Below are 57387 nucleotides of genomic sequence, written 5' to 3'. Positions count from 1 at the left end.
CCGGTGCACAGTTGGGGAATCAGTCGCTCCCTTCATCCCGCTCTTCGTCGCCCTGCTCGTCGCCCTGCTCGTCCCTCTTGGAGGCCTGCCGTGCCGTTGCTGCCCGAGACCGTCTCGTGCGTCGACGACCTCGTTGCCCACGCCCACGCCGGTGGCCGGGTGCCCGTCCTCGCCGCGGGGGTGGTCCGCGACGGCGCCCTGCGGCACGTCGCGACGGCCGGGCTCGACCGGCCGGTCGCCGGGCTGCAGTTCCGGATCGGGTCGATCACGAAGACGATGACGGCAGCCCTCGTCATGGCCCTGCGCGACGAGGGCAAGCTGGCCCTCGACGACCTGCTCTACCGCCACCTTCCCGGCACGCCCGTCGGCACGGTCACCGTGCGGCAGCTGCTCGGCCACGCGGGCGGCGTGCAGCGCGAGCCGGACGGCGACTGGTGGGAGCGCGCCGCCGGGGTGGACGTCGACACGTTCCTGTCCACGCTCACCGCAGACAAGGTGTCCTACCCGCCGCTGCGCGGGTATCACTACTCGAACCTCGCCTACGGGCTGCTCGGCGCGATGGTGGCCCGCCTCGGCGGCGAGGACTGGCAGTCGATGCTCGCGAAGCGGCTCCTCGGCCCGCTCCAGCTCGACCGTACGACCTGCGCCGAGGCCGAACCGTTCGCCCGCGGCTACGTCGTGCACCCGTGGCTGGATGAACTGCGGGAGGAGCCGCGGCACGACGCGGCCGCGATGGCACCCGCTGGCCAGCTGTGGTCGACGGTGGAGGACCTCGCGCGCTGGGCGGCGTTCCTTGCCGAGCCCGACCCGGCGGTGCTCGCGCCGGCGACCGTCGACGAGATGTGCGCGCCGGTCGTGCTCAGCGACCTCGACGGCTGGACCGCGGGGCACGGCCTCGGCCTGCAGCTGTGGCGGCGCGGCGAGCGGGTGTTCGTCGGCCACAGCGGCTCGATGCCCGGCTACCTGGCGGTGCTGGCCGTACACCGGCCGTCACGCACCGGGGTGGTGGCGTTCGCCAACGCGTACACCATGCGCTACCGCGACTCGGGCGGCCTCAGCGACTTCGGGCTGGACCTCCTCGGCGCGGTGCTGGACCGTGAGCCCGTGCGCGTGGCGCCGTGGCGGCCGCGCGAGGAGCCGCCGGCCGAGATCCTGCCGCTGACCGGCCGGTGGTGGTGGATGGGGCGCGAGCACGAGGTCGGCTGGGCCGGCGGCGAGCTGGTCGTGACGCCGCTGACGACGGGCGGCACGCCGTGGCGCTTCGTGCCGGACGGGCCCGCGCCGGACGTGTGGCGCGGGCTGTCCGGGGACTGCGACGGTGAGCTGCTGCGGGTGGTGCGCGACGCGGACGGCTCGGTGGTCTGCCTCGACGTCGCGACGTTCCTCTTCAGCCGGGACCCATGGCCCCTGGGTTAGACGCCCTGGTCTCCTGGTCTTGTGATCCGGCGCCTTCGTCCTCTGGGCTTCTGATCAGGCGTTCTCGTCCATGCCCTCGTCGGGCTCGGTCACGAAGTCGATGAGGCGCTCCACGGCGTTGATCAGCGGGGTCTCGACGTCCTTGTAGCTGGACACCGACGCGAGGATGCGGCGCCACATGTCGGCCGGCTCGCCCACGCCGAGCTGTGCGCAGACGCCTTCCTTCCAGTTCTGTCCGGGCGGGACGACCGGCCACTCGCGGATGCCGACGGCCTGCGGTCTGACCGCCTGCCACACGTCGACGTACGGGTGGCCCGTGACGAGGACGTAAGGCGACCGGATATTTCCGACAATTCGGCTTTCCTTGGAGTTCGGTACGAGATGGTCGACCAGGACGCCGAGCCTGGCCACCGGCCCGGGGTGGAACTCGGCGATGGCCGCGGCAAGCTCGTCGATGCCGTCCAAGGGCTCGACGACGACTCCCTCGACGCGCAGGTCGTGCCCCCAGATGCGCTCGACGAGCGCCGCGTCGTGGATGCCCTCGACCCAGATCCGGCTCCGCCTCGCCACGCGCGCCGTGTGCCCGGTCACCGCGATCGACCCTGAGCTGGTGATGGTGCGCTGCTGCCGGTGTACCGCCGCCCTCGGCTTGACGAGGGTCACCGGCTCGCCGTCCAGCAGGAACGCGGCCGGCTCCAGCGGGAAGTTACGGCGCTTGCCGTGCCGGTCCTCCAGCACCACCGCGCCGAACTGGTAGCCGACCACGGCACCGCAGAACCCCGAGTCCACATCCTCCACGACGAGGTCCAGCTCAGCGTCCACCGTCGGGACTGTGCGCCGGCGCCGCCAGTCGTTGTTCGCCAGGACGTCCATGGACGGCAAGCGTATCGGCTGACGCCCCCAGCGCCTGCGAGACATACCGGCACGTCAGCACGTACCCTTGCTCCCATGTCCCCCGCAGCACGCGCGGCGACCCTGCAGGCGCGCCGCTCGGCGCGTTTCGTGGCATGGGTCCGGGCGTGGCGCGCCGGCCTCGTGCCGTGCGACGACGCCGCCGCCGAGATCTCCGGCGACGAGGAGCACATGGTCTCCGACGTCCCCGGCACGTGGACCGACGTATCCCTCGTGGATGCGATCACCGCGCTGTCCAAGCTCCACCCGGACGAGGTCCGCCTGGTGCTCCCCGCACCCGGCGACCCCCGCGGCCTGCCGGGCCCCGGCCCCTTCAGCGGCGCCGCGCTCCTCGCCGGCGAGGGCGTCATCGCGGGCGGCCTCGGCTTCGTGCCAGAGGTCCGCCTGCACACCTCGGGCTCGGGGGACGAGTTCGAGACCGTCCGCTGGCAGGTCTTCGTCTTACCCGCGGCCGTCCCGCCCCCGCTGGACGGCCCCTCGACCGCCGAGGCCGAGGCCGAGCTGTCCGCCGAGCTGGCGACCGCGACCCGCACCCTCGCGAAGCTCGACATCGCCCAGTGGCGCCCCGAGCTCGCCGGCGCGATCGAAGCCCTCCGCAAACCCGACGGCGCCACCGACCTGCCACCCGGCTACGACCCGCGGGCCCGCCGCCTGTACGCCCGCGCGGCCATCCTGGACCGCGTGCTCGCCCTGGCCGAGCACGCGGCTCCCGGCGGCGCCATCAACGGCTACGAGGTCCAGCAACGTGACGCCGCCCTCCGCCCTCTGACCACCGCCTGCCGCCGCGCCCTGGTAGCCGCCTGCAACGCCCCCCTGATCTGAGCGCTGTAATTCCCCCCAGCCGCAAGCGGCCGGGGCCCGGCGGGGATTCTCACCCGCACCCCAATGCGCCGCTCCGCGGCGCACAGCCGCGCGTGCCGCGCTGGCTGGGATCGCGCATGCGCGCCGCATCCGGTGGTCACCCTCTACGTCGTCATGATCCGGTAGACCCTGGGCACCCAGGGGTGCACAATCTCTTCCCGATCACCCCAAACCCCCCTGTGCACAGCCAAGCCAGCGACGCGCCCGAGATGCACCGACACCGCGATCCACTGCCGCCCGTCGCCGACCCGGCCGCCGAGCCCTCCAGCGCACGACGCCGATTCCCACCCGCGGGCCTCGCTGCCTCAGCACGGCCTGCCGATGGCTCCTTTGTCCCCGTGATCCCGTAAACCTCTGTCCCCGTGATCCCGTAAACCTCGAGCACTCAGGAGCGAACACTCAGGAGGGCAGAGTGCCCAGGTCTTCCGGATCACCGAGGATGCCACCGGTGGACCCTCCGTGATCATGAGTCGGCGATCGCATGATCACGAAGCGTGCGCCGCTCAAGCCTGAGGTCGAGTGTCGCGCGGCTCCACGTCACGCGTCGCGCACAGGGCCGACGCGGCGCGCGGCGCACCCGGACCCCAGACACGGCGCGCGGCCCCACGTCGCAGGTCACACAGCCCGACGCATCGCACCCCACGCCCGGACCCAAACCCCAGACACGTCGCGCGTCACGCACAGGCCTGGCCAGTCGCAGCCCGCGTCCGGACCCGATGCCTCGTGCGGCATGCCCAGGCGCAGGTGCGTCGCGCGTGACGTCGGGCCGGGACGCGTCAGGTCGGGCCGGGCGACTGGCCGGGTTCGTCAAGCGGTCGCCGAGGCGTATCAGCGGTCACGGCAGGCCCCGGTGGTGCGCCGGCCGCTTCACTAGCACCGTACCTCAGGCCACCTAATTGATCTTCAAAGTCGTCACCGGGTCGTCGCCATCCGTAGTTGGCGCTCGAGGGTCAGACCTCGTCGATCAGGTGGGCCACCGAGGGGATGATGCGGGACGGGCGGTACGGGTAGCGTTCCACGTCCGAGACCGTCGAGATGCCGCTCAGGACCAGGATCGTCTCCAGGCCCGCCTCGAGGCCGCACAGGACGTCGGTGTCCATGCGGTCGCCGATCATGGCGGTGGTCTCGGAGTGGGCGTCGATGCTGTTGAGGGCCGAACGCATCATCATCGGGTTGGGCTTGCCGATGAAGTACGGCTCGATGCCCGTCGCCTTCGAGATGAGGGCGGCCACGGCGCCGCAGGCGGGGAGGGCGCCCTCATTGGAGGGGCCGGTGGCGTCGGGGTTGGTGCAGATGAAGCGGGCGCCGTCGTTGATGAGGCGGATCGCCTGCGTTATGGCCTCGAAGCTGTACGTGCGCGTCTCCCCCAGCACGACGTAGTCGGGCTCGGTGTCGGTGAGGATGTAGCCGACCTCGTGCATCGCGGTGGTCAGGCCGGCCTCGCCGATGACATAGGCGGTGCCGCCGGGGCGCTGCGTGTCGAGGAACTGGGCGGTGGCCAGGGCCGAGGTCCAGATGGCCGACTCGGGCACGTCGAAGCCGATGCGCCGCAGGCGGGCCTGCAGGTCGCGGGCGGTGTAGATGGAGTTGTTGGTCAGGATCAGGAACGGCTTACCGGACGAGCGCAGCCGGTTGACGAACTCCGGTGCGCCGGGCACGGGCTCGCCCTCGTGCACGAGGACCCCGTCCATGTCGGTGAGCCAGGACTCGATGGGCTTGCGTTCTCTCACGCGTACATGCTCCCTCAGAAACGTTTCGGTCCTATACGCGTTTTGGTGACACGCAGCAGTCGTCAGGACAGAAATCCCAGGTCGGAACGGTTCCGAGCGCGTGACGAACGTTACTGTGAGCAAGCACGCGTTCATTGACGAGCTGTCGGATCATCGTCACGAAGCGGGGGTCGACGCCGGGGGTGGCGGCGCGGGCGAAGGCGAGACCGAGCCGGGCGGCCGTGTCACGCGCCTCGTTGTCGAGGTCCCAGATCACTTCCAGGTGGTCGGAGATGAAGCCGATCGGGCTGACGACGACCTCTCGTACACCTGCCGCGGCGAGATCGGTGAGGTGGTCGTTGACGTCGGGCTCGAGCCACGGCACCTGCGGCGGGCCGGAGCGGCTCTGCCAGACCAGGTCCCAGGACAGCTCCGGGGCGGCCGCGGCGGCGACCAGGGCGGCCGTTTCCCGCAGTTGCGCCTGGTACCGGCCGACACCGCCAGGCCCGGACGCGGCGTTCATCGCGGTCGGGATGGAGTGCGCCGTGAAGACCAGCCGCGCGTCGAGGCGGGACGGCAGGGACTCCAGAGCGGCCCGTACGGCGGCGGCGTGCGACTCGATGTAGAGCGGGTGGTCGTGGAAGTGCCGGATCTTGTCGATCACCGGGGCGCCCTCGCCCACCACCGATCGGGCCTTCGCGATGTCGTCCTGGTACTGGCGGCACGAGGAGTTGGAGCCGAACGGGCTGGTGACGAACGCCAGCGCGTGCCGGATCCCGTCGTCGCGCATCTGTGCGACCGTGTCGGACAGGAACGGGTGCCAGTTGCGGTTGCCCCAGTAGAGCGGCAGGTCGATGGCCGGCCGCAGCGCCTCCAGCAGCGCCCGGTTCTGGGCATTGATGGGCGACACGCCGCCGAAGTGCCGGTAGTGCTCCGCGACGGCCTCCAGGCGCGACGCGGGGATGCCACGGCCCCGGGTCACGTTCTCCAGGAAGGGCAGGACGTCCTCCTGCCCTTCCGGACCGCCGAACGAGACGAGCAGGAACGCGTCATAAGCCACGCCCCATTCATACAACAAGGTCAGGACGAGCCGACCGCGTGGTACCCGCCGTCGACGTGCACGATCTCGCCGGTCGTCGCGGGGAACCAGTCCGACAGCAGCGCGCAGCAGGCCTTCGCCGCCGCGACCTGGTCGTTGAGGTCCCACCCGAGCGGCGCGGTCTTCGCCCACGAGTCCTCGAACACGGCGAAGCCCGGGATGGATTTCGCCGCCATGGTACGGAGCGGCCCCGCCGCGACCAGGTTGACCCGGATGCCGCGCGGGCCGAGGTCGCGGGCCAGGTAACGGTTCGCCGACTCGAGGCCGGCCTTGGCGACGCCCATCCAGTCGTACACGGGCCACGCCTTCGTCGCGTCGAAGTCCAGGCCGACGACCGAGCCGCCGGACTCCATCAGCGGCAGGCAGGCCACCGCGAGGGACTTGTAGGAGAACGTCGACACGTGCAGCGCGGTCGCGACGTCCTCCCACGGCGCGTCCAGGAACCCGCCGCCGAGGCAGCTGGCCGGGGCGAAGCCGATCGAGTGCAGCACGCCGTCGAGCCCGTCGACGTGCTCCCGGACCTTGTCGGCGAGCCCGGCGAGGTGCTCGGGGTTGGTCACGTCGAGCTCGATGACCGGCGCCTCCTTCGGCAGCCGCTTCGCGATCCGCTCGACGAGCGACAGCCGGCCGAACCCGGTCAGCACGACGGTCGCGCCCTGCTCCTGGGCGAGCTTGGCGACGGAGAAGGCGATCGACTGGTCGGTGATGATCCCGGTGATCAGCAGCCGCTTGCCTTCGAGCAGTCCGCTCATGGTTCTCCTCTGTGTCCGGAAAAGTCAGTGACCCATGCCCAGGCCGCCGTCGACGGGGATGACGGCGCCGGTGATGTATCCGGCGGCGTCGCTCGCGAGCCAGGTCACCGCGCCGGCGACCTCCTCGGGCTTCGCCATCCGGCCGAGCGGGATGGCCTTCTTGTACTCGGCCTGCGTCGCCTCGGGCAGCACGGCGGTCATGTCCGTCTCGATGAACCCGGGCGCCACCACGTTGGCGGTGATGTTGCGGCTGCCGAGCTCGCGGGTGATCGACCGGGCCATGCCGACCAGACCGGCCTTGCTGGCGGCGTAGTTGACCTGGCCGGGCCCGCCGTACAGGCCGACGACGGAGGAGATGAAGATGATCCGGCCCCACTTCGCCCGCAGCATCTTGCTGGTGGCGCGCTTGGCGCAGCGGAACGAGCCGGTGAGGTTGGTGTCGAGCACCCGGGTGAACTGATCCTCGCTCATCCGCAGCAGCAGCGTGTCGTCGGTGATGCCGGCGTTGGCGACGAGCACCTCGACTGGGCCGAGCTCGGCCTCCACCGTCGTGAACGCGGCGTCGACGGCGGCGCTGTCGGTGATGTCACACTGCACGCCGAACAGCCCGTCGGGGGCGCCGGAGCCCCGGTGCGTCACCGCGACCTTGTCACCCTGCGCCGCGAACGCCTGCGCGATTGCCAGCCCGATGCCACGGTTACCGCCGGTGACCAGTACGGTCCTCGCCACGTTGCCGCCTTTCTGCTTCTGTGATGCGCTGCGATCAGCTGTACGGAGATTAGGTGTTACTGACGGGTACCCGGCAACTCGCCGGTCGGCTGATGTGAGCCATGAGGCGTGGCGGTACCATGGCGGCGTCTGCGCGTGTTTTCTGCTGACCGCCCGGTGCGGCTGCTGCTCCCTGGAGGTGATCGCTGTGCGAAGTAGCGATCCTTCCAGTCGTGACCGGGTGTAGTTTTTCCCCTGTCACGGCTCCGCGTGTCTGTTCTCCGTTCTTGTTGAGAGACGCACCGTTGGGAGCACGTCATGAGCCGCTTCATCGCGCCCATTGGATTCTTCCTGGCCGCAGTCTGGGTCGCCGCCCTTTTCTACCTCGTCGGGGCGCATTAACCCGCCTGCTGCTTCGCTGCTTCCCGCCTGTTGCTTCGCAATGGGCTCACCGCCCCACCGCTGGCGCGGCGCATCCCGGTGGGCGGGCTTGGTCGCCGCCATGATCCGGAAGACTTTTCGTCGCCAGGACGACCACAACTCTTCCGGATCACGGGAGAACACCGGAGCGGCTACGGGAGGCGGCTGCCCCACAGGAGGCTCAGGCCGCCGGCGAGCAGGGCGAGCAGGAAGCCGCCGCCGAGGTACCACTGGGTGATCTCGCGCGGCTTGGTCTTGAAGCCGATCGAGCTGCCCATGTCGGTGTAGACGCGCTTGAGCTCTTCCTTGCTGGCGGCCTCGTAGAAGTAGCCCTTGGTGGTCTCGGCGACCTTCTGCAGCGACGCCCGGTCCACCGGGACCCGCTGCGGGGTGTTGCCGATGCGGACCACGCCCTCGTCGGTGCCGAAGGCGATGGTGGAGACGGGCACGTTGGCGGCGGAAGCGGCGGCGGAGGCGTCCTCGAGGGAGCGTCCGGCGGTGCGGAAGCCGTCGGAGAGCAGGACGATGCGGGCCGGTGGCGGGCCTGAGGCGCCGTCGGCGGGGACGGTGCGGATGGCGTCGAGGCTGGTGAAGACGGCCTCGCCGGTGGCGGTCGACTCCTGCAGGGTGAGGCCGTCGATCGCCTGGAGCACCGAGCTGCGCTCCTTCGTCGGGGAGACCAGGACGCTCGCGGTCTTCGCGAACGAGACCAGGCCGACGTTGAACGACACCGGGAGCTGCTTGACGAAGTCGGTGGCGGCGGACTTGGCCGCCTCGATGCGGGTGGGCTGCACGTCGGTCGCCTGCATCGACAGGGAGACGTCGATGGCGAGCATGATGGTGGCCCGCTCGAGGGGTTCCTTGGTGTCGACCGACGGCCGGGCCATGCCGAAGCTGAGCACGAGCAGGCTCAGCAGGAACGCGGCGGCGCTGACGTGCCGGCGCACGCCGATGCCCTTGGGCACCAGGCTGCTGAGCAGGTCGACGTTGGTGAACTTCACGGCGAAGGCGCGCCGGTGCAGCTGGCGCCAGATGTACACGCCGATGACGGCGAAGACGGGCAGCAGTGACAGCAGCCACCACGGTGACAGCAAACGGATCATCGGGTCGTCCCCCTCGTCCGGGCGTGCCGCTGTGCCGCGACGAACCGGACGATGTCGAGCAGCCAGTCGGAGTCGGTGCGCAGTCTCAGATGCGCGGCGTTGGCGCCGCGCAGTGCCGAGGCTATCTCGGCGCGCTGGGCGGCCGCCGCGTGTGCGTAGCGGTGGCGCAGTTTCGGGTCGGCGGTCTGCACCTCGTGCATGCGGCCGGTCTCGGGGTCGACGAGCGCGATCACGCCGACGTTGGGCAGCTCCAGCTCGCGCGGGTCGACGATCTCCACGGCGAGGACGTCGTGGCGGACGCCGAGCTTGCGCAGCGGCCGGGACCACTGGCTGACCGGCGTCATGAAGTCGGAGATGACGACCGCCATACCGCGCCGCCGGGGCGGCCGGTTGAGCATGTCGATGAGCGCGCCGAGGTCGGCGCGGCCCGACTGCGCCCGCGTCATGGCGATCGCCCGCAGCAGCCCCTGCGCGTCCTTCCGGCCGGGGCGGGCCGGCATCCGGTGCATGTCGCCGGCGGTGCCGACGACGGCGCCGATGCGGTTGCCGCCGCGGACCGTCAGATGGGAGACCGCGGCGGCCGCGGCGATGGCGAGGTCGCGCTTGAGGTAGCGCGCGGTGCCGAAGTCGAGGCTCGCGGACAGGTCGACGGCGAGCCAGGTCTCCAGCTCCCGGTCGGCGACGGTCTGCCGGACGTGCGGCAGGGTCGTGCGGGCGGTGACGGGCCAGTCCATGCGCCGCACGTCGTCGCCCGGCCGGTACTCCCGCGACTCGCCGGCCTCGGTGCCGGGGCCGGGCAGCAGGCCCAGGTAGTCACCCTGGAGGAGCCCGTCGAGCTTGCGGGTGACGAGCAGCTGCATCCGGTTGAGCACAACCTCGGCGCGGGCGTCGTCGGTCGGCATGAATCAGCGGCCTTTCAACGGCCGGGCCAGGTGGTGATCGTCGTGGGCGCCGGCCCGCCGGGTCCCGCGGGCCCGCCAGGTCCGGCCGGTCCGGCCTGCTGGCGCGGCGCGACGGTCGGCGGCGGCACGGCGGCGAGGACCCGCTTGACGATGTCGTCGGCGGGGACGTCGTCGGCGAGCGCGTCGTACGACAGCACGAGCCGGTGGCGCAGGATGTCGGGCGCGATGTCCTGCACATCCTGCGGCAGCGCGTAGTCACGGCCGCGCAGCAGCGCGAGGGCCCGGGACGCGCGGACGATGCCGAGCGAGGCGCGGGGGCTCGCACCGTACTGGATGAGCTGCGCGATGTCGGCGAGCCCGTGCTCGGCGGGGGCGCGGGTGGCCACGACGAGCCGCACGGCGTAGTCGACGAGTGCGTTGTGCACGAACACGTCGTCGGCCTTGTCCTGCAGCGCCATGAGCTCGACCGGGGTGAGCACGGCGACGGGCTCCGGGGTCTTCACGCTGACCCGGTAGACGATCTCGCGCTCCTCGCTGTCGGTGGGGTACCCCACCTGGATCTTCATCAGGAAGCGGTCGCGCTGCGCCTCGGGCAGCGGGTAGACGCCCTCCTGCTCGATCGGGTTCTGTGTGGCCATGACGAGGAACGGCCGCGGCACGTCGTACGTGTCGCCGCCGACCGACACCTGCTGCTCGGCCATGACCTCCAGCAGCGCGGACTGCACCTTCGCGGGGGCGCGGTTGATCTCGTCGGCGAGCAGGAAGTTGACGAACACCGGGCCGAGCTCGACGTCGAACTTCTCGCTGGACTGCCGGTAGATGCGCGTGCCGACGATGTCGGCCGGCACGAGGTCGGGCGTGAACTGGATGCGGGAGAACGTGCCGCCGACGACCCGCGCGAGGGTCTCCACGGCGAGGGTCTTCGCGACGCCGGGCACGCCTTCGAGCAGCACGTGACCGCGGGCGAGGAGCGAGACGAACATCCGCTCGATCATGCGGTCCTGGCCGACGATGACCCGTTTGACCTCGAACAGGGCGCGCTCCAGCACGGTCGCGTCCTGCGCGGGTGTCGAGACCTGCCCACCTGGCGGCGAGACGGGGTTGCTCGGCTGGGTCACCGGTCCTCCACTGCTTGCTGGCGTACAGACGACTCCAAGCCTCGCACGCCGGGCCAACCGAACGCGATCCGACGTCACTGGGAAGCTTCTGAGAGTCCTACCCGCGACCGATTTTTACGTATTAATCACAAAAGTGACCAGTGATTGAGCGGGATTTTCGGATCGGACACTCCGGGTGACTGGACATCACCCGTACCCGCGTGGGTACGATTCACCCCGTCGCCGGGCGGCTTCCCCCGTGGCCGCCCGGCGCTCACTCTCCGCTCCACCGCTGGCAGACTGGCCGTGTGGATCCCCTCATCTGCTCCGCCAAAGGCTGCCGCGCCGAGGCGACGTGGCAGCTGCGCTGGAACAACCCGAAGCTGCACACCCCCGACCGCCGCAAGGTCTGGCTCGCGTGTGACGCCCACCGCACGACGCTGAGTGACTTCTTGACCGCACGCGGTTTCCTCCGCGACGTCATCCCTGTGACCACGGATACGCTGGGAACGTGACGGGACCGGAGCGCAGCGGAGGTGACGACGTGACGGGACCGGAGCGCAGCGGAGTGGCCCGTCACCATGGGCTCAGCACCTGGTCGCGTCGGCACCGGAGCGCAGCGGAGGTGACGACGTGACCGCGCCGCCCATCGAAGTTGCCTGGCGATCAATCTCCCCTCGCTACTTCTGGCTGCGCCTCGCCGTCCTGAGCGGGTGGACCCTGGTCTTCGCGATCGCCGGGGTCGTCGCGGGGCTGCTCGTCAGCGCCTGGTTCTTCCTGGTGGCGTTCGCGGCATTGGTACTGGGTGGGCTCCGGGCGGTGTTCATGCGCCGCTCGATCCGCGCCTGGGGCTACGCGGAGCGGGCCGAGGACCTGCTCGTCAGGCACGGGCTGCTCGTGCGGCGGCTGTCGATCGTCCCGTACGCGAGGATGCAGTTCGTCGACGTCACCGCCGGCCCTCTGGAGCGCGCCACCGGCCTGGCCACCGTCACCCTGCACACCGCCGCCGCGGCCAGCGACGCGAGCGTCCCGGGCCTCGAGGCCGCGGAGGCGACCCGGCTGCGCGACCGGCTCGCCGCGCTCGGCGAGATCCGCGAAGAGGGCCTGTGAGACAGCGCCTCCACCCGCTGACGCCGCTGCTGAAGGGGGCGAAGCTGGTGGCGTTCGCCGCCGTCGCCGTCTCCTGGCGCGGCCTGTCGGACCTGGGTCCGGTGCACTGGCTGGCCGCGATGGGCGTAATCCTGGTCGCGGCCGTCCTCGTCTCCGCCGTCGTCTGGCTCGTCACCGGCTACGAGATCGTGGGCCGGGAGCTGCGGGTGCACGAGGGGCTGATCTCACGCCGTACCAGAACGATCCCCCTCGAGCGGGTGCAGGCGATCGACGTCGTCCGGCCCCTCCTCGCCCGCGTCTTCGGCCTGGCGGAGCTGCGCCTGGAGGTGATCGGCGCCGGCAAGACCGAGGCGCCTCTGGCCTACCTGACCGTCGCCGGCGCCGCCAGCCTGCGCACGCGCCTCATCGGCCTGTCCACCGGCATCCCCCACGCCCCCGCCTCCGACACCGGCGCCGGCGAGGCCCGCGTCTTCACCGTCGTCAACCGCCGGCTCCTGCTCGCGCAGCTGCTCACCCCGCAGGCCATCGCCGTCCCCGCCGGCCTGGCGTTCGTCGCCTGGCAGGCGTCCCTCGACCCGGCCTGGACCCTGATCGGCGCGGCGAGCACGATCACCGCGTTCCTCGGCGTCTTCCAGGTGCCCGTCCGCCGCGTCCTCGACGAGTGGGACTTCGTCATCGGCACCGACGCGGCGGCGCTCCGCGTGCGCCAGGGCCTGCTCAACAAGCGCAGCCAGACCGTCCCGCCGCACCGCGTCCAGGGCCTGAAGGTCACCTGGCCGCTCCTGTGGCGCCGCGCCGGCTGGGCCCGCGCCCGCCTCGACGTCGCCGGTTACGCGGGCAACGGCGAGGCGCAGCTGCGCGCCGGCACCCTCGTCCCGGTCGCGCCCGCCGCCGACACGCTCGCCGTCGCCACCACCGTGCTCACCGCCGCCGTCCACTCCCGCCCTTCCAAGGCCCGGCCCATGCGGTCGCCGGACGGCGTGGGGCACGGACCTCCCGCCGACACGGCGGCGGTGGCCGTCTCCGAGCCACCCGCCGACGCAGCGGCAATGACCGTCTCCGGAACGCCCGCCGACGCAGCGGCTGTGGCCGCCTCCGGAACGCCCTCGGACACGGCGGCAGCGACCGCCTCCGAGCCACCCGCCGACGCAGCGGCAGTGACCGTCTCCGGAACGCCCGCCGACGCGGCGGCTGTGGCCGTCGTCGACGCGGCGGCGGTGGCCGTCTCCGGGCCGCCCCGCCGGGCGCGGTGGCTCGCGCCCCTGGCGTGGTCCCGGATCGGGATCGGGGTCACCGACACGGTCGTCGTCGTGCGGGAGGGTGTCCTGACCCGCGAACTGGTGGTGGTCCCGCTCGCCCGGGTGCAGAGCGTCAGGGTGATCCAGGGGCCGCTGCAGCGCGCCCTGGACCTCGCGACGGTCCACGTCGACACCGCGGGCGGCCTGCACGCCGTCGGGCGCCACTGGGCCGCCGCCGACGCCTACGCCTTCGCCGACCTCCTCGCGGCCCGCTCCCGCACCGCCCGCCGCGCCGCCGCCACCGTCTCGCTCCGCAAACCGCCCGCTCCTCCAGGCCCGATCGCCGCTCCCCCAGACCCGAGCGCCGCCTCCCCCGACCTGATCGCCGCTCCCGCGCACGCGCAGGGGGTCGACGCCGCGGCGGTGCGGGCGCCCGCGCTGCCCGAGGAGGCTGAGAGTCCGAGCGCCGCCCCCGCGGGTCCGATCGCCACCCCCACGGGCCCGAGCGCCGCCTCCCCAAACCCGAGCGCCGTCCCGCCGGGCCCGAGTGCCGCTCCCTCAGGTCCGAGCGCCGTCCCGCCGGGGCCGAGCGCCGCTCCCTCAGGTCCGAGCGCCGCTCTCCCAGACCCAGACCCGAGCGCCGTCCCGCCAGGGCCGGATGCCGCTCCCTCAGACCCGAGCGCCGTCCCGCCGGGGCCGAGTGCCGCTTCCTCAGGTCCGAGCGCCGTCCCGCCGGGGGCGAGCGCCGCTGCTCCGCCGCAGGTGTAGTGGCGGTTCGCCGCGGGTGCGGCAGTGGGCGTCGCGTCGGTCAGTGGGCGGCGAGGCGGGGCAGGACCTCGCCGATCGGGTCGCGGACGACCATGTGGGCGATGGCGTCGTACGGCGTCTCGGCCGCGTTGATGACGACGACCATGGCGCCGGCCTTGTGGGCGACGTCGACCAGGCCGGCGGCCGGGTAGACGGTCAGCGACGTGCCGATGGCCAGGAGCACGTCGCAGCCCATGGCGGCCTCGGCGGCGGCCTCGAGGGTCGGCAGGTGCATCGACTGGCCGAACGAGATGGTCGCCGACTTCAGCAGGCCGCCGCAGGTGAGGCAGGCCGGGTCGGGGTCGCCGGCGGTGACGCGGGCCAGGGTCTCGGGCATCGGGCGGCGTTCGGCGCAGGTGAGGCACTCCGTCTGCGAGAGCGTGCCGTGCAGTTCGATGACGTTCGAGCTGCCGGCGCGCTGGTGCAGTCCGTCGATGTTCTGCGTGACGACGGCGGTGAGCTTCCCCGCGCGCTCCAGGTCGGCGAGGGCGTGGTGGGCGGCGTTGGGCTCGGCGGTCCACGCGGGGTTGTGCAGCCGCTCCTGCCACGCCCGGCGCCGCACCTGCGGGTCGGCGACGTAGTGGTCGATCGAGGAGAGCTTCATCGCCTCGGGGTCGCGGGTCCAGACGCCGTCGGGGCCGCGGAAGTCGGGGATGCCGGAGTCGGTGGAGATGCCGGCACCGGTGAGAGCGACGACCGAGCCGGCGTCGACCCATGCCTCCAGGTTGCGCACCGGCCGACTGTAGCCGCGACTCACTAGGCTGGGCACATGGGTTTCTCAGTGGACGCGGCCCCCTGGGTCGGCGCGGTCGCCCGGGTCGAGCTCACCGTCACCGATGCCGATACCGCGCAGGCGCTGGGGTCGGGCGATGTGCCGGTGCTCGGCACCCCGAAGGTGCTGGCGCTCGCGGAGGCGGCGAGCGTCGGCGCCCTGGCCAGGCGGCTGCCGCCGGGCTGGACGACGGTCGGCACGCGGGTCGAGCTGGAGCACCGTGCGGCCACCCCGATCGGCGGCAAGGTCACCGTGGAGGCCCGCCTCGCCAAGACCGACGGCCGGAAGCTGGTGTTCGAGATCATCGCCCGCGACGGCAGCCAGGTCGTGGCGGAGGGCCGCGTCGAGCGCACGCTCGTCGACCGCCAGAGGTTCGTGGAGAAGGCCCTGGGCTAGGCAGAGACCGGTCCATGTCACCGAGGTCACCGGGCCGCGGCCGGCTGACGGGCGCCACGGTGCGGTCCCTGAAGTACACCGCCCTTGCCAGGACCGCGATGGACGGGAAGAAGGACCCGTCCGGTGCCGTGTCCACGACGGCGGCCGGGACCGCCGGGCGCTAGGCGGGGATCGACGTCACGTCCCGGTCGTGGTTGCGGTGCATGGCCAGCGCCGTCAGCAGCCGAGACGCCGGCTGGCCGTCGATGATGAGCGACATATCGGAAATTGTCGAAATATTCGCGGAAGAGGCGGCGGCGGAGCGGGAACCGCCGGCGGGCTCCGCCGCGCCGGAAGCACCCGTGGAGCGGGCGGCGGAGGCAGCGCCCGCGGGCTCGGCGGCGGTGGAGGAAGCCGCGGATCGAGGGCCGCGGGAAGTGCCGGCGGAAGGGCCCGTGGAACGAGCGGCGAACGCAGCACCCGCGGGCTCACCAGGAGCGGCGGAACCCGCGGATTGAGGGCCGCGGAAAGCACCGGCGGACGGACCCGCGGAGCGAGCGGCGAAGGCAGCGCCCGCGGAACCAGCGGCGGGGGCAGTCGCGGAGCCCGAGGGCTCGACGGTGGGGAGCGGGATGTGGGCGCGGAGCAGCACGTCGACGGCGGTGCCCGAGGCGGCGATCGGCTTGCCGTGCTTGTACGCCTCGGCGACGAAGTGGACCGCCTGGCCGTCCGCGGGGAGGGCGAGCACCCCGTCGGGGACGGCGACCGCGTCGTACACCACGGAAGCGACCGTGCTCAGGGCGCGGGTGACCTCCATGGGCAGGCCGTCGTCGGTCATCACGGTGCCGTGGACCGGGCCGAGCAGGTCGACGACGACGCCCTCGGCGGTGAGGTCGTCGCGCAGGCGGGCGACCCAGCGGGCGGAGACGCCGTCGCCCATGAGGACCGCGACCTTCCGCGTGGCCACCGGTGCCGGCGCGGCGGTGGCCTGACTCAGGGACGCGGACGAGCGGCCGTGGTTGGCGACGGACCTGACCGGCTGCTCGACGCCGATCCCGGCCGCGACCGCCGTAGCCAGGTCGTGGTCGATGCGGTTGAGGTGCTCGATCATGCGCACCCGGATCGCCATCGAGGTGACCCGGCCGAGCTCGAAGCGGTACGCCTCGATGATGTGCGCGCGCTCCCAGGGCGCCATGCTGTTCCAGAACAGGGTCGCCTGGCTGTAGTGGTCGGCGAAGGTCACGCTCCGCTTGCGCTCCTTCGGCCCGTCGACGACCTCCGGAAATGAGACGAAGCCGGCGGGCGCCTCGGCGGCGAGGGAGTTCGGCGAGTACGTGACCCGGCCGGTCGGCACCCGCTGCTGGTGGGAGCCGTCCTGCTGGTGGTTGTGCACGGGCACGTGCGGCCGGTTCACGGGCAGCTGCGCGAAGTTGGGGCCGCCGAGCCGGTTGAGCTGCGAGTCCAGGTAGGAGAACAGCCGCGCCTGCAGCAGCGGGTCGTCGGTGAAGTCGATGCCGGGCACGATGTTGCCGACGTTGAACGCGACCTGCTCGGTCTCGGCGAAGAAGTTGTCGGGGTTGCGGTTGAGCGTGAGCCGCCCGACCGGCGTGACGGGCACGATCTCCTCGGGGACGAGCTTGGTGGCGTCGAGCAGGTCGACGTCGTCCAGGGCGAACTCGGAGAACAGCTGCACGCCGAGCTCCCAGGAGGGGTAGTTCCCGGACGCGATCGCCTCCCACAGGTCGCGGCGGTTGAAGTCGGGGTCCTGGCCGGAGATGCGCTGTGCCTCGTCGAAGACCAGCGAGTGCGTGCCGAGTGAGGGCCGCCAGTGGAACTTGACGAAGGTGCCGCGTCCCCGGCTGTTCACGAGGCGGAAGGTGTGCACCCCGAAGCCCTGCATCATGCGGTACGAGCGCGGCAGGGCCCGATCGGACATGCGCCACATCAGGTGGTGCATCGTCTCGGGCTGCAGCGACACGAAGTCCCAGAACGTGTCGTGCGCCGACGACGCCTGCGGCATCTCGTTGTGCGGCTCCGGCTTGAGCGCGTGCACCAGGTCGGGGAACTTGATGCCGTCCTGGATGAAGAAGACCGGCATGTTGCTGCCGACGAGGTCGAAGTTGCCCTGCCGGGTGTAGAACTTCGTGGCGAAGCCGCGCGCGTCGCGGGGCGTGTCGGTGGAGCCGCGGGAGCCCTGCAGCGTGGAGAACCGGACGAAGACGGGGGTCTCGGCGTCGGGGTCGGTGAGGAAGTCCGCCGTCGTGTACTCGTCCAGCGGCGTGTGGAGCTTGAACACGCCGTGCGCTCCGGCGCCGCGGGCGTAGACGACCCGTTCCGGGATCCGCTCGTGGTCGAAGCGCATCAGCTTCTCCCGCAGGTGGAAATCCTCCAGCAGGCTCGGCCCGCGGGCACCGGCGCGCAGCGAGTTGTCGGTGTCGGCGACCGGGATGCCCTGGTCTGTGGTCAGCGCAGCGGTCATACCTGGGGGCTACCGCGGTTCGCGCCGTTTACACGTGTTTTGCGGCATCTTCACCGGTACGCAGCTGCGCCGCCACCTCCAGTAGCGCCGACGCCAGCTGCGGGCCGTCCACCCCGCGGCCCGGTGCGACGAGGTGCTGCACGACCACGCCGGTGAGCAGCGCCTGATAGAACGCGCCGGTGCCGGGGCCGCCGCCGAAGAGCGCCGCGAGCCCCTCCTGCGCGGCGGCGAGCGAGTGCTGCCAGCGCTCGTGCAGCTCCGGCAGGACGGCGAGCTGCGCGACCACCTCGAACTGGAGCTTCCACAGCGCCGGCTGCGCCTCGACGGACGCGATGATCCGCGCCCAGACGGCCTCGAACCTGGCCGCGGGGTCGTCGCCCGGCCCGTCGGCGTCGCCGCGCAGGGCGACCTCCAGGGTGGCACCCCAGGCCTCCAGGGCCTGGTCGAGCGCGGCGTTGAGCAGCGCGTCGGTGGTGCCGAAGTGGTACCCGATCGCGGCGAGGCTGACCCCGGCCGCCGACGCGACGTCGCGAGCGGTGGTGCGCGCGTAGCCCTTCTCGAGCAGGCACGCCAGCGCGCCCTCGAGGAGCTTCTCCTTGTTGCCCATAGGCCGAAGCATAGCTTCGTCTGACACAAACGTCTTGCACATCTCTCTTGCACATTTGTGTGAGACGTCTGTACGGTTCTCGGCATGACGCTGATGCTGATCGCCCCCGCCGCCATCGCCACCCTCGCCGCCGCTCCCCTCGCCGTCCGGGCGGTCCTCAAGCACCGCCGCGCCGCCGAGGCGCGCATCACCAACCCCGACGGCATCGTGGAAGGCCGCTACGTCACGATCGGCGGCGTCGAGCAGTGGCTGCAGATCCGCGGCGAGGACCGGGCCAACCCGGTGCTGCTCGTCGTGCACGGCGGCCCCGGCTCGCCGTACTCGGTGTTCACCGCCGCGCTCCGCGAGTGGGAGAAGCACTTCACGGTCGTGCACTGGGACCGCCGCGGCTGCGGCCGGACGCTGCGGCGCAACGGCGCACCCGCCCCGGAGGAGCTCACCTTCGAGCGGATGGTCGCCGACGGCATCGAGGTGGCCGAGCACGTCCGCGCCCACCTCGGCAAGGACAAGGTGATCCTGATGGCCGGCTCGATGGGCACGATCGTCGGCCTGCCGATGGCACGGCAGCGGCCCGACCTGTTCAGCGCCTACGTCGGCACCGACTTCTACGTGAACATGGTCGACAACGAGCGCCAGGGCCGGCTCGACACCCTGCGGCGGCTCCGCGAGGCCGGCAACCCGAAGGGCGTGGCCGCTCTCGAGGCGCTCGACGCCGACCCGCGCACCTGGGACGTCAAGGCCTGGGGCCGGCGCATGCAGTGGTCGATGGGCACCGACCCGGCCAACCCCAACGGTGGCCTGAAGAAGCTCTTCTCGCTGCTGCTGACGAAGCCCGACTACTCACTGCTGGACGTGTTCGCCTGGCTGAAGGGTTTCGCGGCGGTCCGGGACGCGATGTTCACCCAGTTCATGCGGTTCGACGCCCGGGCGGAGGGCACGCGGCTGGAGATCCCGTTCCACCTGTTCCAGGGCGCGCAGGACGTGGTCACGCTGACCGGTCCCGCGGTCGAGTACTTCGCCGAGGTCGACGCCCCGGCGAAGTCCCTGGTGCTGATCGACGGCGCGTCGCACTTCGCCGCCTTCACGCACCCCGCGGAGTTCCTGGCGGCCCTCCGTACGGTCGCCGCCGACGCCTAGGTGTCGGACATGGGTCCCACGGCGGTGACGCGGATGGCCGCGAAGCCCGTGGCGTCGGACTCGGCGAGATCCACCTCGGCGGTGATGCCCCAGTCGCGGTCGCCGGCCGGGTCGTCGAAGATCTGGCGGACGAACCACCGGTCCGGCTTCTGCTCGATGACGAGCAGGGCCGGACCTCTGGCGTCCGGGCCGACGCCGAGCGAGTCGTACTCGTCGAAGTAGTCCTCGATCGCGTCCTGCCAGTCGTCGGCGGTGAACCCGTGCTCGCCGTCCAGCTCCCCCAGCTCGTCGAAGCGGCGCAGCGCGGCCAGCTCGACCCGGCGGAAGAGCGCGTTGCGGACCAGGACGCGGAACGCGCGCAGGTTGCGGGTGACGGCCGGTGGACGGTCGTCGAGCACCGCCTTCTCGTCCTCGGCCCCCGGGTTGCGCAGCCGCTCCCACTCGTCGATGAGGCTCGAGTCGACCTGCCGGACGAGCTCGCCGAGCCATTCGATGATGTCGGTGAGCTCCTCGGTGCGGGCGTCCTCGGGGACCGTCTGGCGCAGCGCCTTGAACGCGTCCGCCAGGTAGCGCAGGACCAGGCCCTCGGAGCGGGACAGGCTGTAGAAGTTGACGTACTCGACGAACGTCATGGCGCGCTCGTACATGTCGCGGACCACCGACTTCGGGCTGACCTGGTAGTCGGCGACCCACGGGTGGCCCTGCTTGTACAGGTTGTACGCGCCGTCAAGCAGCTCGTCGAGGGGCTTCGGGTGGGTGACGGTGTCGAGCAGTTCCAGGCGCTGCTCGTACTCGATGCCCTCGGCCTTCATCGCGGCGACGGCCTCGCCGCGGGCCTTGAACTGCTGCGCGGCCAGGATCTGCCGCGGGTCGTCGAGGGTCGACTCGATCACCGACAGCACGTCCAGCGCGTACGCGGGCGCCTCCCGGTCCAGGAGCTCGATCGCGGCGAGGGCGAACGGCGACAGCGGCTGGTTGAGCGCGAAGTCCATCTGCAGGTCGACGGTGAGCCGGACCCGCCGCCCCTCCTCGTCGGGCTCGGCAAGCTGCTCGACCACGCCACCGGCGAGCAGCGCCCGGTAGATCGCGATCGCCCGGCGGATCAGGCGGCGCTGCGAGTGGACGTCCTCGTGGTTCTGCGTCAGCAGGTGCCGCATCGCGGCGAACGCGTCGCCGGGGCGGCTGATCACGTTGAGCAGCATCGCGTGCGACACGTGGAAGCTGGAGCGCAGCGGCTCCGGTTCGGCGTCGACGAGCCGGTCGAAGGTCGGCTTGCCCCAGCCGATCGAACCCTCCGGCGGCTTCTTGCGCACCACCTTGCGGCGCTTCTTCGGGTCGTCGCCGGCCTTCGCCAGGGCGCGCTCGTTGTCGATGACGTGGTCGGGCGCCTGCACGACGACGGTGCCGATCGTGTCGAACCCGGCGCGGCCGGCCCGGCCGGCGATCTGGTGGAACTCCCGCGCGTACAGCAGCCGCGTCTTCTGCCCGTCGTACTTGGACAGCGCGGTGAACAGCACCGTGCGGATCGGCACGTTGATGCCCACGCCCAGGGTGTCGGTGCCGCAGATGACCTTCAGCAGCCCGGCCTGGGCAAGGGTCTCGACGAGGCGGCGGTACTTGGGGAGCATGCCGGCGTGGTGGACGCCGATCCCGTGCCGGACGAGCCGCGACAGGGTCTTGCCGAAGCCGGCCGTGAACCGGAACCGGCCGATCGCCTCGGCGATCATGTCCTTCTCGGCGCGGGTCGACACATTGATGCTCATCAGCGCCTGCGCCCGCTCCAGGGCGGCGGCCTGCGTGAAGTGCACGATGTAGACCGGCGCCTGCTTCGTGCTCAGCAGCTCCTCGATCGTCTCGTGCAGCGGGTCCATCGAGTAGCTGAACATGAGCGGCACGGGCCGTTCGGCGTTCTTCACCACGGCGGTCGGCCGGCCCGTGCGGGCCGTCAGGTCGTCGACGAACCTGGTGACGTCGCCGAGCGTCGCCGACATCAGCACGAACTGCGCCTGCGGCAGCTCGATCAGCGGCACCTGCCACGCCCAGCCACGGTCGGGCTCGGCGTAGAAGTGGAACTCGTCCATGACGACGACGCCGACGTCGGCGGTCGCGCCGTCGCGCAGCGCGATGTTGGCGAGGATCTCCGCCGTGCAGCAGATGATGGGCGCGTCGGCGTTGACGGACGCGTCGCCGGTGAGCATGCCGACGTTCTCCGCGCCGAACATCGCGACGAGGGCGAAGAACTTCTCCGACACCAGGGCCTTGATCGGCGCGGTGTAGAACGTGGTCCGGTCGGTGGCGAGGGCGGCGAAGTGCGCCCCGGCGGCGACGAGGCTCTTGCCGGAGCCGGTGGGCGTGGACAGGATCAGGTTCGCCCCGGAGACGATCTCCATCAGGGACTCTTCCTGGTGCGGGTACAGCTCCAGGCCCTGCTCCATGGCCCACTCGGCGAACGCGTCGAAGACCGTGTCCGGATCGCCGTTCCTGGGGACCCGGGCGGCCAGTCCGGCGCTCATGACTTCACGAAGATCAGGTCGGCGGGCGCGCGGCCGGCGTCCAGGGCGCGCTGCTCGAACTTCGTGACGGGCCGGCCGTCCGGACGCGGCGCGTAGCCATCGTGGCGATTTGTCAGGTTCGCGGCATTCGTCAAGGTCTCCAGCATCCACTCCGCGTAGCCGGCGTCGTCCGTGGCGCAGTGCAGCAGCCCACCGGTGCGCAGCTTCGCGGCCAGGAGCTCGACGTTCGAGGGCTGGATCAGGCGGCGCTTGTGGTGCCTGGCCTTCGGCCACGGGTCGGGGAAGAACACGTGCACCGCGTCCAGGGACTCGTCGGGGATGTGCTCCCGGCACAGGTCGAGGGCGTCCACGCTCACCACGCTCAGGTTCGTCAGGCCGCGCTGCTCGATGTTGGCCAGGAGGTTCGCCACGCCCGGCGTGTGGATCTCGACCGCCAGGTAGCGCCGGCCGGGGTCCGCGGCGGCCATCTCCAGGGTCGCCTCACCCATCCCGGACCCGATCTCCAGGACGTCCACCCGGTCGCCCGGGGTGAACCCGTACGCGGTGGTGAGGCGCTCGAGGGCGTCGAAGTGCCGACCACTGAGCCGCCCCCGGCGCGGGTGATATGTCCGGATGGGCTTGCGGACGCGCTCGATGGTCTTCACGGGGTCAACAGCCTACCTCGCTTCATCGAGGTCGCGCCGGGTGCGCCGTATTGTGAGCGTATGTCCTATCCACCGCCGTACTACCTCGGACCTTCCGGTGAGCTGTCGGCCACCTACCGCCCCGCGGCGACGCCGCCCGAGCTCACCTACGCGAACGGCAACACGGTGCACTACCTGGCCACCGGCGCGACGACGCACGGGCAGTTCGGCCTGTACCGGTGGGAGATGGGCCCGCAGCCGAGCGGCCCGGACCCGCACTACCACCGCTCGATCTCCGAGTCCTTCTACATCCTGTCGGGCTCGGTCCGCATCTACGACGGCACCGAGTGGATCACCACGCAGCCCGGCGACTGGGTGCACGTCCCCGAGGGCGGCATCCACGCGTTCCGCAACGAGTCCGGCGAACCCGCCTCCATGCTGCTGCACTTCTCCCCCGGCGCGCCGCGGGAGGCCTACTTCGAGGGCCTCCCGCACCTGTCCAGCCTGACCGCGCTGGAGCGCGACGAGTTCATGCTCGCCCACGACACGTTCTGGCTGGACTAACCGGGCAGGCGGGGGCCTGCCTCGCGCTGGGCGGCGAGCCACGACTCGACGGCGTCCGCAGAGCGGGGCAGGGCCTCCGACATGACGACGGCGCCGGTCGGGGTGACGAGGACGTCGTCCTCGATGCGGACGCCGATGCCGTGCAGCTCGGCGGGGACGAGCTCGTCGTCGGGCTGGAAGTACAGGCCCGGCTCGACGGTCAGCACGTAGCCCGCGTCCAGGACACCCTCGCGGTAGCGCTCCTTGCGGGCCTCGCCGCAGTCGTGGACGTCCAGGCCGAGCATGTGCCCGAAGCCGTGCAGCGTCCAGCGCCGGTAGAAGATGCAGGCCGGGTCCATCGCCTCGTCGACGCTGACCGGCAGGATGCCCAGGTCGGCGAGGCCCTCGGCGAGGACCCGCATGCATGCCTGGTGCACGTCGTCGAACCTGGTGCCGGCCCGGATCACGTCGATGCCGGCCTGCTGCGAGCGGAACACCAGGTCGTAGATCTGGCGCTGCAGCGGCGTGAACGTGCCGTTGACCGGGACGGTGCGGGTGACGTCGGCGGTGTACAGGTTGCGGTTCTCCACGCCCATGTCCATGAGCAGCAGGTCGCCGGGGCGGGTGTGGCCGTCGTTGCGGGTCCAGTGCAGGATCGCGGCGTGGGCGCCGTTGCCGACGATGGAGCCGTAGCCGACGGCGTTGCCGTCGTGGCGGGCGCGCAGGTTGAACACGCCGTCGATGAGGCGCTCGCTGACCGGGCGGTCGGCGGGCAGGATGCGGGCGACGTCCTCGAAGCCGCGGGTCGTCGCGTCGATCGCGTCCTGCAGCTGCTCGATCTCCCAGGCGTCCTTCACGAGGCGGAGCTCCGCCAGTACCGTGGCCAACTCGGCGTCACGGGCCGGATTCGCCGACCGGACGGCCCCGTCGACCGTGGGGTCGAATCCCCGCAGCACCCTGGTGCGCCCTGGCGCGGCGTCGTCGAGCACGGCGGCGAGCCGGTCGAGGTGCGCGGTCTGCAGCTGCAGCTCGGTCGCCTTCTCCTCGAGGGTGTGCCGCCGGCCGATCCACAGCTCGCCGTGGTTGCGGTCGCGGAAGAACTCGTCGGTGTCGCGAGGTGAGCGGGGGCGCACGTACAGGATCGCGTCGTGCCCGCCCTCGGTGGGGTGCAGCACGAGGACCGCGTCGGGGTCGTGCTCGCCGGTCAGCCACGCGTGGTCGGTGCCGGGGCGGAACGGGTGGTACGTGTCGTTGGAGCGCACCTTGTCGACGCCGGTCGGGATGACGACCGTCTCACCGGGGAAGGCCGCGGACAGCTCCGCGCGGCGCTTGGCGTGGTCCGGCGCCTCCGGGCGGGGCGACACGTCGAGGGTCGAGTCGCGCCAGCCGGTGCGCATGAACTCGATGAACCGGTCCGGGAAGTCCGGATCGTGCGACTGGCCACCCGCGTTCTCGTCCATCTCCGCCTGTCCTATCGCTGCGAATTCGTGCTCCTCCTGCGACGGTACCGCGTGCGAGACTTTCTCCTGAACGAGCGGAGGGACGAATGGCTGGGCTGCTCACCTTCGTCAGCGCCCGCGGGCGCGCGGCGGCGCACCGGGACGCGGTCGTCGACGCGCTGGAGCTGCTGCGCCACCGCGGACCCGACGACACCAACGTGGTCGTCACCGACGACGTGGTGTTCGGTGCCGACCGGCTCGCCGTGCGCGACCTCACCGGCGGGCGGCAGCCGATGTCGTTCCCGCCGATGGGCGTGACCCGCGGGCGGTACCTCATCGTCTTCGACGGCGCGGTCTACAACGCCGACGAGCTGCGCGCGGAGCTGGTCGAGGACCGGGGCGCCGACTTCGCCACCGAGTCGGAGGCCGAGGTCATCCTCGCCGCGTATCACCACTGGGGGCCGAGTGCGGTCAGCCGGCTGCGCGGCATGTTCGCGTTCGTCATCTGGGACGGTTCGGCGAGGCGCGCCTTCGGCGCGCGCGACCCGTATGGCATCCGCCCGCTGTACCAGCTGACCACCGACGACGGCGTCTACCTGGCGTCCGAGCGCAAGGCCCTCCTGCCCTTCGTCGCCGAGGAGCGCCGCCGCCTGGTCGACCCGGCCAACCTGCAGCACTACCTGACGATGCAGTACGTGCCGGAGCCGTCCACCCTGCACCCCGACATCCGGCGGCTGGGCGCGGGCGAGTCGTTCGTCTACACACCCGGCGGCCCCCTCGCGAACCGGCGCTACGGCCAGCTGGACCTTCGCCCCACCCCGACCGGCGATGAGGACGGCCTGGTCCGGCGGATCACCTCGTCGCTGCGTGACAGCGTGCACGCGCACCTGCGGTCCGACGTGCCGGTGGGCGCCTTCTTGTCCAGTGGCATCGACTCGACGGCCCTGGTGGCGCTCGCGGCCGAGGTCGATCCAGCAATTCGAACATTTACGGTTGGGTACGACATAGCGCAATTTTCTGAGCTTGAGGTGGCGGCGCAGTCCGCCCGCGCGCTCGGGGTGCCCAACGTGCAGCTGGAGGTCGGCCCGGCGGACCTGATGCGGGCGCTGCCGCGGATCGTCTGGCACCTCGACGACCCGGTCGCCGACCCGGCGCTCGTCCCGCTGTTCCTGCTCGCGGAGCGCGCCGCCCGGGACGTCACCGTGGTCCTCGGCGGCGACGGCGCCGACGAGCTCTTCGGCGGCTACCCGATCTACCGGGAGCCGCTGTCCCTCGCCGGCGTCAGCCACCTGCCCGACACCATGCAGCGCGGCCTGCGGGCCGTGTCGCGGGTGATCCCGCAGGGCGTGAAGGGCAAGAGCTTCCTGGAGCGCGGCACCACGCCGATCGAGGAGCGCTACTACGGCAACGCGCGGGTCTTCACCGAGGAGGAGAAGGCGGCGCTGCTGCGGCACTACGCGGCGGACATCAGGCACACCGACGTCACCGCGCCGGTCTTCAAGGAGGCCAGCGCCCTCGACGACGTCACCACGATGCAGTACATCGACCTGTACACGTGGCTGCGCGGCGACATCCTGGTCAAGGCCGACCGCATGACGATGGCGCACGGGCTGCAGCTGCGCACGCCCTTCCTGGACCGGGCCGTGTTCGAGGTCGCCTCGACGCTGCCGAGCGAGCTGAAGGTGCCGCCGCGCTCGCGCACCCAGTCGCCGGTGACGAAGGCGGCGCTGCGCCGGGCTCTGGCCGGGGTCGTGCCGGAGCCGATCGTCAACCGTGCGAAGCTCGGCTTCCCGGTGCCGATCCGGCCGTGGCTGCGCACCGAGATGCACGACTGGGCGCACGGCCTGCTCGACTCGTCGGGCGCCGGCGACCTCATCGACCTCGACGTGGTGCGCGGCCTGCTGAAGGCGCACCGCAAGAAGGAGGCCGACCACTCCCGCAAGATCTGGACGGTGCTGGTCTTCTGCGTGTGGCACGCCGTGTTCGTCACGGAAACCGTCAAGCCCGTGATCCCTGAGGCGGTGTCGCACTCCGTCACCGACGGCCTGGGGTTAGATCCCTGGTGATCTTCGTGCCGAACGCCGTTCGCCGTGCTGCCAGGCGCCTAGCGTCAGTAGACGATGCTGCTCAAGTTCAGGCTCCAGAACTCCCGCTCGGTCCGTGACATCCAGGAGCTGACACTGCTCTCGGGTCCGGACGGCGGCTTCGGCGTGCCGTTGCGCTCCGGCTTCTCTGGTGCTCCTGGCCCTTCCCGCACTGCCGCTTCCGCCGCCGCTCAGGGTTCCGCCGGCTCCTCCACCTCCGCTGGTCCTGCCTCCGCTGGTCCCGCCTCCGCTGGTCCCGCCTCCGCTGGTCCCGCCTCCGCTGGTCCCGCCTCCGCTGGTCCCGCCTCCGCTGGTCCCGCCTCCGCTGGTCCTGCCGGCTTCCCGCGTACTGCCGGGGCCTCGGACAACAGCGCCGGGATGCTGCGGGTGTCGCCGCTGTGCGGAGTGTTCGGCCCGACCGCCGCCGGCAAGTCGACCATCCTGCGCGCCCTGGCGACGATGCGGTCCCTCGCCGTTTCCGGAAGCGACGTCCACGACGCCACGCAACGCTTCGAGCCGTTCCAGCTCGACCCGGCCGCCCGGCTGCTGCCGACCCGGTTCGAGATCGAGTTCCTGCTCGACGGCGTCCGGTACGTCTACGGCTGCGCCTACAAGCGCGACGAGATCTCCGGCGAGTGGCTGCACGCCACGGCCCGCGACCGGCGGCGGGTCTGGTTCGAGCGGGACCGCACCGGCATCCGCTGCCTGCCCGAGGGCCGCCTCGACCACCTCGCCGCCGCCTGCCCGCCAGCCGTCACGCTGCTGTCGCTCGGCGCCGACGTGGAGCACCCGTGGCTCGCCCCGGTCGCCGCGTGGCTGTACGGCATCCGGACCGTCCGCCTCGCACCCGGCACCCGGCTCGCCGGCGGCCTGGCCCACCTCGCCGACCGGTGGAGCGAGCAGCTGACGCTCCTGGTCAGCCACGCGGACCTCGGCGTCGTCGGCGTCGAGCGCGACCTGCTCCGCCTCGTCCACGCCGGCCGCTCCGGCGCGGTCCCCCTCGGCGGCTGGGCCGAGTCCGACGGCACCATCGCCTGGCTCGACCTGCTCGCCGCCCTGCTACCGATGCTGGACCGCGGCGGCGTGCTGCTCGTCGACGACCTGGACGCCGCCGTGCATCCCGACCTCGCCGCCGAGGCGCTCCGCCTGCTCCGCGACCGCGACCTCAACCCCGCCAGGGCCCAGATGGTCTTCACCGCACGCACCCCGTTCGGCCCCGGCAGTGACGGCCTGCCGGTTCTGGACCCGGAGCAGATCTGGTACACGGCCAAGGACACCGACGGCGCCACCATCCTCAGCCGCGCCCCCGCCACCACCCAGCTCGGCCCCGGCGACCTCGCCCGCGAACTCTGGCTGGCACGTCAGCCGAAGTGATGTACTGGCGCGATGACGGGACATGCGGTGGTCATCGGTGAAGCCCTGGTCGACCTCCTGGAGACCACCACCGACGACGGCCAGATCGTCTACCACCCCGCCATCGGCGGCGCCCCGCTCAACGTCGCCGTCGGCATCGCCCGCCTGGGCGCCCCCAGCGAGTTCGCCGGCTCCGTCGGCGACGACCCCTGGGCCACCCGCATCGCCGACTTCCTCACCGCCACCGGCGTCGGCACCCGCGGCGTGGCCACCGTCCCCGGCGTCGCCACCACCCTGGCCGTGACCACCTTCCGCGGCATCGAACCCACCTTCCGCTTCTACGGCGACCCCCCGTCCTACGGCCTCCTGTCCCCTGCCGACCTGCCAACCGCCCTGGTCGGCACCGCCGGGCTCCTGTACTGCGGCTCGATGTGCCTGCTCAGCCCACCCGTCCTGGCCGCCGCCCGCGAGGCCTGGGCAACCCCCGGCCCGATCCGCGTCTTCGACCCCAACGTCCGCCCGGTCGTCGGCGTCGACCCGGACGTGGTGGCCGAGTTCGCCGCAACCGCCGACCTGGTCAAACTCAGCTCCGCCGACGCGGCCGCCCTGTGGGGCGAGTCCCCCGAGCACGCCGCCGCCCGCCTGCTCGACCTGGGCGCCGGCGCGGTCGTGGTGACCACCGGCGCGGAGGGCGCCCTGATCGCCCACGCCGCCGCCACCGTCCGCGTCCCCGCCCCTGCCGTCACCGCCGTCGACGCCACCGGCGCGGGCGACGCCACCATGGCCGGCCTGTCCTGGGGCATCCTCACCAAGGGCCTCCCCACCACCCTCGCCGGATGGGAGGACCTCACCCGGATCGCGGTCCACGTCGCGGGCCTGGTCTGCGAATCCCGCGGCGGCGCGGTCTCGATGCCCACCTTGGCCGCCCTGCAGGCCCGCTTCCCCGCCCTGCCCCTGTAGCCCGTGGGCGCACCGTACCCCGCGGGCGTCCCTGTAGCCCGCGGACGCCCCGTACCCCGCGAGCGCACCGTACCCCGCGGGCGCCCCTGTAGCCCGCGGACGCCCCGTAGCCCGTGGGCAGGGCATGTTCCGCACGGTCCTTGTACGCGCGCGGGCGGGTGTGGGCGTTTGCGCTTGGTCGTGGTGGCGGTGGGCGGCTCGGGCAATGCGGTGGATCGATGGGAACGGGTGAGTGGCGCCGGCCGTTCCGCTGTACAGCACGCTACTGGATGCCACCAAATCGTGGTTTCGCAGGGCTACGGGCGCGTTGCCCAATGTTACTCATGTCGGCCGATGCGGTTGTTCGTACACTGGCCGGTGTGACGTCGGAGCAGCTCGGTCGCTATGTGCGTGGTAGCCGGATCGCGGCTGGGGTCGTCGCGTTGGCGCTGGTGGGGCTGCGGGTCGGGTACGAGTTCGGGGTGACCGAGGCGCGGACGCCGACGTGGCTGGCGGTGACGTTGCTGCTGGCGCCGGTCGTGTTGCTCAGTGGGGCGTTCGTGGGGTTCGGGATCGTGCTGCGGCCGGTGATGCAGCCGCCGCCGGCGGCGCTGCGGGTGCGTGGGGACGCGTTCGTCGTGCCGGGGTCGCCGATCTGGTCGGGGCGGGCGACGATGGCGTGGGCGCTGCTCGGCACCTTGTTCCTGGAGAGCGACCCGAGCGCGCCGGTCGAGCTGCGGGTCACGTTGAACGCGGTCGCCGTGCTGCTCATCGGGTTGGCCGCGGTGCCGTTGCTGCGGGGTCCGCGGATCGTCGTCAGCCCCGACGGCCTCACCATCCGTGCGGGTGGCAGGCGGCGGGTTCGCTGGGACGACCTCGTACAGGTGCCGCAGCGACCACTGCCGCTCACGGTGCGCAGTCCGAAGCTGGCGCTCAGCATCCGGCGGCCGGGGCGGCATGAGCCGGGCTGGTTGCTGGTGCCGCTGGAGCTGCTGGCGGTCGAGCCGGTGTTTCTCGGATCGGTGGTCGAGCACTACGTGGAGCATCCGGACCGGCGGCCGGCGATCGGGACCGAAGCGGAGTACGCGAGGCTGACCGGCGCCACTTGAGCCCCCTGGTCGTTGGGTAAGAGGATCTGGTTAGGAGCCAACCCAGCACTAGGAGAGTGCGCATGACCGACCGACCCCGCCCCCCCTCGCCGTACGATTCCCTGCCCGCGGTGCCGGCGTTCGTGTTGACCAGCGAGGACCTCACCGACGGCGGCACGCTGCCCGACGCGCAGGTCTACGAGCGCGGCAACACGTCACCCCACCTGAGGTGGTCGGGCTTCCCGGCCGCGACGAAGAGCTTCGCGCTGACCTGCTACGACCCGGACGCACCGACGGGTGGCGGGTTCTGGCACTGGATCGTGTACAACCTGCCGGCGGACGTGACCGAGCTGCCGACGGGTGCCGGAACGGGTGACAAGGACGGCCTGCCGGACGAGGCGATCCACGCCCGCAACGACTACGGCACCCGGGACTTCGGCGGTGCGGCGCCGCCGCCGAAGGACGCGCCGCACCGGTACATCTTCGCGGTGCACGCCCTGGACGTGGACGCCCTGGACATCGGCGCCGACGCGTCGGCGAACGTCGTCGGGTTCAACGTGGTCGCGCACACGATCGCGCGGGCCGTCCTGGTGTCCGAGTTCGGGTTCTGACGCAGGTTGTACCGCCCGCGAGCCCACAAAGCCCGCGGGCGGTACAAAGCGGCGGCACAAAGCGAGCAGTACAAAGCGAGCGGCACAAAGCGAGCGGCACAAAGCGAGCGGCACAAAGCGAGCGGCACAAGCACGCGCGCGGCACGAACGGGATACCCACGCCACGGAGCGCCGCGGCACAGGGCGGCAAATCGACGGCAAGGGTCCTGCAAGACCGATCCCACACAGTGGTCGGGTGGATCCCCTACTCCTCGTCCGGCGCGTGCCGGCACACCGCCTCGCCGTCACCCGGCGCATCACCGCCCACTGGGGCACGCCGGCCACGTCCGGGGTGCAGTGGTGGGAGCTGGTCGATCCGGTCTGCGACGACGAACAGCCCGCCGCCGCCCTCGCCGCCGTCCGCCCCGACGGGGCCACGGTCCGGCTGGTCCGTCTCGCCGCGCCACCCGGGCGGCACGACCTCGCGGTGCAGGTCCTGCAGGGGCTCGTCGACGCGCTACGTGCGGGCGAGGCGGAGCGGCTCGCCGCGGAGTTCTCCACGAACGTGCACGACCTGCTGCGCCAGGCCGGCTTCCAGCAGGACGCCGGCGCGTGGACGGTCGATCTGTAAGACGACAGCCGGCTGCAAGGACCTGATAGGCGACAGCCGGCTGCAAGAACCCCGAAGACGACCGCCGGCCGCGAGCACCTACGAGGCGACCACCGGCCGCAAGCACCTATGAGGCGACCACCGGCCGCGAGCACCTATGAGGCCACCACCGGCCGCGAGCACCTATGAGGCCACCACCGGCCGCGAGCGCCTACGAGGCGGCAGCCGGCTGCAAGAACTCCAGCCGGTTCCCGTGCGGGTCGAAGGTGTGGAACCGCCGGTACCCCGGCAGCTCATCGCTCCAGGTCACCGGATGGCCGGCGGCTTCGAGGCGGGCGGCGAGCGCCGGCAGGTCGGGCCACAGCAGCCCGGGGTGGGCCTTGCGCGCCGGCACGAACGGCGTCTCCACCCCGAGGTGCAGCTCGATGCCGTGCCCGCGGAACCAGCAACCACCCCGCGTGGCGAGCGCCGGCGGTTTCGGCACCACGGCGAGGCCGAGCAGGTCACCGTAGAAGGCGATCGACATCGCCTCGGAGCCCGCCGGGCAGGCGATCTGGGCGTGGTGAATCATGTTTCACAGCTTGGTACACGCTTGCGGGTATAACAAGACGGACGTACGGTTTTCTTGGTTGATGACGACCGGGCGTCCCGGTTGCGGAAGACTTGCCGTGAGACACCCGCCTGATGACTTAAGGGAGCAACGCCGTGGCGAGCCTCGACACGTTCGGAGCCAAGAGCCAGCTGAGCGTCGGTGACGCCAGCTACGAGATCTTCAAGGTCGACAAGGTCGAGGGCGCCGAGCGCCTGCCCTACAGCCTGAAGATCCTCCTTGAGAACCTGCTGCGCACCGAGGACGGCGCCAACATCACCGCCGAGCACATCCGTGCGCTCGGCGGGTGGGACGCCACCGCGGAGCCCAGCGTGGAGATCCAGTTCACCCCTGCCCGGGTGCTGATGCAGGACTTCACCGGCGTCCCGTGCGTCGTCGACCTGGCCACCATGCGCGAGGCCGTCGTCGAGCTCGGCGGCGACCCGACCCGCGTCAACCCGCTCGCCCCCGCCGAGCTGGTCATCGACCACTCGGTCATCGCCGACCTGTTCGGCCGGCCGGACGCCTTCGAGCGCAACGTCGAGCTGGAGTACGGGCGCAACAAGGAGCGCTACCAGTTCCTGCGCTGGGGCCAGACCGCGTTCAACGAGTTCAAGGTCGTGCCCCCGGGCACCGGCATCGTGCACCAGGTCAACATCGAGTACCTGGCGCCGGTCGTCATGCCCCGCAAGGGCCAGGCCTACCCGGACACGGTCGTCGGCACCGACTCGCACACCACGATGGTCAACGGCCTGGGCGTCGTCGGCTGGGGCGTCGGCGGCATCGAGGCGGAGGCCGCGATGCTCGGCCAGCCCGTGTCGATGCTGATCCCGCGGGTCGTGGGCTTCAAGCTCAGCGGCGAGCTCCCCGAGGGCTGCACCGCCACCGACCTGGTGCTCGTCATCACCGAGAAGCTGCGCAAGCACGGCGTCGTCGGCAAGTTCGTCGAGTTCTACGGCCCCGGCGTCAGCGCCGTTCCGCTCGCCAACCGCGCCACGATCGGCAACATGAGCCCGGAGTACGGCTCGACCGTCGCGATCTTCCCGATCGACGACGAGACGATCAAGTACCTGCGCCTCACCGGCCGTGACGAGGCGCAGGTGGCGCTCGTCGAGGCGTACGCCAAGGAGCAGGGCCTCTGGCACGACCCGGCCGCCGAGCCGGACTACTCCGAGCGTCTCGAGCTGGACCTGTCCACCATCGAGCCCTCCCTCGCGGGGCCGAAGCGCCCCCAGGACCGGGTGCCGCTGAAGAGCGCCAAGCCGTTGTTCCGGGGTGTACTGGGTGACTACGTCACCGACGGCGGCATCGAAGGCCCGGCCGACGAGGCGAGCGCCGAGTCCTTCCCGGCCAGCGACCCGCCCGCCAACCACCTGCAGACCAACGGCGACAAGCCGCACGACCTCGTCTCGGCCGCCCGCGGCTCCAACGGGCGCCAGTCGAAGCCGGTGAAGGTCGACGACTTCGAGCTCGACCACGGCGCCGTCGTCATCGCCGCGATCACCTCGTGCACCAACACGTCCAACCCGCAGGTCATGATCGGCGCCGGCCTCCTGGCCCGCAACGCCGTCGAGCGGGGCCTCTCCGTCAAGCCCTGGGTGAAGACCACCCTGGCGCCCGGCTCGAAGGTCGTCACCGACTACTACGAGCGGGCGGGGCTCACCCCGTACCTCAACAAGCTCGGCTTCAACCTCGTCGGGTACGGCTGCACGACCTGCATCGGCAACTCCGGCCCGCTGCCCGAGGCGGTCAGCGCCGCCATCAACGAGCACGACCTCAGCGTCGTGTCGGTGCTGTCCGGCAACCGCAACTTCGAGGGCCGCATCAACCCCGACGTGAAGATGAACTACCTCGCGTCGCCGCCGCTCGTCGTCGCGTACGCCCTCGCCGGCACCATGGACCTGGACCTCACCAGCGAGCCGCTCGGCACCGGCTCCGACGGCCAGCCGGTGTACCTCCGCGACATCTGGCCCACGCCGAAGGAGGTCGAGGACACCATCGCCGCGGCGATCGGCAGCGACCTGTACAAGTCCCGCTACGCCGACGTGTTCGCCGGCGACCAGCAGTGGCAGTCCCTGCCCACGCCGACCGGCGACACGTTCGAGTGGGACGCCGAGTCCACCTACGTGCGGAAGCCCCCGTACTTCGAGGGCATGGCCACCTCGCCGTCCCCGGTCTCCGACATCAGCGGCGCCCGGGTCCTGGCGAAGCTCGGCGACTCGGTCACCACCGACCACATCTCCCCCGCCGGCTCGATCAAGGCCGACTCGCCCGCCGGCAAGTACCTCGCCTCGCACGGCGTGGACCGCAAGGACTTCAACTCGTACGGCTCCCGGCGCGGCAACCACGAGGTGATGATCCGCGGCACGTTCGCGAACATCCGCCTGCGCAACCAGCTCGCCCCCGGCACCGAGGGCGGCGTCACCGTCAACCACCTCACCGGCGAGCAGACGACCATCTACGACGCCTCCGTCGCGTACGCCGAGGCCGGCACCCCGCTCGTCATCCTGGCCGGCAAGGAGTACGGCTCGGGCTCGTCCCGCGACTGGGCCGCGAAGGGCACCGCCCTGCTGGGCGTCCGCACCGTCATCGCCGAGAGCTACGAGCGCATCCACCGCTCCAACCTCATCGGCATGGGCGTCCTGCCGCTGCAGTACCCGCAGGGCCAGAACGCCGAGTCGCTGGGCCTCACCGGCACCGAGACCTTCACGGTCACCGGCATCGAGCAGCTCAACGACGGCACCACCCCCCGCACCGTCAAGGTCACCACCGACACCGGCATCGAGTTCGACGCCGTCGTCCGCATCGACACCCCTGGCGAGGCGGACTACTACCGCCACGGCGGCATCCTCCAGTACGTCCTCCGCAAGATGATCGAGGCGTAACCCTCTTCCGACGCGACGGGCCGGCCACCACACGGTGACCGGCCCGTCGTGCTGTGCATGACGCTCAGCTGAGGTGGCCCGGCTTCCAGGGTCGGCAGGGCACGCCCTGGCCAGGCGGCGCGGACGCCTCCGGGTCAGGTGGGGATGGTGTAGCGCTGGACGACGCGGGACTCGGGGTTGAAGGCGACGACCGTGTTGTCCGACATCGAGACCTTCTGGAGGAGGTCGTCCTTCGCAAGGTCGGCGTTGCCCACGATCTTGTTGTCGGCGACGTTGACGATGGCGATCTGGACCGCGGACGCCGCGTTGCGGAAGGTGACGATGGCGACGCGGCCGGCGGCGCAGGCGGCGACGTCATGGGCGTCGAGGCTCTGGCCGAGGTAGAACTGGTTGTTGCCGTTGGCCGGGTCGATGACCGCGCCCTCGCCGATCTCGCCTGACGAGCCGAAGCCGCCGATCAGCTTGCCGCCGACCACGGCCCACTCACCATCGCTGGTGATGAGGCTCTTGCCGTCGGCGGGCGGGGTCTTGGTCCACTTGGCAAGGCCTGTAGCGGTGTCGATGGCCACGATGGCGTCCTTCGACGACGACAGCTCGGCCTGCACGCAGACGAGCTTCTCACCGCACGGGCGGACGTCGCCGATCTTGGTGCCGGCGGTGCCCCGGTACTGCCACTTCTGCTTCATGTCGGACAGGCCATAGGCGATGATCGAATCATCGTCGGGCTTGACGATCGCCAGGTCGTTGTAGACGGTCCAGGCCTCGTCGCCCTTGGAGATGGCGCCGGTCGCTTTCACCTTGCCCGAGTTGAGGTCGATCGTGCTCGCTTTGCCGTCTGCCTGGAGCTGCACGGCCACGGCGGTGTCGGCCGTGAGGGACTGCTTGTAGGGCACCGGCTCGGCGAAGGTCAGCGTGTAGGTGGGGACGATCACGTCGGCGGGCGATTCGGCGGTGGCCCATCGGGCCGACGCGCGCACGGCCCGATGGCCCAGCGAGTAGACGGCCTTGGCACCGGGGTGCGACCAGCGGGCCTTGCCGTCGAGCAGGTTGATGCGCTCGATCGCGGTGCTGTTGAAGCCGCGATACTCGGTGATCGCGTCGGTGCCGATGTAGAGGGCATCGATGCGGTCGATGAACGGTCCGGTCCACTTCGCGGTGCCGGTCGCGATGTCGACCACGCTCCGGCTGTTCTCCTTCTCGGCCTGCTTCAGGTCCTCCTCGCCGTCGACGATCAGCAGGTTTCCCACGACGGTGAGGTGCACCTCCTTCGGTTCCATGGGGAGCTGGACCCGGAACTTCTGGCCGCCGGTGGCCTCATAGCCGACGACGTCGGTCGAGCCGACGCTGACCGCCGCCGTGAACACCATGCCGTTGCCGGCCACCGCGGCGACGGCGCCCTCGCTGGGCAGGGTGATCGGGGTCCCGGCCCGCAGGCCCTGGATCTTCGGGTCCTTGACGGTGCCGTCGTCGTTGGCGGTGGTGTTGTCGGGAAAGCCGCCCTTCACGGACTCGAACTGGTCGCCGAACCAGGTGAAGACCTTGGAGCCGCCCCAGAGGCAGCCGCCGATGAGGGACAGGACGATGACGAGGGCGATCCAGGGGGCGGCGCTGCGGCGGGGGCGGACGATGACCGGTGGGGGCGGGGTGAACGCGGGCTGGCCGCCCGGCGGGAACCCCGGGCTGCCGAAGGCGCCCGGACCGGACGGACCGGGCTGGCCGGGTGGGCCGCCCGGGGTGCCGAAGCCGGGACCACCCGAGCCAGGCGGGCCGCCCGGAGTGGCGAAGCCGGGGCCACCCGGACCAGGCGGGCCGCCCGCAGTGGCGTAACCGCCGGGAGCGCCGAACGTGCCGGGCGCGCCGATGCCGGCGGGGACGTCGGGCCGGGCCAGACCGGGGGAACCCGCCGGGGCGGGCCGGACGCCGGGCGGAGCCGTCGCGCCGAAGGCGGACGGGCCGAAGCCGGACCCGCCACCCGAGCCGGCGCCAGGTCCGCCTGAGCCGCCCGGCCGGTTCGGGCCGCCACCCGGGCCCCCCTGGTTGGGGATGAAGGCGCCCGGTGAGGACGGCGCGGCCGGAGACGCGGCGTCGAAGGTCTGCGACAGGCTCGCCGGCGAGCCGTAGGCGCCCGGTGAGGTCGGCGACGAAGCGTTTGTCGCGGCGAACGGGACCGACACCGGGTAGGCGGCGGTGCCGCCGGAGGAGACAGGGGTGCCGGAGACCGGGTGGGGGGCCGAGGAGTGGCCGCCGTCGAAGAGCTGCTGCGGTGAGGTGGCCACGGAGAGCATGCCGCCGTAGGCGACGGGCAGCTCGGGCTGCTCGGGCACGACGGGGGCGACGCCGAAGCGGGCGTGCAGGCGGCTCGCGACCAGCGGGATGCGGGAGGAGCCGCCGACCAGGAAGATGCCGGCGAGCTGGCGGACGTCGACGCCGGCGCGCTCCAGGACGCGGCGGGTCTCGTCGACGGCGCGGTCGATGAGAGGGCCGGCGACGCGCTCCAGCTCCTCGCGGGTGAGGTGCAGGGCCTCCTCGGTGCCGGGCACGTGGATCGGGGCGGAGGCGGCGCGGGACAGCATCTCCTTCGCGGCGCGGACCTCGGTCCACAGGGCGCGGCGGTCGCGGTGGGCGGCGGTGCTGTCGGGGTTGGCGAGGCGCTGCCAGACCTCGGGGTGGCGCAGGTTGATGAGCTGGCCGAGGTGGCCGACGAGGGCCGCGTCGATGTCGACGCCGCCGAGGTCGTCGAGGCCGCCGACGCCGAGGACGCGCAGGCCGCCGGCGTTGCCCGCGGCGGCGGGCTCGCGGCGCACCACGGACACGTCGAGCGTGCCGCCGCCGAAGTCGAACACGGCGAGCGACTGCAGCGGCGCGACCTGCTGGCCGAGGACGCGCAGGCAGTAGGTGGCGGCGGCGATCGGCTCGTCGACGAGGACGACCGGGCCGAGGTTGGCGGCGCGGGCCGCCTCGATGAGGACGCCGCGGCGCTGGCCGCCCCAGTCGGCGGGGCAGGTGAGGACGGTGGAGCCGACAGGGTTGACCCCGGCCTGCAGCGACTCGTCGGCGACCCGCTTGAGCAGCGCGGCGAGCATCTCGACGACGGTGATCTCGGTGTCGCCGAGCAGGACCGCGCCCTCGTCGACGCTGCGCTTCGGGTAGGGCTCGAAGCGGGACGGGGCCAGCTGGGAGAGCCGCTCCGCGTCGCGGCCGACGGAGAGCTTGCCGCTCTCGTCGGCGTAGATGCCGGACGCCATGACCGGCGACCCGTCGAACAGCAGCGCACGTGGGGCGTCGTCACCACGGCGGACGACCGCCACGGTGTGGCAGGTGCCCAGATCGATCGCGAGACGATGGGTCGGCCCCACGTCCTCACCTCCAAAGACCCCGGGATCGTACGGCAGCGGTACGACAATTCCGATCGGCGGTTTGGGGTAGACAGGAAGCCGACACAGCAACGGGAGGGTCGATGCGCGCAGTCGTGTTCGAGCAGTACGGCGACCGGGGGGTCCTGCGGGTGAAAGAGTCCCCCGACCCGCAGCCGGCGCCGGGTGAGGTCCTGGTGCTCGTGGAGGCCAGCGGGGTGAACTTCATCGACGTGTACCAGCGCAGCGGCACCTACCAGGTGCCGCTGCCGTTCGTGCTGGGCAGCGAGGGCGCCGGCACGGTGCTCAGCTTCGGCGACGGGGTGGCGGGCCTCGCCCCGGGCGACCGGGTGGCGTGGACGGGTGTCCCCGGCAGCCACGCGGAGCAGGCCGTCGTCCCGGCGGACCGGCTGGTGCCCGTGCCGGACGGGATCAGCACCGAGCAGGCGGCCGCGGCGATGCTGCAGGGGCTCACCGCGCACTACCTGACGCACGACTCCTACCCGGTGCGTGCCGGGGACACCGTCCTGGTGCACGCCGCCGCCGGTGGGGTGGGGCGCCTGCTGACGAGGATCGTCACGCACCTCGGCGGCCGGGTGGTGGCGACCGCCGGCACGCCCGCGAAGCGGGAGATCGCCCTCGCCGACGGCGCGGTCCGGGCCGTCCCGTACGACGAGGCCCTGCAAGCCGTCCGCGAGGTCAGCGACGGCGCGGCGGCCGTGTACGACGGCGTGGGCAAGGACACGTTCGACGCCAGTCTCGAAGCGCTGCGCCCGCGCGGCACCCTCGTGCTGTTCGGCGCGGCGAGCGGGAAGGTGCCGCCGGTCGACCCGCTGCGCCTCATGGCGGGGTCGTTCATGCTGACCCGCCCCACCCTGGGGCACTTCATCGCGAAACGGCACGAGCTGCTCGAACGCGCCGAGACGCTGTTCGGCTGGATCGCGGGCGGCGTGGTCGAGGTGGCCGTCACCGGGAGGTACCCGCTGGACGCCGTACAGGACGCGTATGCCGCGCTCGAAGGGCGCCAGTCGACCGGGAAGCTGCTCGTCATTCCGTGATCGTGATCTCAGGCGGCGGGGCTGCGCGAAGCGGGGAAACGTCCCCCGACTAGACCATTCAGTGGTCGAAGGAGGGTGACGCGCGATGACGCACGTGGCAGCGACGCGGTGCGAGCGGCACGAGCCGCGCACGGGCGACGTGCCCGCGGAGGGCGCCGTCCACATGGGCTGAGCGAGGTTCGACACCTCGCACAGACGGAAGCGGCGGACCAACCCTCCCCGCCGCTTTCAACCGCGGCCCGCCCGGCCACAACACCGGGCGGGCCACGCGCTTCTCAGACCCGCATGCCGGCGTCGTGCAGCAGCTCCACGATCAGCGGCTCCGGGTCGACGGGGAAGCCTTTGCCCGTGAACCACTTCGCCATGTTGGCGACGTCCCGGGCCAGGAAGTCCGCCCCCTTCGGGTTGATCACCACGTCGACGATCTGCGGCAGGTCGATGATGACCAGCCGCCCGTCGTGGACGAGGGTGTTGTACGGCGACAGGTCACCGTGGGCGACGCCGGCGCGGGCGAGGACCCGCAGCGCGTCGACCAGCTGCCACCACAGGTCCGCCAGCAGGTCCAGGTCCGGGCGGGTCTGCGCGAGCCGCGGCGCGGCCGTGCCGTCGTCGTCCCCGATGAACTGCAGCATGAGCTCGGTGCCGAGCAGCTGCACCGGGTACGGGACGCAGACGCCCAGCTCCCACAGCTGCGCGAGCGCGCCGAACTCGGCGATCGCCCACTGGCCGGCGATCGCCTCCCGCCCGAACGCCGTCCGGCCCGCCATGGCCCGGGTGACCCGGGACTCGCGGACGCGGCGGCCCTCCAGGTAGCCGGAGTCGCGGTGGAAGAGGCGGTGCTCGGAGGCCCGGTACCGCTTCGCGGCGAGCAGGACCCGCCGGTCGGTGCCGGGGACGGCGCGCTCCACCAGGTGAACGTCGGCTTCCTTACCGGTCTTGAGCACGCCCCGGTCGGTGTCCTTGGCGGCGTGCTCGGTGATCACCCAGTCGGGGAACGGGGCCGGGCCGTGCTGCACGCCGGGCGCGCTCCACGTGGACCAGCCGGTCTCCTCCTCCACGACGTCCCAGGCGGTCTCGCTGGACGGGGAGGAGCGCTTTACGAAGGTCGGTTCGTCGTCGTCGAACTTGCGGCGGCGGCGGGTCGATCCACTTACAGATGCGCCAAAGAAGTCGTTGTCGCGCAACGCGAGGTCTCCAGAGTTGAGATGGAAGCGGAAGTCGGCATGCGGAATCGCGCCGTGACGGCAGCCATGCGAACCAGCCCCCTTTCAACTCGAAGACACGAACGACACGGGGACCCTGAGGTCAGGTGCACCATCTCGTACACCCGCAGAACGCGCAACCGAATTATCGCGACGCCATGACCTCGGCGATCGCGGCGATCACCCCGTCGGCCGTGCGGGTCGGCGCGTAGCGGGGCTCCACCCAGCGGCGGCCCCGGTGCAGCCAGACGCTGCGCATCCCGACGTCCGCGGCACCGCCGATGTCGGCCTCGGGGCTGTCGCCGATGATCCAGGCGCCACCGAGCCGCATCCGCGCCCGCTCCGCCGCGATCGCGAAGATGCGCGGGTTGGGCTTGCGCACGCCGACGTCCTCGGAGATCACCCAGTCCGCCAGGTACCGGTCGAGCCCGGTCTTGCGCAGCTTCTCCTCCTGCTGGCGGGTCTCGCCGTTGGTGACGACGACCGGCACCCAGCCGGCGTCCTCGGCGATCGCGAGGGCGCACGCGGTCAGCGGGTTGAGCCGGACCCTGGCCATCAGCTCGCCGCGGATCTCCTCGACGAGGTCGATCGCGGCCTCGCGCAGCCCGTACCGCTCCCGGATTCCCTCGGCGACGTCCCACGTGGAACTCATCCCGTCGGCGTCCACGGACAGCAGCCAGTCCAGGTCATATTCGGGCGCGCCGATGCCGCGCAGGAAGTCGACGGCCCATGCGCGGAACGCCCCAGCCCTGTCCAGCAGGGTGTCGTCCAGGGAGAGCAACAACAGGGGCACGCGGGCAGGGTACGTGACCAGAATGACATAAAACAGTGTTCACATTTTCGATGCCCGAGGATCACCACAGAACGGGGTGAAACGCACCGTTTTCCCTGGGCAGTGTGCCAAACCGTATGTACGGCTTGCATAATCGGTCCCGTGCCCAGGGTGAGCCAGAACCAGCTCGACGCACGCCGGAAGGAGATCCTCACCGGCGCGCGGACCTGTTTCGCCCGGCACGGCTACGAAGGGGCGACGGTCCGGCGGCTGGAAGAGGAGATCGGCCTGTCCCGCGGCGCGATCTTCCACCATTTCCGGGACAAGGACTCGCTCTTCCTCGCCGTCGCCGAGGACGACGCCGCGACCATGGTAGCCACGGTCGCCGAGCACGGTCTCGTCCAGGTCATGCGGGACCTCCTGGCGCGGGCGGCCACCGAGGACGTCGCCGGGTGGCTCGGCAGCCAGCTGGAGGTGTCGCGGCGGCTGCGCACCGACCCGGAGTTCGCGAAGCGATGGGCGGCCCGCTCGGAGGCCGTCGCCGAGGCGACCCGCGAGCGGCTGCAGCGCCAGCGGGAGGCCGGCGTGCTGCGGGCCGACATCCCGATCGCGATCCTCGCCCAGTTCCTCGAGCTGGCCTACGACGGCCTGGTCCTCCACCTCGCGACCGGCCGGCCCGTGCAGGATCTCGAGGCCGTCCTCAACCTGGTCGAGGCCGCCGTCCGAAAGTCGTGACGCCGCCGTCCGGCGGCCGTGAGGCCGTCGTCCGGAGATCGGGATGACCTCGGTCACAAGGTTTCCTCAAGTGTCCTTCCGATGACAGGCGCTGCTCGACCTCCGCACCCACACTGACCCCATGAGGACATCGATCGTTGCGGGCCCGGGTGACACCTGGGGCATCGCCGGCCCGGACTTCCTGTGGTGGTACGCCGGGCTCGCCGCACTCGCGATCATCACCGCGTTCATCTGGCGCCGCGCCGCCCTGCGCGGCCCTTCGCTGCGCCGCGCCCGGGACCTGACCCCGACCCAGGCCGCGCTCCTCAACGGCGACCGGCGGCTGGCCGTCTACAGCTCCCTCGCCGCGCTGCGCGCCGCCGGCGCCATCGACACCCACAACCGGGGCACCCTACGGCAGTCCGGCCCCCTGCCGGCCGGCGCCAGCGAGCTGGACCAGGCCGTGCACGAGACCGCGCGGCGCCGCCTCTCCGCCCGCAACGTGCAGACCGACCCGGCCGTCGTCGCCGTGCTCAAGCGCACCGAGGAGCAGCTGACCCTGGCCGGCTGGCTGGTGAACGACGACCGCCGCCGCGTCGTGCGGAGGGCGTCGCTGCTCGTCTTCGCCGTCGTCGCGCTCGGCGTCGCCCGCGTCGTCGCGGGCATCATCAACGACCGCCCCATCGGCTTCCTGGTGATGCTGGTGTTCCCGGTCTTCGTCGTGGCGTGCCTGTTCCGGGCCGTCCCGCGGGTCACCACCAACGGCAGGCACCTGCTGACCCGGATGCGGATGCGGGTCCAGCACCTGTCGCCGCGCCAGTCACCGTCGTGGTCGACCTACGGCCCGGAGGCCGCGGCGCTCAGCATCGGGCTCTTCGGCGCCGGCGCGTTCTTCCTCGCCGACCCCGCGTTCGCCGAGGCCGCGGAGCTGCAGCGGCACGTCGCAGCGAGCAGCGGCGGCTCCTTCGACAGCGGCTCGACCGGCAGTTCCGACTCCGGCTCGTCCAGCTCCTGCGGCGGGTCGAGCTCGAGCTGCGGCGGCGGGTCGAGCTGCGGCGGCGGTGGCGGAGGGTGCGGCGGATGACCACGGTCGGCATCGGCTGGCGGCCCGAGATCGCCGGTTACGTCGCCGGCCTCCCGGGGCTGCGGTTCACCGAGGTCGTCGCGGAGTCCGTACACCTGACGCACCCGCCGGCGATGCTCCTGGACCTGGTCGACCGGGGTGTGCGGGTCGTGCCGCACGGCGTGCGGCTGTCGCTCGGCGGAGCCGAACCCGTCGACGACGCCCGCGCGGCGCACCTGGCGCGCTGCGCGGAGCTGCTGCGGTCGCCGCTGGTCAGCGAGCACATCGCGTTCGTGCGGGCCGGCGGTGTCGAGGCGGGGCACCTGCTGCCGGTGCCCCGCACCCGGGAGGCGGTCGACGCGGTCGTCGCCAACGTCCGGCGCACCCAGGCGGCGCTCGGCGGCGTCACCCTCGCCCTGGAGCCGATCGCCGCGCTGTTCGACTGGCCCGATCCGGAGCTGACCGAGGCGCAGTTCCTCACCGAGATCCTCGACCGGACCGGCTGCGCGCTCCTGCTCGACGTCGCCAACGTGTACGCCAACGCCCGCAACCGCGGCGCCACCGGCGACCTGCTCGACGGGCTGCCGCTGGAGCGGATCGCGTACGTCCACGTCGCCGGCGGGGCCGAGCACGACGGCTTCTACCACGACACCCACACCGACGCGACCCCGCCGGAGGTCCTCGCCCTGGTCAAGGAGCTGTGCGCGCGGACCAGCCCGCCGGCGCTGATGCTCGAACGCGACGGCCACTACCCGCCCGCCGCCGAGCTGACCCGCGAGCTCGACGCCCTCTGCGCCGCGGCGGGCCTGCCCCGGATCACGCCATGAGCGGCCCGGAGCGCAGCGGAGGAGCCGCGAATCAGCGTCGCAGGTGTCGGTCAGGCCGACGCCGGAGCGCAGCGGAGGTGGCGGCATGACTCTGGCCGACGCGCAGCGGGCCCTCGTCGACGCGCTCGTCGCCGGCGGTGCGGTCCCTCCTGGTTTCGACGCGGCCGGTGTACGAGCCGCGGCCGTCGCCCTCCGCAGGAAACGCGCCGGCGAGGTGGCCCGCACGTGGCCCTTTCTGGCGGCGTCGTACGGCGACCGCTGGCACGCCGTGTTCGCCGAGTGGGCCTCCGGGCGCCCGCCGCAGGGTTCGCTGCGCGACGGGTGGGACTTCGCCCGCTCGGCCTCGCCCTCGGCGCTGACGCCGCTCGCCCGCGAGGAGCTCGCCGGGCGCGAGGCCGCCTTCCGCTACGACGGCGCCACCGCACCGGTCCCCCGCGGGCGGCTCGCGACCCGGCTGCGGCTTCTACGATCACGGCATGGATCTCGGGCTGCGTGACCGTGTCTACGTCCTGACCGGCGCGTCCCGGGGGCTCGGCTACGCCACCGCCGAGGCCCTCGTCCGCGACGGCGCCAAGGTCGTCGTCTCCGGGCGGACCGCCGCCACCGTCGACGCCGCCGTCGCCGCGCTCGGCCCCTCCCACGCCGCCGGGGTCACCGGGGACCTCGGCGACCCCGGGACCGGGCCGCGGCTCGTCGCCGCCGCGCGGGAGCGGTTCGGCCGGCTCGACGGCGCGCTCATCTCCGTCGGCGGGCCCGTCCGCGGCACCGCGACCGGCACCAGCGAGGAGGACTGGACCGCCGCGTTCCACACCGTCTTCCTCGGCACCGTCCGCCTCGCCCGGCTCGTCGCCTCGGCCATCGGCACCGTCCCCGCCGGCGAGGACGCCGCGATCGGCCTGGTCCTGTCGACGTCGGTGCGCGTCCCGCTCGGCGGCCTCGCGATCTCCAACGGGCTGCGGCCCGGCCTGGCGGGGTTCGCCAAGGACCTCGCCACCGAGCTCGGCCCGCGCGGGATCCGGGTCGTGTCGCTGCTGCCCGGCCGGCTCCTCACCGACCGCAACCGCGAGCTGCTGGACACCCCGGAGGCGCAGGCGACGGCCGCGGCGGCGATCCCGCTGCGCCGGCTCGGCGACCCGGCCGAGTTCGGGCGGGTCGCGGCCTTCCTGCTGGCACCCGCCGCGAGCTACGTGACCGGCGTGGCGGTGCCGGTCGACGGCGGGGTCATCAGCGCCTTCTGAAATTTCTTGTATCAGCTGTCGCGCGTCTGCCCTCTAGTCAGGTGAGACCGGCGCTGCCATCGAATTCGCGGCGCCCTACGGGGATGGAGAGCCACATGCAGTTACGCTGCCGGCGGATGACGGGGGACGCACTGGCCGACCTCGGTGACGACAACGGCGCGCCGCCGTCGACGCCCTGGCTGCCGTCGGCCGCCGTCCTGCGCCGCCACGGTGCCCGCGTGCTGGAGCCCGGCGACGGCGCGTCCGCGCCGACCGTGTACCGGGCGGGCGTCCTGCTGTCGACGGCACCGGCGAGCGAGCCGCCGGACATGCTCGAGCGCTGCAACCAGACCCTCGCCGGGACCGGCATGCGCCTCGCCCTGTCCGGCCCCTCCACTCCTTCCAGTTCGTCCGCTTCTTCCGCCGCCTCCGCTCTTTCCGCCTTTTCCGACGAGTCGGAAATGTCGGTCGGGCGTCGTCACGGCGACGGGCGCGGTCCTGACGGGCCGGCGCGGGAGCGGGCCGAGCGGCGGCGGGTGCGGGCCGTCCAGCTCGTCGCGGCGCACGGCGCCGACCCCGAGTCCGTCGACGCGTGGGCCGCGCTGAAGGCACTGCGCGCGAGCGGCCACGGGGCGCACCTGTCGCTCGACCACCTGCTCTTCGGCGCCTCCATCGGCGGGGTGCCGATGACCGAGGGGTCCCCCATGACGGAAGGCTCTCCGATGACGGAGGGCTCGCCGATGACCGAAGGCTCCCCCATGACGGAGGGGTCCCCGATGACGGAGGGCAGCGCCTGGCGGTTCGCCGGCGGCGCCGGCCGCCAGCCGGTCGACCTGGTCCTCCCGCCGCCGCGCCGGCGCACCGTCGCGGAGCTCGGCGACCGGCGGCCCGTCGTCGCGATCCTCGACACGGGCATCGCCCCGCACGAGTGGCTCGACGTCCCCGCCCCCGCCGGCTCGGCGCTGCCCGCGGACGGGTTCACCACCGTCGACACCGAACTACAGGCCATGATCCTCGCCGCGCAGGAGCAGCTCATCGCCGCCGGTCACTCCCTGCAACGCATCCGCGACGCCTGGGAGCGGCAGATCCGCACCGGCTCCGTCGCCGGCGAACTCGACAGTCACACGGGGCACGGCACGTTCATCGGCGGCCTCGTCCGGCAGGTCGCCCCCGACGCCACGGTCCTGCAGATCCGGGTCATGCACAGCGACGGCGTCGTCTACGAGAGCGACCTGCTCATCGCCCTCGACCGCCTCGCCGACGAGGTCGAAGCGGCCCAGGCGGGCACCGGCGGACGGATGATCGACGTCGTCTGCCTGTCGCTCGGGTACTACCTGGAGAACGCGGCCGACGGCTCGTACACCATCCGCCTCCAGGAACACGTCGACCGCCTGCTCGCGGCCGGGGTGGTCGTGGTCGCCGCCGCCGGGAACCACGCCACGTCCCGCGAGTTCTACCCCGCGGCCCTCGCGTGCGACGGAGAGCTGCCGGTGATGAGCGTCGGCGCCTTCCAGCCCAACGACGCCAAGGCCATGTTCAGCAACGACGGCCCCTGGGTCCGCTACTGGGCGCCCGGGTCGGCGCTGGTCAGCACGTACCCGAAGATCCAGGGCAGCCGGGGCGCCGCCTTCACCACCCCGGCCGGCAACGCCGGAGGCCGCCCCACCCGCCGCGAGACCCTCGACGCCGACGACTACACGCGCGGCTTCGCCTCGTGGAGCGGCAGCTCGTTCGCCGCCGGTCTCGGCGCCGCCGAGGTGGCCGCGCTCCTGCTGCAGAACGCCGCCGCCGACCCGCAGCTGCGCCTCGACCAGCTGGACGCGAAATCCACCACGCAACGGGCGCTGCGAGCCCTCGACGGGTTCCCGGGGTAGACCATGGACGACTTCCAGCACTCCGACGCCCTCGACGACGCGCTGCTCGCCGACCTGCGCCGCATCGCCGGCCTGGTCGACCCCGTCCCCGCCGACCTGCTCTTCTCCCTCAGCGTCACCGGCCTCGACATCGAGGTCTGCCGCCTCGTCCCGGCGCTGGACGGCGTCATGGCCGGGGTCCGCGGCGACGAGGAGACGACCCGCGCCACCTTCGAGTCCGCCAGCCTCACCATCATGGTCGAGTGGACCGCCGGCAGCGCCGGCACCGTCCGCCTCGACGGCTGGCTCGCCCCGCCCTCCCCCTGCCGTATCGAGCTGCGCACGGTCGACGGCCCGCAGACCATGGACACCGACGAGGGCGGCCGCTTCGCCGCCCAGCGCGTCACCCGCGGCGAGGTCCAGATCCGCGTCCACCCGACGAACGACCAAGAAGCCGATGGCGCCCGCACGGTGGTGACGCCATCGTTCGTGGTGTAGCCGCAACACGACCACCCCCGCCGGACCCGCGTGCCGCCACGCGGGCCGCACCCATGCCCCCCGCGACGCCACCGCCTCCACCGGACGGGCGCGCCTCCACGCGGACCGTTCGGGCCGCGCCCATGCGCTCCGCGAGCCGGGACGGCAGCACCAGTGAGCGGCGGGAGGTGGCGCGGGTGGTGCGGTTGCACCAGTCGGCGGTGCGGGCCGGGGCGGCCGGGAAGCCGGCGGCCGCGGCGAAGCGGGCGACCGAGGCGCTGCGGCTGCTGGGGTGGCCGGGGGCGGAGCCGTCCAGGCCGGCGCTGGCGGCGCGGCTGCTGCTCACGCTCGCGCACGCGGAGGCCGAGCAGGGGCGCACCGAGCTCGGGCTGGAGCTGCTCGACCGGGCCGAGACGCTTGCCGACCTGGCCGACGTCGGCACCGTGCTGCAGCAGCGGGGGCTGCTCCTGCTGCGCGTCGGGGAGATCGACGCGGCGTTGAAGCTGCTGGACGCGGCCGTGCCGGTGCTGCAGGAGCACGGGGAGCCGGCGGTCCTCGCGCGGACGCTGCTGAACCGGGGTGTCGTGCACCTCACCGCGGGCCGGGTCCGGCTGGCCCGGGCCGACCTGCGCCTGTGCCGCGAGCTCGCCGGTGCGCACGGGCTCGACCTGCTCGCGGCGAAGGTCGAACACAACCTCGGCTACTGCGCGCTCGCGGGCGGGGACGTGCCCGCGGCGTTGCAGACGTTCGACACGGCGGCGGACTCGCTGCGGCGGCTGCGGGCGGACGGGTTCCTCGCCATCTCGATGCTCGACCGGGCCCGGGCCCTGCTCGGCGCGGGCCTCGACACCGCCGCCGCGGAGGACCTTGACCGGTCGATCGAGCTGCTCAAGCGCCACCGCCTCAGCCAGGACCTCGGCGAGGCCGAGCTCGCCCGCGCCCAGGCCGCCCTCGGCAGCGGCGATCTGGCCGCCGCGGCGCTGTGGAGCGCCAGGGCCCGGGCCCGTTTCACCCGCCGCCGCAACCGCGCCTGGGCCGCCCTCGCCGCGTCGCTGCAGGTCCGCGTCGACCTCGCCAGCGCCGCCCGCACCCAGGCCGCCGCCCCCGCCCAGCCGCCACCGGCAGGTCAGGTCGAGTCGGCGCCGGCCGTTGCGGGCCGGTCGTCGGGGGCAACGGCTGCTGCCGTCCAGCCCGCCGCGAGCAGCGGTGACGTCCGGCCCGCTACCGACGGCAGTCGTGTCGGGGTGGCCTCGGGCGTACATCAGCCGGAAAACCCGAATCGTCGGAAGTTGCTGACCGTGGCGAGGCGGGCGACGCGGCTGGCGGCGACACTGCGGGAACTCGGGCTGCGGCACGACGCGGGCAGTGCGGAGCTGCTGGCGCTGCGGGCCAGGGTGGCGGCCGGTGACACCCCGCCGGCCGAGCAGCGGGCGCCGGTGCGGCGGGCCCTCGCCGCCGACGTGCCGCTCGACGTGCGGCTGCTGCACCGGCTCACCCGGGCCGAGCTGCACCGCGCCGACGGCAGGCCGCGGGCGGCGCTCGACGAGCTGCGCAAGGGGCTCGTGACGCTGCAGGAGCACCGGCGGCGGTTCGGCAGCCTGGAGCTGCAGAGCAGCGTCGCCGCGCTGGGGGCGGACCTCGGCGCGTGCGGGCTGGACATCTCCTGGTCGCTCGGCCCGCCGAGCCTCGTCTTCAACTGGTCGGAGCGGTCCCGCGCCCAGTCGTTCCGCATCCGGTCCGTCCTGCCGCCGCACGATCCGCAGATCGCGGAGGCCCTTGCGGAGCTGCGGCAGCTGCGCCGGGCCGTGCGGCTCGGCGAGCTCGAAGGCCGGCCCGAGCCGCAGCTGCGCGCCCGCTGCGCCGACCTCGAACAGAGCATCCGCAGGCACGGCTGGTGGGCCGGCGACACCGAGGAGAGCCACGGCGCCGCCACCCACGCCGAGGTGACCGCCGAGCTCGCCCGCGCCGGCCGCTGCATGGTCAGCTACCTCGTCCGCCGTGACCGCCTGCACGCGCTCGTCCTCGCCGGTGGAGCGATCACGTCGGTGGAGCTCGGCCCGTACGCTCCCGTGGCCGAGTCCGTCCGCCGGCTCCTCAGCGACCTCGACACCGCAGCCGACCGGCGCCTCCCGGCGAAGCTCTCCGCGGTCGTGCGGGCCAGCGCCGACCGGCAGGCCGCCACCCTCGATCAGGCGTTGATCGCTCCTGTACGAGCGGCGCTCGGCCCCCACGACGTGGTGGTCGTGCCGACGAGGCAGCTCGCGGTCCTGCCCTGGGGGCTCCTGCCCAGCCTGCGGGGGCGCCCCGTGGCGGTGGCGCCGTCCGCCTCGGTGTGGCTCGCCGCGCGCACCGCCGCCAACTCCGTCACCACGGGCGCGCCCCTGCTCGTCGCGGGCCCCGACCTCGTCCACGCCGACGCCGAGATCGAGGCGATCGCGCGGCTGTACCCGGGGGGCCGGGTGCTGCGGGGCGCCGAGGCGACCGCGACCAGCGTCCTGGCCGGCATGGACGCCGCCCCGGTCGTGCACGTCGCCGCGCACGGCCACCACGACACGCAGAACGTGCTCTTCTCGCGCCTGGAGCTCGGCGACGGCCCGCTGCTGGCGTACGAGCTGCAGCGCCTCGGCACCGCTCCCGGCCAGGTCGTCCTCTCCGCCTGCGACGTCGGCCGGGCGGTCGTGCGGGCCGGCGACGAGCTGGTCGGCTTCACCGCCGCCCTCCTGCACGCCGGCACCGCCAACGTCGTCGCCAGCGTCGCGCGCATCCCCGACGAGCTGGGCCCCGCCGTCATGGCCCACTACCACCGCGCCGTCGCCCTCGGCGTGTCACCCGCCCGCGCCCTGGCCGACCTGCCGGAGGCGACGCCGTTCGTCTGCTTCGGCGCGGGCTGAACCTTTCGGTCGCTGTGTAGCGCCTTCATCACAGAAGGTTCCACTGGTTTACGGGGGTACACCATGAAACTCGCGCTCTGCATCGGCATCAACGACTACCCGGGCGTCTCCAACGACCTCTACGGCTGCCGCAACGACGCCGCCGACTGGACGGCGGCACTGTCCGCGCGCGGCTTCGACGTCCGCACCCTGCTCGACAGCGCCGCCTCGGGCCTTGCCATCCGCACCGGCATCGCCGACCTGCTCTCCCGCACCTCCGACGGCGACGCGGTCGTCATCACCTACTCCGGCCACGGCACCTGGGTCCCCGACCTCGACGGCGACGAACCCGACCAGCGCGACGAGGCGATCTGCCCGCACGACGTCGCCGCCAACGGCCCGCTGCTCGACGACGAGCTCTCCACGCTGTTCGCCACCGCCGCCCCTGGCGTCCGCGTCGTGCTGATCTCCGACTCCTGCCACTCGGGCACGCTGACGCGACTCAGCCGCCCGCTCGGCGACGGCCGCTGCTCGAGCCGCTTCCTGGCCCCGTCGACGTTCCTGCCCCTCGGCGCCCCTGCCCGCGGGGCTGTGGCCGTACGCGGTGCCCGTCCCCGCTCCGCCGCGCTGCTGCTGTCGGCGTGCCGCGACACCGAGTACTCGTACGACGCCACCTTCGCGGGCCGCCCGAACGGCGCGTTCACGTACGTGGCCCTGACCACGCTCGCCGCCCTGCCGCCGGACGCGACGTACCGCGACTGGCTCAGGGCGATCAGGGCCCAGCTGCCGAGCCAGAACTACCCGCAGACCCCCGCCCTGCAGGCCACTCCCGCCCAGCACGCCTGGCCCGTCCTCGCCTGACCGCCCTTTCTCGCCGCCGGGTGACCTACACCACATTCTTCGACATTCCCTCCCACCATTCCCCCCCCCTCTCGCATTGACGACCATCAACCACTCCCCGCACGGCGGCGCGCTTTGCCGGACAACGCGCGAATCGCCCGGACACTCCGCAACACTCCGCCCGCGCACGATCCGCCACACCCCGCACCCCGCGTGATCCACTGCGATCGATGACCCCGCCGCGTCCGCTTCTCCACCGCCGCTACTTTCCGAGCGGCAACGATCCACCCCTCCACCCTCCAGCGACGCGACCACCACGGACCGCCCCTCAAGCCGGCCGCCTCTCTCCTGACCACACGCGCCCGACGCACCGGCATCGACCCACACCGCAGCTCAGCCGACGATGTCACCACCCCCGCCGACCGAGGCCCGGCGGAAGTGCCTCGCCGTCAACGTGGACCGGCGCATCCACGCTCACGCTCAGAGCCCGGCGATGGCACGGAGAACCCCGCCCGCAACCAACAGCGCCGCACCCATCAACGGCCGACCCGAAACCTGACGACTCTCGACCGGCACGCGGCGGACCTGGTGCACGCACGCCACCGAACGGTGACCGTCGCGCTCACCCCGGACCGCCGCCCGCCGATCGGCGCCAGCTCAACTACCGAACCTCGATCTGCCCCACCAACAGGCTCAGCCAATGACGCATCAGTGGTGCCGGGCCGCCTGCCGGACCAGCCCAGCGACGTCAGACATCCGGGACCGGCGCGGCCCAGAATCGCGCCGAACGCGAGCCAGACACAAGCATCGAACTCACGCCAGGCTCCCGCGCCGACGCCGTAGAGAGCAGCGATGGCGCTGCCGGGGCCGGGCACCCACAGGCGCTGGACAGCGGAACGGACACCGCCGCGCAGACAAGCCCGGAGAGACGCGGCCGGACACGGACCCAAACACAAGGGTCGACCTCAAGCGCCGAACCCACTCGGCTGGGCACACGCAACCGGACAGGACGGGACACGCTCAGGCACATGCGCCGGCAACGCCGCCAGACCGACCCGGTCTGGGCAGAAATGGTCAGACATGCGGCCAGCTCACTCGGCCCGGCTCATGCAACTCGGGCAGCCAGGGCCGGGCAAACACAGCCTGGCACGCCCCCGGACGCACGCAGCCCGGCCTGTCCGGCGATGCAGACCCCGGACGTACAGCCGCGACGCGCACGCAGCCCAGGCGGACACGGTCGGGCAGATACGACCCGACACGCGGCTCGGCTTATGCGGCACTGCAATCCCGCCGGACGCACTGCCGCGACGCATGCAGGCCAGGCACCGTCGGGCACGCACGGCTGGTCGGGCTCGGAGGCGTCGTTGGTTGTGCGTTCGGTGAGCTCGACGCAACCGGGTTTGGGTTGGGTTCACGAAGTTGGTGCTAGACGGAGCGGGAAGGAGAGATTTGCTGGGAAACGACGGTTTCGTCTAGGAGTGGCCGGCATCGGAGCGGAGGCCTGAGGAATGAGTGCCTGCAGGGGCATCGCCCACAGGTGCGCCGGCCGTGGATGCCGCGCCCCCAAGAGCCGCGTCCCCAGAAGCGGCACCCGCCGAGGCACCGCTCGCGGAGGCAGCGCGCCCAAGAGCAGCGTCCCCTGAAGCATCGCCCGCAGGAGCACCGTCCCCAGAGGCAGCGTCTCCAAGAGCAGCGCCAATGGAAGCAGCGCTTCCAATCGCGACGCTCGCAGAAGGGACGCCCGCGGAAGCAGCGTTCGCGGAGACAACGTCCTCGGCGACATGACCCACAGATGAGACGCCCGCGGCAGCAGCGCTCGAGGAGACAACGTCCTCGGCGACAGAGCCCACAGAGGGGACGCCCGCGGAAGCGGTGCTCGCGGGGACAGCGTCTGCGGGGGCGGTGCTTGCGGAGACGGTGCCTGGGAAGGCAGGGCTGGAGGGGGCCTCGGAGGGCGGTGGGGGCGGGGAGTCGACGAGGGCGAACTGGGTCTTGTACAGCTCCGCATACAGCCCGCCCGCCATGACGAGGGCGTCGTGGGTGCCGTGCTCGACGATGCGGCCGTCGTCCACGACGAGGATCTGGTCGGCGGTGCGGATGGTGGAGAGGCGGTGGGCGATGACGAGGGCGGTGCGCCCCGTGAGGGCTTCGGCGAGGGCGCGCTGGACGGCGGCCTCGGACTCGGAGTCGAGGTGGGCGGTGGCCTCGTCGAGGATGACGATCGAGGGGGCGCGGAGCAGGAGGCGGGCGATGGCGATGCGTTGCTTCTCACCGCCGGAGAAGCGGTAGCCGCGCTCGCCGACGACGGTGGCGAGGCCGTCTGGGAGGGACTCGACGAGGTCGCCGACCTGGGCGCGGCGCAGGGCGGTCCAGAGCTCCTCGTCGGTGGCCCCGGGCTTCGCGTAGCGCAGGTTCTCGGCGATGGTCTCGTGGAAGAGGTGCGAGTCCTGGGTGACGACGCCGATGGTGTCGCGCAGCGACTGCAGGGTGGCGTCGCGGACGTCGACGTCGCCGACGAGGACGGCGCCGCCGGTGACGTCGTAGACGCGCGGGACGAGCATGGCCGTGGTGGACTTGCCGGCGCCCGAGGGGCCGACGAGCGCGACCATCTGGCCCGGCTCGACGGTGAAGGAGACGCCCTTGAGGACCTCGTCGGTGACGGTGCGGTCCAGCGACGCGACGTCCTCCAGGGACGCGAGAGAGACCTCGGCGGCGCTCGGGTAGCGGAAGCGGACGTCGCGGAGCTCGACCTTCGCCGCCCCGACCGGCAGCGGGCGGGCGTCGGGGCGCTCGGCGATGCCTGGCGCGAGGTCGAGGACCTCGAAGACCCGCTCGAACGACACGAGCGCGCTCATCACGTCGACCCGGACGTTGGACAGCGCGGTCAGCGGGCCGTAGAGCCTGGTGAGCAGCAGCGCGAGGGTGACGACGGTGCCGGCGGTGATCTGTCCGTGCACGGCGAACCAGCCGCCGAGGCCATACGTGAGCGCCTGGGCGAGGGACGCGACGAGCAGCATGCTGACGAAGAACACACGGCTGTACATCGCGGTCTGGATGCCGATGTCGCGGACCCGGCCGGCCCGGTCGGCGAAGCGGGCCGCCTCTGCCTCCGGCCGGCCGAAGAGCTTGACCAGCAGGGCACCGGCGACGCCGAAGCGCTCGGTCATGGTCGCGTTCATGGTGGCGTCGAGCTGGTACGCCTCGCGGGTGATCGCGGCGAGCCGCTTGCCGACCCGGCGGGCCGGGAGGATGAAGACCGGCAGCATGACCAGCGACAGCAGCGTCACCTGCCACGACAGGGTGATCATGACCGCGGCGGTGAGGACGAGCTGGATGACGTTGCTGACGACGCCGGACAGGGTCGAGGTGAACGCGCGCTGCGCGCCCTGCACGTCGTTGTTGAGCCGGCTGACCAGCGCGCCGGTCTGCGTGCGGGTGAAGAACTGCAGCGGCATGAGCTGCACGTGCCCGTAGACCTGGGTGCGCAGCGACAGGATGATGCCCTCGCCGATGCGGGCGGAATACCACCGCTGGACGAGGGAGAGCAGCGCGTCGGCGACGGCGAGCGCACCGATGAGCAGCGCGACCCGCACGACCGCCGTGCCGGCGTGGGGGCCGCCGGCATTGATCTTGTTGATCACGTCGCCGGCGAGATACGGCGTGGCGACGCCGATGCCCGCGCCGAGCACGACGGTGACGAGGAAGACGCTGATGTCGCCGCGATAGGGCCGGGCGAAGGCGAGGATGCGCTTCGCCGTGCCGCGGGCCAGGCGCTTGCCGGCCAGCTCGTCGGCCTTGCGCAGGGAGCGCAGGGTCTCCCACCCGGCCATGCCGCTCGGCGTCATACGAACCCCCCGGTCGGAGAACTTGAAAGCCAAGCATGCCCGGGGGGTACGACAAATTACTCGCCGAGGCCCGCCAGATCTTGGATCCGGCGCACCTGCGCGGCCCGCTCCACGGCCTCCTGCTGGGCGAACGTGTGCCCGCCCGCGGCCGCGATCAGCGCCTTGATCTCCACGACCGCGTCGCGCGGACCCGCCAGGACCGCCGCGGTGAGATCACCGGCGGCGCCGGTGAGCTCAGCGGCAGGCACCACCACGTTGGCGAGGCCGATCTGCGACGCCTCGTCGGCCATGACGCGCCGGCCGGTCACGCACAGCTCGAGTGCCCGCGCGTAGCCGACCAGCTCGACGAGCCGCTTGGTGCCACCGAGGTCCGGGACGAGCCCGAGGGACACCTCGGCCATGCAGAACTTCACGTCCTCGGCCACGACCCGGAAGTCGCAGGCGAGGGCGAGCTGGAATCCGGCGCCGATGGCGTGGCCGTGGACCGCCGCGATCGAGATCAGCGACGGCCGCCGGAGCCAGGCGAACGCCTCCTGGTACTGCGCGATCTGCGCGTCGGAGACGCCGCCGAGGATGGACGCGGCGACCGAGGTGTCGAGCCCGGCTGAGAAGGCCCGCCCGGAGCCACGCACGACGACCACCCGCACATCGCCCGGCAGTGACCGGCCGAAGGCCCGGAGGTCGGCCCACAACGCGGGAGTCTGCGCGTTGAGCACCTCGGGCCGGTCCAACGTCACCGTTGCGACCGGCCCGTCGACTTCGAAGCGCACCTCTGTCGAGGTGCCGAATCCCGAAGCGTCGAAACGTGCCTCCCCCGACGAGGGAGCGGCGTTCACGCCTTCTTGCGGCGCCGGGCACCGCCACGCTGACGAAGCTGAACGCCAGATTCAGTCAGCACCCGGTGCACGAATCCATAGGAACGACCGGTGGAAGCGGCGAGCGCGCGGATACTCTCACCGTTGGTGTACCGCTTCACGAGGTCCTTCGCCAGCGTCTGCCTTTCGGCGCCGACGATCCGGCGACCCTTCTCGGTGCTGGTGGTGGCGGTGGCTGCCATGCTGATCCCTCACGTCCCAGACAGAGCGGTTGGTGCGGTCTCACCTATTAGACCGCCTCGAACGATCATGCGCTAGATATCGACGGCACGCCAACCGACACGCACAGCATTGTCGCCTACCCGATACCGTGATGCGCCGTGATGAGCGAACCCCTCACCGACCGACCGTGGACTGCGCATCGTGAGCGTCGCGATGCGCTCCGTTGGGTTGTCCTCGGCCTGCTCGGGCTCGCGCTCGCCGCGCTCGCGGTGCAGCTCGACGCCCGTCTGGGCACCGCAAGCGCGCCCTTCCTCGGCAGGTACAAGATCAGGGTCGGGCCGGGGAGCGTGCTGGCACCGCTGGTGGCCGCGGCGGTGCTGTGGTCTGCATCACAGGGCTTCCTCGAACGACGATCATGGCGAGAAATTCAGCTTTTCGGGTACGCGGCCGGCCTGACGTGGGCAATCGCTTTGGCGCTTGTCGATGGCTGGTCGGGCCTTACGAAAACCCTGGGCTCACCGGAGGAATATCTGGGTGACGTTAGGCGGGTCGGCGACGATCCCCTCGCATACCTCAGACATTTCACGGCCGACGCGCCGGCCCACTCCGTCGCCTCCCGGGGGCATCCGCCGGGCCCCGTTCTGTTTTTGTGGCTGGCCGACCGAATCGGCGTGGACAACCACGTCGTCCTCGGATTCCTGATCACCGCATTGTCGGCGCTGACGATTCCGCTGGTGTTGTCAGCGGTGCGCGACTCCGTCGGTGAGGCGGCCGCGCGGCGGTACCTGCCGGTGCTCGTCCTCGCCCCGTACGCCATCTGGGTCGCCGTCAGCCTCGACGGCCTGGTGGCGACCCTGGGCGCGGCCGCGATCGTGGCCGGCCTCCGGGCGAGCCGCACCAGGAACCGCGGCCTGAAGGCGACCAACTGGGCGCTGGCGGCCGGCCTGTTCGTGGGCGTCGCCGCGCTGTTCTCGTACTCCGCACCCTGGCTCGGCCTGTCGATCGTCTGCGTCTACTTCGCGCGCCGGCGGGCGTTCCTCAACGTGGTGACGGGCATCGGCGCCCTGGTGCCCGTCCTGGCGGCGCAGCTGCTCGGCTTCGGCTGGGCCGACGGCCTGGTCGCCGCGGAGACCGACTACGCGAGCCGGGTCGCGCCGTACAGGTCGGTGCTGTGGTGGAGCGCGATCAGCGTCGTCGTGCTGTTGCTCGCCACCGGCCCGGCGATCGTCGCCAGCGCGCGGAAGCTGCGCAACACGGCCGCCTGGCCGTTCCTGGTGGGCGCGGGGGCGGCCGTGGTGTTCTCGATCGCGGCGGGGCTCGCCAGGGGCGGCGTCGAGCACGCCTGGCTGCCGTTCTTCCCGTGGCTCACGGTCGCCGCGGTCGCGCCGGAGAAGCCCGCCGGCGAGCTGCCCCCGAGTCCGCTGCTGCTCACAGCGGTCGGGGCAGCCCTCGCGATCGTCGTCGAAGCCCTGCTGATCACGCCCTGGTGAAGAACAACC

At 72.2% G+C, this 57387-nt stretch carries 47 protein-coding genes and 1 pseudogene; 27 read left to right on the top strand and 21 right to left on the bottom strand.

Annotated elements, in window-relative coordinates; all coding sequences use genetic code 11:
• The first annotated feature begins 90 nt into the window (after positions 1-90).
• A complete protein-coding gene (locus ACFY3L_RS36945; protein ID WP_389335141.1) occupies positions 91-1416 on the top strand; it encodes a serine hydrolase domain-containing protein in 1326 nt (441 codons plus the stop codon).
• Between the two features lie 54 nt (positions 1417-1470).
• On the opposite strand, the gene ACFY3L_RS36940 is transcribed toward ACFY3L_RS36945, so the two are convergent.
• Positions 1471-2289 carry a DUF3097 domain-containing protein gene (locus ACFY3L_RS36940; RefSeq protein ID WP_389335138.1) on the bottom strand — a complete coding sequence of 273 codons (819 nt, stop codon included), beginning with the start codon at positions 2287-2289 and terminating at the stop codon, positions 1471-1473.
• A 75-nt stretch (positions 2290-2364) separates the two neighbouring features.
• On the opposite strand from ACFY3L_RS36940, the gene ACFY3L_RS36935 reads away from it, so the two are divergent.
• The gene (locus ACFY3L_RS36935) at positions 2365-3150 is read left to right on the top strand and encodes a hypothetical protein (protein WP_389335135.1); all 786 of its coding nucleotides are present in this window, start codon (positions 2365-2367) and stop codon (positions 3148-3150) included.
• 989 nt (positions 3151-4139) lie between these two features.
• Here the strand turns inward: ACFY3L_RS36935 and ACFY3L_RS36930 are convergent.
• The 7 genes from ACFY3L_RS36930 to ACFY3L_RS36900 all read right to left on the bottom strand — a co-directional run bounded on the left by ACFY3L_RS36930 (position 4140) and on the right by ACFY3L_RS36900 (position 11000).
• Positions 4140-4919, bottom strand: coding sequence for an HAD-IIA family hydrolase (locus ACFY3L_RS36930; RefSeq protein ID WP_344502933.1), 780 nt, complete (start codon positions 4917-4919; stop codon positions 4140-4142).
• 31 nt (positions 4920-4950) lie between these two features.
• Positions 4951-5958, bottom strand: coding sequence for a ferrochelatase (locus ACFY3L_RS36925; protein WP_389335132.1), 1008 nt, complete (start codon positions 5956-5958; stop codon positions 4951-4953).
• A gap of 20 nt (positions 5959-5978) precedes the next feature.
• Complete coding sequence (gene fabI, locus ACFY3L_RS36920; protein WP_389335130.1) at positions 5979-6749, bottom strand: enoyl-ACP reductase FabI; 771 nt, start codon at positions 6747-6749, stop codon at positions 5979-5981.
• Positions 6750-6773: 24 nt separating this feature from the next.
• On the bottom strand, positions 6774-7478 hold the full coding sequence (fabG, locus tag ACFY3L_RS36915) for a 3-oxoacyl-[acyl-carrier-protein] reductase (protein ID WP_344502936.1): 705 nt from the start codon (positions 7476-7478) through the stop codon (positions 6774-6776).
• 551 nt (positions 7479-8029) lie between these two features.
• Positions 8030-8980, bottom strand: coding sequence for a VWA domain-containing protein (locus ACFY3L_RS36910; protein ID WP_389335126.1), 951 nt, complete (start codon positions 8978-8980; stop codon positions 8030-8032).
• A complete protein-coding gene (locus ACFY3L_RS36905) occupies positions 8977-9882 on the bottom strand; it encodes a DUF58 domain-containing protein (protein ID WP_389335123.1) in 906 nt (301 codons plus the stop codon). Before ACFY3L_RS36905 ends, ACFY3L_RS36910 begins: the two co-directional genes overlap by 4 nt.
• Positions 9883-9896: 14 nt before the next feature.
• Positions 9897-11000, bottom strand: coding sequence for an AAA family ATPase (locus tag ACFY3L_RS36900; protein ID WP_389335120.1), 1104 nt, complete (start codon positions 10998-11000; stop codon positions 9897-9899).
• Positions 11001-11287: 287 nt separating this feature from the next.
• Here ACFY3L_RS36900 and ACFY3L_RS36895 point away from each other — a divergent pair, with 287 nt between their 5' ends.
• The 3 genes from ACFY3L_RS36895 to ACFY3L_RS36885 all read left to right on the top strand — a co-directional run bounded on the left by ACFY3L_RS36895 (position 11288) and on the right by ACFY3L_RS36885 (position 14095).
• Complete coding sequence (locus ACFY3L_RS36895; protein WP_389335117.1) at positions 11288-11494, top strand: acetone carboxylase; 207 nt, start codon at positions 11288-11290, stop codon at positions 11492-11494.
• Between the two features lie 118 nt (positions 11495-11612).
• On the top strand, positions 11613-12089 hold the full coding sequence (locus ACFY3L_RS36890; protein ID WP_389335114.1) for a PH domain-containing protein: 477 nt from the start codon (positions 11613-11615) through the stop codon (positions 12087-12089).
• A complete protein-coding gene (locus ACFY3L_RS36885; protein ID WP_389335111.1) occupies positions 12086-14095 on the top strand; it encodes a PH domain-containing protein in 2010 nt (669 codons plus the stop codon). The genes ACFY3L_RS36890 and ACFY3L_RS36885 overlap by 4 nt, the downstream gene beginning before the upstream one ends.
• 40 nt (positions 14096-14135) lie before the next feature.
• On the opposite strand, the gene ACFY3L_RS36880 is transcribed toward ACFY3L_RS36885, so the two are convergent.
• Positions 14136-14867, bottom strand: coding sequence for an NAD-dependent deacetylase (locus ACFY3L_RS36880; RefSeq protein ID WP_389335108.1), 732 nt, complete (start codon positions 14865-14867; stop codon positions 14136-14138).
• Positions 14868-14903: 36 nt separating this feature from the next.
• On the opposite strand from ACFY3L_RS36880, the gene ACFY3L_RS36875 reads away from it, so the two are divergent.
• Complete coding sequence (locus ACFY3L_RS36875; RefSeq protein WP_389335106.1) at positions 14904-15302, top strand: thioesterase family protein; 399 nt, start codon at positions 14904-14906, stop codon at positions 15300-15302.
• A 14-nt stretch (positions 15303-15316) separates the two neighbouring features.
• Complete coding sequence (locus tag ACFY3L_RS36870) at positions 15317-15466, top strand: hypothetical protein (RefSeq protein WP_389335103.1); 150 nt, start codon at positions 15317-15319, stop codon at positions 15464-15466.
• Here the strand turns inward: ACFY3L_RS36870 and ACFY3L_RS36865 are convergent.
• Together ACFY3L_RS36865 and ACFY3L_RS36860 are read right to left on the bottom strand one after the other, a co-directional pair.
• Entirely contained in the window at positions 15463-17760 is a 2298-nt protein-coding gene (locus ACFY3L_RS36865) for a catalase (protein WP_389335100.1), read from the bottom strand. The two genes, ACFY3L_RS36870 and ACFY3L_RS36865, sit on opposite strands and share 4 nt — an antisense overlap.
• Before the next feature lie 28 nt (positions 17761-17788).
• Positions 17789-18367 (bottom strand): TetR/AcrR family transcriptional regulator, encoded by a 579-nt coding sequence (locus tag ACFY3L_RS36860; protein WP_389335097.1) that lies wholly within the window; start codon positions 18365-18367, stop codon positions 17789-17791.
• 84 nt (positions 18368-18451) lie between these two features.
• On the opposite strand from ACFY3L_RS36860, the gene ACFY3L_RS36855 reads away from it, so the two are divergent.
• Positions 18452-19504 (top strand): alpha/beta fold hydrolase, encoded by a 1053-nt coding sequence (locus ACFY3L_RS36855; protein ID WP_389335094.1) that lies wholly within the window; start codon positions 18452-18454, stop codon positions 19502-19504.
• Here the strand turns inward: ACFY3L_RS36855 and ACFY3L_RS36850 are convergent.
• Entirely contained in the window at positions 19501-22017 is a 2517-nt protein-coding gene (locus ACFY3L_RS36850; protein WP_389335091.1) for a DEAD/DEAH box helicase, read from the bottom strand. The two genes, ACFY3L_RS36855 and ACFY3L_RS36850, sit on opposite strands and share 4 nt — an antisense overlap.
• A complete protein-coding gene (trmB, locus tag ACFY3L_RS36845; protein ID WP_389335088.1) occupies positions 22014-22661 on the bottom strand; it encodes a tRNA (guanosine(46)-N7)-methyltransferase TrmB in 648 nt (215 codons plus the stop codon). The genes ACFY3L_RS36850 and trmB overlap by 4 nt, the downstream gene beginning before the upstream one ends.
• Before the next feature lie 60 nt (positions 22662-22721).
• On the opposite strand from trmB, the gene ACFY3L_RS36840 reads away from it, so the two are divergent.
• On the top strand, positions 22722-23204 hold the full coding sequence (locus tag ACFY3L_RS36840) for a cupin domain-containing protein (RefSeq protein WP_389335085.1): 483 nt from the start codon (positions 22722-22724) through the stop codon (positions 23202-23204).
• On the opposite strand, the gene ACFY3L_RS36835 is transcribed toward ACFY3L_RS36840, so the two are convergent.
• The gene (locus tag ACFY3L_RS36835; protein ID WP_389335082.1) at positions 23201-24643 is read right to left on the bottom strand and encodes an aminopeptidase P family protein; all 1443 of its coding nucleotides are present in this window, start codon (positions 24641-24643) and stop codon (positions 23201-23203) included. The two genes, ACFY3L_RS36840 and ACFY3L_RS36835, sit on opposite strands and share 4 nt — an antisense overlap.
• Positions 24644-24729: 86 nt before the next feature.
• Between ACFY3L_RS36835 and asnB the strand changes: the two genes are divergently transcribed.
• The 6 genes from asnB to ACFY3L_RS36805 all read left to right on the top strand — a co-directional run bounded on the left by asnB (position 24730) and on the right by ACFY3L_RS36805 (position 31307).
• A complete protein-coding gene (gene asnB / locus ACFY3L_RS36830) occupies positions 24730-26688 on the top strand; it encodes an asparagine synthase (glutamine-hydrolyzing) (RefSeq protein ID WP_389335079.1) in 1959 nt (652 codons plus the stop codon).
• A 396-nt stretch (positions 26689-27084) separates the two neighbouring features.
• Entirely contained in the window at positions 27085-28080 is a 996-nt protein-coding gene (locus ACFY3L_RS36825) for an ATP/GTP-binding protein (RefSeq protein WP_389335076.1), read from the top strand.
• A gap of 12 nt (positions 28081-28092) precedes the next feature.
• Entirely contained in the window at positions 28093-29019 is a 927-nt protein-coding gene (locus ACFY3L_RS36820; protein WP_389335073.1) for a carbohydrate kinase family protein, read from the top strand.
• A gap of 359 nt (positions 29020-29378) precedes the next feature.
• Complete coding sequence (locus ACFY3L_RS36815; protein ID WP_389335070.1) at positions 29379-30107, top strand: hypothetical protein; 729 nt, start codon at positions 29379-29381, stop codon at positions 30105-30107.
• Between the two features lie 62 nt (positions 30108-30169).
• Positions 30170-30697, top strand: coding sequence for a YbhB/YbcL family Raf kinase inhibitor-like protein (locus ACFY3L_RS36810; RefSeq protein WP_389335067.1), 528 nt, complete (start codon positions 30170-30172; stop codon positions 30695-30697).
• Positions 30698-30932: 235 nt separating this feature from the next.
• The gene (locus ACFY3L_RS36805; protein WP_389335064.1) at positions 30933-31307 is read left to right on the top strand and encodes a hypothetical protein; all 375 of its coding nucleotides are present in this window, start codon (positions 30933-30935) and stop codon (positions 31305-31307) included.
• 190 nt (positions 31308-31497) lie between these two features.
• Here ACFY3L_RS36805 and ACFY3L_RS36800 read toward each other — a convergent pair whose 3' ends face one another.
• Positions 31498-31857, bottom strand: coding sequence for a VOC family protein (locus ACFY3L_RS36800; RefSeq protein ID WP_389335062.1), 360 nt, complete (start codon positions 31855-31857; stop codon positions 31498-31500).
• A 134-nt stretch (positions 31858-31991) separates the two neighbouring features.
• Here ACFY3L_RS36800 and acnA point away from each other — a divergent pair, with 134 nt between their 5' ends.
• A complete protein-coding gene (acnA, locus tag ACFY3L_RS36795) occupies positions 31992-34760 on the top strand; it encodes an aconitate hydratase AcnA (RefSeq protein WP_389335059.1) in 2769 nt (922 codons plus the stop codon).
• A 134-nt stretch (positions 34761-34894) separates the two neighbouring features.
• On the opposite strand, the gene ACFY3L_RS36790 is transcribed toward acnA, so the two are convergent.
• Positions 34895-38116 carry an Hsp70 family protein gene (locus ACFY3L_RS36790; protein WP_389335057.1) on the bottom strand — a complete coding sequence of 1074 codons (3222 nt, stop codon included), beginning with the start codon at positions 38114-38116 and terminating at the stop codon, positions 34895-34897.
• 101 nt (positions 38117-38217) lie between these two features.
• Between ACFY3L_RS36790 and ACFY3L_RS36785 the strand changes: the two genes are divergently transcribed.
• Positions 38218-39171 carry a quinone oxidoreductase family protein gene (locus ACFY3L_RS36785; protein WP_389335054.1) on the top strand — a complete coding sequence of 318 codons (954 nt, stop codon included), beginning with the start codon at positions 38218-38220 and terminating at the stop codon, positions 39169-39171.
• A gap of 275 nt (positions 39172-39446) precedes the next feature.
• Here ACFY3L_RS36785 and ACFY3L_RS36780 read toward each other — a convergent pair whose 3' ends face one another.
• Both ACFY3L_RS36780 and ACFY3L_RS36775 read right to left on the bottom strand, forming a co-directional pair.
• Entirely contained in the window at positions 39447-40355 is a 909-nt protein-coding gene (locus ACFY3L_RS36780; protein ID WP_389335051.1) for a serine protein kinase RIO, read from the bottom strand.
• Between the two features lie 163 nt (positions 40356-40518).
• Positions 40519-41166: an HAD family hydrolase gene (locus ACFY3L_RS36775; RefSeq protein WP_389335048.1), complete on the bottom strand. Its 648-nt coding sequence runs from the start codon at positions 41164-41166 to the stop codon at positions 40519-40521.
• A gap of 141 nt (positions 41167-41307) precedes the next feature.
• Here ACFY3L_RS36775 and ACFY3L_RS36770 point away from each other — a divergent pair, with 141 nt between their 5' ends.
• The 9 genes from ACFY3L_RS36770 to ACFY3L_RS36730 all read left to right on the top strand — a co-directional run bounded on the left by ACFY3L_RS36770 (position 41308) and on the right by ACFY3L_RS36730 (position 51027).
• Positions 41308-41880, top strand: a complete 573-nt coding sequence (locus tag ACFY3L_RS36770; RefSeq protein ID WP_389335045.1) for a TetR/AcrR family transcriptional regulator — start codon at positions 41308-41310, stop codon at positions 41878-41880.
• 121 nt (positions 41881-42001) lie between these two features.
• Positions 42002-42943: a TIGR04222 domain-containing membrane protein gene (locus ACFY3L_RS36765; protein WP_389335042.1), complete on the top strand. Its 942-nt coding sequence runs from the start codon at positions 42002-42004 to the stop codon at positions 42941-42943.
• Complete coding sequence (locus ACFY3L_RS36760; protein WP_389335039.1) at positions 42940-43749, top strand: DUF692 domain-containing protein; 810 nt, start codon at positions 42940-42942, stop codon at positions 43747-43749. The genes ACFY3L_RS36765 and ACFY3L_RS36760 overlap by 4 nt, the downstream gene beginning before the upstream one ends.
• Positions 43750-43834: 85 nt before the next feature.
• On the top strand, positions 43835-44245 hold the full coding sequence (locus ACFY3L_RS36755) for a hypothetical protein (protein ID WP_389335036.1): 411 nt from the start codon (positions 43835-43837) through the stop codon (positions 44243-44245).
• Positions 44226-44987: an SDR family NAD(P)-dependent oxidoreductase gene (locus ACFY3L_RS36750; RefSeq protein ID WP_389335033.1), complete on the top strand. Its 762-nt coding sequence runs from the start codon at positions 44226-44228 to the stop codon at positions 44985-44987. Before ACFY3L_RS36755 ends, ACFY3L_RS36750 begins: the two co-directional genes overlap by 20 nt.
• Before the next feature lie 116 nt (positions 44988-45103).
• On the top strand, positions 45104-46840 hold the full coding sequence (locus ACFY3L_RS36745) for a S8 family serine peptidase (RefSeq protein ID WP_389335030.1): 1737 nt from the start codon (positions 45104-45106) through the stop codon (positions 46838-46840).
• A 3-nt stretch (positions 46841-46843) separates the two neighbouring features.
• Complete coding sequence (locus ACFY3L_RS36740) at positions 46844-47317, top strand: hypothetical protein (RefSeq protein ID WP_389335027.1); 474 nt, start codon at positions 46844-46846, stop codon at positions 47315-47317.
• Positions 47318-47439: 122 nt separating this feature from the next.
• The gene (locus tag ACFY3L_RS36735) at positions 47440-50187 is read left to right on the top strand and encodes a CHAT domain-containing protein (RefSeq protein ID WP_389335025.1); all 2748 of its coding nucleotides are present in this window, start codon (positions 47440-47442) and stop codon (positions 50185-50187) included.
• Positions 50188-50250: 63 nt separating this feature from the next.
• Positions 50251-51027, top strand: coding sequence for a caspase domain-containing protein (locus ACFY3L_RS36730; RefSeq protein ID WP_389335022.1), 777 nt, complete (start codon positions 50251-50253; stop codon positions 51025-51027).
• 1936 nt (positions 51028-52963) lie between these two features.
• Here ACFY3L_RS36730 and ACFY3L_RS36725 read toward each other — a convergent pair.
• The 3 genes and pseudogenes from ACFY3L_RS36725 to ACFY3L_RS36715 all read right to left on the bottom strand — a co-directional run.
• Positions 52964-54851: pseudogene (locus ACFY3L_RS36725) on the bottom strand (ABC transporter ATP-binding protein); the annotation flags it as partial.
• Positions 54852-54907: 56 nt separating this feature from the next.
• A complete protein-coding gene (locus ACFY3L_RS36720; RefSeq protein WP_389335019.1) occupies positions 54908-55621 on the bottom strand; it encodes an enoyl-CoA hydratase/isomerase family protein in 714 nt (237 codons plus the stop codon).
• A gap of 62 nt (positions 55622-55683) precedes the next feature.
• Positions 55684-55908, bottom strand: a complete 225-nt coding sequence (locus ACFY3L_RS36715; protein ID WP_033359767.1) for a helix-turn-helix domain-containing protein — start codon at positions 55906-55908, stop codon at positions 55684-55686.
• Positions 55909-56559: 651 nt separating this feature from the next.
• Here ACFY3L_RS36715 and ACFY3L_RS36710 point away from each other — a divergent pair.
• Positions 56560-57378: a hypothetical protein gene (locus tag ACFY3L_RS36710; protein WP_389335016.1), complete on the top strand. Its 819-nt coding sequence runs from the start codon at positions 56560-56562 to the stop codon at positions 57376-57378.
• Positions 57379-57387 lie beyond the last annotated feature (9 nt).

The sequence above is a fragment of the Dactylosporangium sp. NPDC000521 genome, from assembly GCF_042898305.1.
Taxonomy (GTDB): domain Bacteria; phylum Actinomycetota; class Actinomycetes; order Mycobacteriales; family Micromonosporaceae; genus Dactylosporangium.
Note: the sequence above shows the minus strand (reverse complement) of the source record. Positions and strands in the feature narration are given on the sequence as shown.

Bases quoted from the DNA above. Each gene is read 5' to 3' on its own strand.
- ACFY3L_RS36735 (WP_389335025.1), top strand. From the start codon at position 47,440: ATGCGCTCCGCGAGCCGGGACGGCAGCACCAGTGAGCGGCGGGAGGTG.
- ACFY3L_RS36755 (WP_389335036.1), top strand. From the start codon at position 43,835: ATGACTCTGGCCGACGCGCAGCGGGCCCTCGTCGACGCGCTCGTCGCC.
- ACFY3L_RS36875 (WP_389335106.1), top strand. From the start codon at position 14,904: ATGGGTTTCTCAGTGGACGCGGCCCCCTGGGTCGGCGCGGTCGCCCGG.
- ACFY3L_RS36740 (WP_389335027.1), top strand. From the start codon at position 46,844: ATGGACGACTTCCAGCACTCCGACGCCCTCGACGACGCGCTGCTCGCC.
- ACFY3L_RS36825 (WP_389335076.1), top strand. From the start codon at position 27,085: ATGCTGCGGGTGTCGCCGCTGTGCGGAGTGTTCGGCCCGACCGCCGCC.
- ACFY3L_RS36760 (WP_389335039.1), top strand. From the start codon at position 42,940: ATGACCACGGTCGGCATCGGCTGGCGGCCCGAGATCGCCGGTTACGTC.
- ACFY3L_RS36765 (WP_389335042.1), top strand. From the start codon at position 42,002: ATGAGGACATCGATCGTTGCGGGCCCGGGTGACACCTGGGGCATCGCC.
- ACFY3L_RS36820 (WP_389335073.1), top strand. From the start codon at position 28,093: ATGACGGGACATGCGGTGGTCATCGGTGAAGCCCTGGTCGACCTCCTG.
- ACFY3L_RS36715 (WP_033359767.1), bottom strand. From the start codon at position 55,908: ATGGCAGCCACCGCCACCACCAGCACCGAGAAGGGTCGCCGGATCGTC.
- ACFY3L_RS36850 (WP_389335091.1), bottom strand. From the start codon at position 22,017: ATGAGCGCCGGACTGGCCGCCCGGGTCCCCAGGAACGGCGATCCGGAC.
- ACFY3L_RS36810 (WP_389335067.1), top strand. From the start codon at position 30,170: ATGACCGACCGACCCCGCCCCCCCTCGCCGTACGATTCCCTGCCCGCG.
- ACFY3L_RS36935 (WP_389335135.1), top strand. From the start codon at position 2,365: ATGTCCCCCGCAGCACGCGCGGCGACCCTGCAGGCGCGCCGCTCGGCG.
- ACFY3L_RS36905 (WP_389335123.1), bottom strand. From the start codon at position 9,882: ATGCCGACCGACGACGCCCGCGCCGAGGTTGTGCTCAACCGGATGCAG.
- ACFY3L_RS36750 (WP_389335033.1), top strand. From the start codon at position 44,226: ATGGATCTCGGGCTGCGTGACCGTGTCTACGTCCTGACCGGCGCGTCC.
- ACFY3L_RS36860 (WP_389335097.1), bottom strand. From the start codon at position 18,367: ATGGGCAACAAGGAGAAGCTCCTCGAGGGCGCGCTGGCGTGCCTGCTC.
- fabI (WP_389335130.1), bottom strand. From the start codon at position 6,749: ATGAGCGGACTGCTCGAAGGCAAGCGGCTGCTGATCACCGGGATCATC.
- ACFY3L_RS36870 (WP_389335103.1), top strand. From the start codon at position 15,317: ATGTCACCGAGGTCACCGGGCCGCGGCCGGCTGACGGGCGCCACGGTG.
- ACFY3L_RS36745 (WP_389335030.1), top strand. From the start codon at position 45,104: ATGACGGGGGACGCACTGGCCGACCTCGGTGACGACAACGGCGCGCCG.
- asnB (WP_389335079.1), top strand. From the start codon at position 24,730: ATGGCTGGGCTGCTCACCTTCGTCAGCGCCCGCGGGCGCGCGGCGGCG.
- ACFY3L_RS36855 (WP_389335094.1), top strand. From the start codon at position 18,452: ATGACGCTGATGCTGATCGCCCCCGCCGCCATCGCCACCCTCGCCGCC.
- ACFY3L_RS36910 (WP_389335126.1), bottom strand. From the start codon at position 8,980: ATGATCCGTTTGCTGTCACCGTGGTGGCTGCTGTCACTGCTGCCCGTC.
- ACFY3L_RS36840 (WP_389335085.1), top strand. From the start codon at position 22,722: ATGTCCTATCCACCGCCGTACTACCTCGGACCTTCCGGTGAGCTGTCG.
- ACFY3L_RS36800 (WP_389335062.1), bottom strand. From the start codon at position 31,857: ATGATTCACCACGCCCAGATCGCCTGCCCGGCGGGCTCCGAGGCGATG.
- ACFY3L_RS36835 (WP_389335082.1), bottom strand. From the start codon at position 24,643: ATGGACGAGAACGCGGGTGGCCAGTCGCACGATCCGGACTTCCCGGAC.
- ACFY3L_RS36730 (WP_389335022.1), top strand. From the start codon at position 50,251: ATGAAACTCGCGCTCTGCATCGGCATCAACGACTACCCGGGCGTCTCC.
- ACFY3L_RS36785 (WP_389335054.1), top strand. From the start codon at position 38,218: ATGCGCGCAGTCGTGTTCGAGCAGTACGGCGACCGGGGGGTCCTGCGG.
- ACFY3L_RS36940 (WP_389335138.1), bottom strand. From the start codon at position 2,289: ATGGACGTCCTGGCGAACAACGACTGGCGGCGCCGGCGCACAGTCCCG.
- ACFY3L_RS36865 (WP_389335100.1), bottom strand. From the start codon at position 17,760: ATGACCGCTGCGCTGACCACAGACCAGGGCATCCCGGTCGCCGACACC.